Origin of the sequence: Roseovarius sp. MMSF_3281 (assembly GCF_030733685.1) — a bacterium.
Taxonomy (GTDB): Bacteria; Pseudomonadota; Alphaproteobacteria; order Rhodobacterales; family Rhodobacteraceae; genus Roseovarius.
Map to the genome: position 1 here is coordinate 1 of NZ_JASHIM010000012.1, position 57,671 is coordinate 57,671.

Sequence of the window (57,671 nt, forward strand, 5' to 3'; positions counted from 1 at the left end):
ATGGAAGACGGGCTGCGCTTCGCCATCCGCGAAGGCGGCCGCACCGTCGGCGCCGGCGTCGTGTCGAAGATCATCGAGTAAGGGTAGCTTCGCGGCGCCCGCGCCGCGAAACGCCCGTGGGTGACAGGTGAATTGCAAAGCAAATCACCGGGAACCTGATCTTCACGCCGCTTGGAATTGTAAAGGGCGTCCCGCCGGGGCGCCCTTTGCGTTTCATGGTGCGGATGAGGGCCAAGGGCACGAAGCGCAGTGACCGGTTCGGGCCCATGACAACCGCCTTTGAAGGCAAATCCTTGGCAAGCGCGCCCGGCGCGGAAGCCGGGCCGAAAATATAATTCTCAGGTCCCGACCCAGCGTCAAGCTGGACACAGCAACCGAAAACACCTTCAATCCATGCTGGGCGAAGGAGACGACCGTGACCGAACCAAGTAAGGCTGAAATCATAGACCTCGTGAGCAAACGCGCCAGAAATCGGATAAAGGGCAGTGTGCGGCTGGAAATGCCGGGTACGGCGACGCTTTACGTGGACGAAACCGGGGCAATTGAGAGCGATCAGGCCGCTGACATAACTCTGACGGCGGATGCTCGTGTATTCTACGACATCGCTATGGGGGCCAAGAACCCTGCAAAGGCGTTCATGATGCGCCAGCTAAAAGTCGATGGAAATCCGGTGAAGGCGCTCAAGATCGGGGAAATCCTGAGCGCGGCAGACTAGGTTTCGTGGGACATAGGTCATGCCCGCCAGGAACCGGGCCATGAGTTGCAGTATTTCATGCCAAGGGCGTCCCGCCGGGGCGCCCTTTCTTTTTGCCGGATGATCCGTTAAATACTTTCCTGTAACCGATGGAGAGTGCCGTGAACAAAGCCGCCTGATCGCCCGTTTTTCCGAAACCCGATCTTTTGAAAGGCCGCTTTACCATGCCTGCACCGTTTCCCCCTGCGCAATCCGCGCACCCGCTGACCCTGCCGGATGGCGAGATCCATCAAGGCACCGTTTTCCTGAAACCGGCCATCGACCACCCGCGTATCGAGGTGGGCGATTTCAGCTATGCCAGTGCTTTTGAGCCGCCCGCGAATTGGGCGGCGCATCTGGCCCCCTATCTGCACCCGCTATCGCCCGAGCGGCTGATCATTGGCAGGTTCTGCCAGATCGCCGATGGGGTGGTCTTTGTCACCGCCTCGGCCAACCATCGGCGGGATGGGTTTTCGACCTATCCCTTCGCGATCTTCCAGGGCGATTTCGACAGTGGCCGCCCCTCGCTTCCGCAGGGGCCGGGGCCGGATACGGTGATTGGCCATGATGTCTGGATCGGCAAGGAGGCCCGGATTCTGCCCGGCGCGCAGATCGGCGATGGCGTGATCGTCGGGGCCGGGGCCGTGGTGGGCGGTAAGGTGCCGCCCTATAGCATCGTGGCGGGCAACCCGGGCCGGGTGCTGCGGCGGCGCTTTGACGAGGCGACCATTGCGCGGCTTTCGGCCGTGGCTTGGTGGGATTGGCCGATCGAGCGAATCCTGCAACATGAGGCGGCGATTTGCGGGGCGGATTTGCCCGCGCTGGAGGCCGCAGCCGAGGCCGGCCCGGGGTAATGGGGCAATCTGCCGCAAGGCCGGGGCACGGGCGCGGGTGTTTTCAAATGCAGAAAATGCAATGTGAACGCCCCCTCCCGGCCCCGCCGCGAAAGGCGAATTCCCGATGGAAAACAAGGCGAAAGCCCTAGGTTTCGCAGGTGCAGCATTTGTATTGCATACCGTGGTATCCAACTAAGTTATTGAAATATTGATATTTTTTGCAATCTCCCGCAGCCTTTGAGGATGCAGAAAGGGAGGTTTGCCATGGATCAGTTGAACGTGAGGGCCTGGGAGGAGCGCAGCGATCTTCAGGAGGGGGTGATCAGCCCCGCACAGGCCGCACAGATCAACGCGACCCTCGGGTCGTCCCGCCGTGCCGCCCCCGCCATGGGCGAGGCGATGGACCCTTTGTGGCACTGGTGCGCCTTCACGCCCACCAACCCGATGGGCGAACTGGCCCGCGATGGCCACCCGGTGCTTGGGGATTTCCTGCCGCCCGTGCGGCTGGAGCGGCGGATGTGGGCCAGCGGGAGCCTGAGTTTCGGCGCGCCCCTGCGGGTGGGCGAGCGGATGACCAAGCGATCCTACATTCGCAGCGTGACCGAGAAAGAGGGCGCCTCGGGCCCCATGGTCCTCGTTTCGGTCGATCACAGGATTTACGGCGAACAGGGCTTGGCCATCGAGGAACGTCAGGACATCGTTTACCTGGACATTCCCGATAGCTTCCGCCCGCCGCGCCCGCGCGCCCTGCCGGATAACCCGGTGCTGCATGACCACCGCCGGGTCAGCGAGCCGCTGTTGTTCCGCTATTCGGCGATCACCTTCAACGCGCATCGCATCCATTACGACCTGCCCTATGCGCAGGAGGTGGAGCATTACCCGGGGCTGGTGGTGCATGGCCCGCTACAGGCCACGTGGCTGATGCAGGCGGCCTGTGTTCACAAGGGGCGGCGGCCGAAGCATTTCGATTTCCGGGGCGTGCACCCTGTGTTCCTGACCCCCGGCGAAAGCCGCGAGATCGAGGTCATGGGCCAAGAGGATGAAATGGGCGGTCTGATCCTGTGCACGGGGCAGGGCGGCCATCAGGGGATGCAGGCCACCGCGATGTGGGAGGAAACGCAATGAACCGGGTTCTGGACGGAATGCGCGTGGTCGAAGGCTCGGCCTTCGTGGCGGTGCCCTTGGCGGGGATGACGCTTGCGCAGATGGGGGCCGAGGTGATCCGCTTTGACCGGATCGAAGGCGGTTTGGACGCCGGGCGCTGGCCGCTTGCGCCCTCGGGGCAAAGCCTGTTCTGGGCGGGGCTGAACAAGGGCAAGAAATCGGTGGCGGTGAATATGCGTAGCCCCGAGGGGCAAGAGCTTGTCACCCGGATCATCACCGCGCCGGGCAAGGATGCGGGGCAATTCCTGACCAACCTGCGGGTGCGCGGCTGGATGGATTACGAAACGCTGAGCCAGTACCGCCGCGATCTGATCATGGTGACATTGATGGGCGACAGGCAGGGCCGCCCGCAGGTGGATTACACCGTGAACCCGTCACTTGGCATTCCCGATATGACCGGGCCGGAAGGGTATGACGCGCCGGTGGCCAATGCCCTGCCTGCATGGGATTTGGTGGCCGGTAACCTCGTGGTCTCGTCGCTTTTGGCGGCCGAGCGGCACCGGCTGCGCCATGGCGCGGGGCAGGAGGTGGAGATCGCCCTAAAGGATGTGGCCGCCGCCACGCTGGGCCATCTGGGGATGATCGGTGACGCGGTGGTCAACGGCCATGCGCGCGAGAAATCCGGCAATGCGCTTTACGGGGCCTATGGGCAGGATTTTGAATGTGCCTGCGGTGGGCGGGTCATGGTGATCGGCCTCACGGGGCGGCAATGGTCGGGGCTGGTCAAGGCGACCGGGACCGGCGATGCCATGGAGATGCTGGGCAAGCGTACAGGCCGCGATTTGCGGGACGAAGGTGTGCGCTGGGAACTGCGCCATGAGATCACCGAGATTCTGCGCCCGTGGTTTGCCGCCCGCAGGATCGCCGATTTCGGGGCGGAGTTCGACAAACGCGGGTTGACGTGGTCGGTCTTCCGCTCGGTCCCCGAGGCGGTGGCGCAAGACCCGGACCTGAGCGAGGCGAACCCGATGTTCTCGCAACTGGATCAGCCGGGCCTGGGCCGCTTCCCGGTGCCGGGCTTTCCCGGCGATTTCTCGGCCAGGCCGCGGATCAAACCGCAACCGGCCCCAGAGCTGGGCCAGCATACCGAGGAAGTGCTGGGCGATGTGGCGCGCCTGACCGAGACCGAGATCGCGCAATTGCACGACAAGGGGATCGTGCGAAGCCCCGGCTTTGCCGCGCGTTCGGCGGCGTGACCGGGCGGGGAGTAGACGCAGGCCGAGAAAACCGCCAAAGGGCGCTTGATTCCCGGTCCAAGGTGTCTTAATCCCTCCCGTGGCCTTAGGGGTATAGCTCAGCTGGTAGAGCGACGGTCTCCAAAACCGTAGGTCGCGGGTTCGAACCCTGCTGCCCCTGCCATTTTCCGGTTTCCCGATCATGTGGCTTGGTCCGATGGGGCCTTGGGCGTTAACCCTGTCCGGAAATTTGCATTTCCTAGCCATGATTTGGCCCATATCGGCCCCTAGGTCTGCCGCGTAGGGGGGGAGTGCCCTTTTCCCGTATGCCCTGCGTCGGGCGGAATCAGGACCGGTGAACGCGCTTGAGACAAAGTTCCAAATCCAAACATCCCGGCAAGCCGGAGGCACATGGCGCATTGCAGGTGCGGGCCGGTGGCAAGGGTGGCCTGTCTCATCACGACAACCGGGACACCTCGGATGAGACGATCCGCAAGATGATGGCCGAGCAACGCCGCGCGCAAAACCTGCGCAGCTTGCCCGATATCATGCCCGAAACGTCCGACGACGACCGCGCGGCGATCACGGCGCGGCACATGCGCCGACAGGCATGGAACAATGCCTTGGATACACCCCCGGCAAGCCATTACGACGCCGAGACCGAGGGGGCAGGCCGCCCCCGCACGGGGTTCTGGGGGCGGTTCGTGCCGGGGGGGCGCAAACGCGGAGTGCGCAGACCCGCGCGCAGGGCGCGCCCGCCACGGGGGGCTTGGGTTGCCGTCAGCCTTGCCTCGGTCTTGATCTTCCAGCCGACGTTGATCCCCGGCCTGTTGATGATGGCATTCTGGGTGCTTTTCGTGGCCAGCCTGTTGTTCGGGCCAGGCCGCGTTGTCGATTTCCTCCTGGGGCTATGGGGGGTGCTGCTGCGGCACAATCCGGTCTTGGCCGGCAAGTTGCGCCAGATCGGCGATACCGCCGCGCGTTGGGCGCGGGCGGGTCTGAGCCGCTTGCCCGGCAAGCTGGGTAACCGGTGGTCAAGCACCGATCGGGCGGGCGACCGGATGAATTCCGGCGCGGAGGTCAAGGAAGGTTTTGACCGCCGTCGTCAATCCGGCGTCTTCCGCGGGTAAGGGGCCGTGACCGGCTTTGTCGCATCTGGCCTTGAATTCACGGGCGGCTGCGCGTATGTGGCCCTTCACGTCAGGTAGAAAAGAAGACAGCGCAGATGGCACGTACGAATCCGCTTCAGTTTATTCAGCAGGTCCGCTCGGAAGTGGCCAAGGTGGTTTGGCCCACGCGGCGCGAGGTCCTGTTGACCACCGTGATGGTGTTCATCATGGCGGCCTTGACGGCGGTGTTCTTCGCATTGGTCGACCTGGCGATCCGCAGCGGGCTGACCGGGGTGCTGAACCTCTTTGGGTAAGGCCGGGGGCATGATTGGCGGAAAATCGCGCCAGCCCCTTGAATTCAGGCGAAAACAGGGGTAAGTGACGCCTCACTTCCTGACAGGGCGCGTGGCGATTCGAGTTGCGCGCCGATTTTTTGTTTAGGAATGCGCAGGGTAAACCCCTGAGATTAAAAGAATTTCGGCCCAATGGCCGACAGTGACAAAGGCATGGGTCGAAGATGGCAAAACGGTGGTACTCGGTCAGTGTTCTCTCGAACTTCGAGAAGAAAATCGCCGAGCAAATCAGACAATCCGTTGCCGAGCAGGAACTCGAAGACGAGATCGACGAGGTTCTGGTGCCCACCGAAGAAGTGATCGAGGTGCGCCGCGGCAAGAAAGTCACCGCCGAGCGCCGCTTCATGCCGGGGTACGTGCTGGTGCACATGGAGATGTCGGACAAGGGCTATCACCTGATCAACTCGATCAACCGCGTCACCGGTTTCCTTGGCCCGCAGGGCCGCCCGATGCCGATGCGCGACGCCGAGGTGAACGCCATCCTCAACCGCGTGCAGGAAGGCGAGGACCAGCCCAAGCTGATGATCAGCTTCGAGGTGGGCGAGAAGGTCAAGGTCAACGACGGCCCGTTCGAAGATTTCGACGGCATGGTCGAGGAAGTGGACGACGAGAACCAGCGCCTCAAGGTGACGGTTTCGATCTTTGGCCGGGAAACCCCGGTCGAACTGGAATTCACGCAGGTCACCAAACAGGCCTGACGTGCAAGCCGTGGGAGGCGAGGGCATCGCGATGCCCGGACCGGACCACACAACATAGGCTTCTTGGGACGCGTCCCGAGGAGGTTGGAAAAGGAGAAGGCCAATGGCCAAGAAACTCGCAGGCACGATGAAGCTGCAAGTGCCCGCAGGTCAAGCAAACCCGTCCCCGCCCGTGGGTCCGGCGCTTGGTCAGCGCGGTATCAACATCATGGAATTCTGCAAGGCGTTCAACGCCAAGACGCAGGAAATGGAGCAGGGCGCACCTTGCCCCACCGTGATCACCTACTATCAGGACAAGTCCTTTGAAATGGACATCAAGACGCCGCCCGCGTCTTATTACCTGAAGAAGGCTGCCAAGCTGAAATCCGGGTCGAACACCCCCGGTCGTGCGACCGCGGGCTCGGTGACCACCAAGCAGGTGCGCGAAATCGCCGAAGCCAAGTGGAAAGACCTGAACGCAAACGACGTCGAAGCCGCGATGAAAATCATCCTCGGCTCCGCACGCTCCATGGGCATCGAGGTGAAGTAAGATGGCAAAGCTTGGTAAACGTACCCGCGCCGCCCGTGAAGCCGTTGCTGGCAAGGAAAACCTGAGCGTGGAAGAGGCCGTTGCGCTGATCAAATCCAACGCCAATGCCAAGTTCGACGAAACCGTCGAGATTTCGCTGAACCTTGGTGTCGATCCGCGTCACGCCGACCAGATGGTTCGTGGCGTTGTCGGTCTGCCCAACGGCACCGGCAAGGACGTGCGCGTGGCTGTTTTCGCCCGTGGCCCCAAGGCCGACGAGGCGAAAGAGGCCGGTGCCGATATCGTGGGCGCCGAAGACCTGATGGAAACCGTTCAGGGCGGCACGATCGAATTCGACCGCTGCATCGCGACCCCCGACATGATGCCGGTTGTCGGCCGTCTGGGTAAGGTGCTTGGCCCCCGCAACCTGATGCCGAACCCCAAGGTCGGCACGGTAACCATGGACGTCGCCGAAGCGGTGCAGAACGCCAAGGGCGGCGAAGTGCAGTTCAAGGCCGAAAAAGCGGGCGTCGTGCACGCCGGTGTCGGCAAAGCCTCGTTCGACGAAGGCAAGCTGGTTGAAAACGTGCGCGCCTTCGTGGCTGCCGTGAACAAGGCCAAGCCGACCGGCGCCAAGGGCACCTACGTCAAGAAGATCTCGCTGACCTCGACCATGGGGCCGGGCGTCAGCATCGACGTGGGCAACGCCGCGTCGGAATAAGAATTTGCGCCGGTCCCTGTCGGGGCCGGGGCGAATGGCGGGGCCAATCCGGCCCCGTCCTGTCCGAGATGGAGGGTTAGGCGCAAGCCTCGTAATTCCTTCCTGAGATGGGGAACGAGATGAGATTTCAACGAAGGCTAGGCCTTCGGGTGATCTTGGCCTCGGGACCCTGACTTTGGACCCGAACGCTGCCCCATACGGGGTGGCAAACATGAGCCGGGGGGAGACCCCCAAAATTGGAGTGAAACTGTGGATAGAGCCCAGAAAGAGAAAGTGGTCGAGGAACTCGGCCAGATCTTCGAAAGCTCTGGCGTCGTAGTGGTTGCCCACTACGCGGGTCTTACAGTTGCGCAGATGCAAGACCTGCGGGCCCGTGCCCGCGAGGCCGAAGCCTCTGTACGCGTCGCGAAAAACAGGCTCGCCAAGATCGCCCTTGAGGGTAAGCCGTGCGAAAGCATCGGTGAATACCTGACGGGCATGACCGTTCTGACCTACTCGGAAGACCCGGTTTCGGCTGCGAAAGTGGCCGAAGGGTTTGCCAAGGACAACTCGAAATTCGAGATCCTCGGCGGTGCCATGGGGTCGGATCACCTGGACCGTGCCGGTGTCAAAGCCGTGTCCGATATGCCGTCGCGCGAAGAGCTGCTTGCTCAGATCGCCGGTATGCTGGGCGCACCCGCTTCGAACATCGCCGGGGCCATTGGCGCACCTGCTTCGAATATCGCGAGCATCCTTTCGACCATCGAAGAGAAGGCGGAAGCCGCGTAAGCAACTGAAAAGGACCGCGTAGGGAATTCCCCTGACGTTGGAACACATCTTAAAACGGAAAGAGCTGATAAAATGGCTGATCTGAAAAAACTCGCTGAAGAGATCGTTGGTCTGACGCTTCTCGAAGCACAAGAACTGAAAACCATCCTCAAGGATGAGTACGGCATCGAGCCCGCTTCCGGCGGCGCCGTGATGATGGCTGGCCCCGCGGAAGGCGGCGGCGAAGCGGCTGAAGAGCAAACCGAATTTGACGTTATCCTGAAATCGGCCGGCGCGTCGAAGATCAACGTCATCAAAGAGGTTCGCGGCATCACCGGCCTGGGCCTCAAAGAAGCCAAGGAACTGGTCGAAGCCGGCGGCAAAGCCGTCAAGGAAGGCGTCGACAAAGCCGAAGCCGACGAGATCAAAGAGAAACTCGAAGCGGCTGGCGCCGAGATCGAGCTCAAGTGATCCCGCGGGCGGCGGGATCATCCCGGACGTGCTCCGGGATCTCCTGTCCCCCACGCGAGGCCCCGGATCAGGTCCGGGGCGTGGATCGCAAAAATCCTGGCTGGAACGGGGCAAACCCGTTCCAGCCGAACCTGTCTTAGAAAGGGCTTTTGCAGCCCTTGGTTGGAAAGCCCTTTCTAAGGCGCGGTTCTCGCGATCGGGAGGCCCCTGGTGGGACAGGGGCCGGGAATGGATCGCACCCGCCGTCTCGTATGGGTACGCCGCTGTAGCCCGACAGCAGGCGCTTCCGGTGAGAAACGAAAGGTGACATCGACCATGGCTCAGACCTACCTTGGCCAGAAACGTCTGCGTAAATACTTCGGTAAAATTCGCGAAGTTCTCGACATGCCGAACCTCATCGAGGTTCAGAAGTCGTCTTATGATCTATTCCTGAACTCCGGCGACCAGCCCCAGCCGATGGACGGCGAAGGCATCAAAGGCGTGTTCCAATCGGTTTTCCCGATCAAGGATTTCAACGAAACCAGCGTGCTGGAATTCGTCGATTACGAGCTGGAAAAGCCGAAATACGACGTTGAAGAATGCATGCAGCGCGACATGACCTATGCGGCCCCGCTGAAGGTTACCCTGCGCCTGATCGTCTTCGATGTGGACGAAGATACCGGCGCCAAGTCGGTGAAGGACATCAAGGAACAAGACGTGTTCATGGGCGATATGCCCCTGATGACGCCGAACGGCACCTTTGTCGTCAACGGCACCGAACGCGTGATCGTATCCCAGATGCACCGCTCGCCCGGTGTGTTCTTTGACCACGACAAGGGCAAGACCCACAGCTCGGGCAAGCTGCTCTTCGCCTGCCGCATCATTCCCTATCGCGGCTCGTGGCTGGATTTCGAATTCGACGCCAAGGATATCGTCTTTGCCCGGATCGACCGTCGCCGCAAACTGCCGGTGACGACCCTGCTTTATGCGCTGGGTCTGGATCAGGAAGGCATCATGAATGCCTATTACAACACGGTCGATTACAAGCTGAAGAAGAAACCCGGCGGCTGGGTCACCAAGTTCTTCCCCGAGCGTGTGCGCGGCACCCGCCCGACCTATGATCTTGTCGATGCCAAATCCGGCGAAGTGATCGCCGAAGCCGGTAAGAAAGTCACCCCGCGCGCCGTCAAGAAACTGATCGACGAAGGCGAAGTGACCGAGCTTCTGCTGCCCTTCGATCAGATCGCGGGCAAGTTCGTGGCGCGCGACATCATCAACGAGGAAACCGGCGCGATCTATGTAGAGGCCGGCGACGAGTTGACCGTCGAGCGCGACAAGGACGGTGAAATCATCGGCGGCACCGTGCAGGAGCTGCTGGATGCGGGCATCACCGATATCCCCGTTCTGGACATCGACAATATCAACGTCGGCCCCTACATCCGCAACACCATGGCGCAAGACAAGAACATGAACCGCGAAAGCGCGCTCATGGACATCTACCGCGTCATGCGCCCGGGTGAGCCGCCCACGGAAGAGGCCGCAAGCGCCCTGTTCGACACGCTGTTCTTCGATTCCGAGCGGTACGACCTGTCGGCGGTTGGCCGGGTGAAAATGAACATGCGCCTGGCGCTTGAAAAGCCCGATACGCAACGCACGCTGGACCGCGAAGACATCGTCGCCTGCATCAAGGCGCTGGTGGAATTGCGCGACGGCAAGGGCGACATCGACGACATCGACCACCTTGGCAACCGCCGGGTGCGTTCGGTCGGCGAACTGATGGAAAACCAGTACCGTGTCGGCCTTCTGCGGATGGAACGCGCGATCAAGGAGCGCATGAGCAGTGTCGAGATCGACACCGTCATGCCGCAAGACCTGATCAACGCCAAACCCGCCGCGGCGGCGGTGCGTGAATTCTTCGGCTCCTCGCAGCTGTCGCAGTTCATGGACCAGACCAACCCGCTGTCGGAAGTCACCCACAAACGCCGCCTCTCGGCGCTGGGGCCGGGTGGTCTGACCCGCGAGCGTGCAGGCTTCGAGGTGCGCGACGTGCACGCCACGCACTATGGCCGGATGTGCCCGATTGAAACGCCGGAAGGCCCGAACATCGGCCTGATCAACAGCCTTGCGACCTTCGCGCGCGTCAACAAGTACGGCTTTATCGAAACGCCGTATCGCAAGGTCGAAGGCGGGCAGGTGACCGACGAGGTTTCCTACATGTCCGCCACCGAGGAACAGCGCCACGTCGTGGCACAGGCCAACGCCACCCTCGACGACAGCGGCAAGTTCGTGAACGAGATGGTCAACACCCGTCAGGCCGGGGAATACACCCTGTCGCCGGTCGATGCCGTGGATTTGATCGACGTCAGTCCCAAACAGCTGGTCTCGGTTGCGGCCTCGCTGATCCCGTTCCTTGAAAACGACGACGCCAACCGCGCGCTGATGGGCTCGAACATGCAACGTCAGGCCGTGCCGACGCTGCGCTCCGAGGCGCCGCTTGTGGGCACTGGTATCGAAGAGGTCGTGGCACGCGACTCGGGCGCGGCCATCATGGCCAAGCGCGCCGGTGTCATCGACCAGGTCGATGCCCAGCGGATCGTGATCCGCGCCACCGCCGACCTTGAGGTGGGCGACCCCGGCGTTGACATCTACCGCATGCGCAAGTTCCAGCGGTCGAACCAGAACACCACCATCAACCAGCGTCCGCTGGTCAAGGTGGGCGATACCGTCGAAAAAGGCGAGGTGATCGCCGACGGTCCGTCCACGGATATGGGTGAACTGGCGCTTGGCAAGAACGTGGTCACGGCCTTCATGCCATGGAACGGTTACAACTTCGAAGACTCGATCCTGATCTCCGAGCGGATCGCGCGCGATGACGTCTTTACCTCGATCCACATCGAGGAATTCGAGGTCGCCGCCCGTGACACCAAGCTTGGGCCAGAGGAAATCACCCGAGACATCCCGAACGTCGGTGAAGAAGCGCTGCGCAACCTCGACGAGGCGGGCATCGTTTACATCGGCGCCGACGTTGAGCCGGGCGATATCCTCGTGGGCAAGATCACCCCCAAGGGTGAATCGCCCATGACCCCGGAAGAAAAGCTGCTGCGCGCCATCTTCGGCGAGAAAGCCAGCGACGTGCGCGATACCTCGCTGCGCGTGAAGCCGGGTGACTACGGCACGGTCGTGGAAGTTCGCGTTTTCAACCGCCACGGCGTTGAAAAAGACGAACGCGCCCTGCAGATCGAGCGTGAAGAGGTCGAACGCCTTGCCCGTGACCGGGACGACGAACTGGCGATCCTCGATCGTAACATCTATGCCCGTCTGAAATCGCTGATCCTTGGCAAAGTGGCCGTCAAAGGCCCCAAGGGCGTCAAGGCAAACTCGGAAATCACCGAGGAATTGCTGGACACGCTGACCAAGGGGCAATGGTGGCAACTGGCGCTGAAGGACGAGAAAGACGCCCAGATCGTCGAAGCCCTGAACGAGCAATACGAGCAGCAGAAACGCACGCTCGACGCCCGTTTCGAGGACAAGGTCGAGAAAGTCCGCCGTGGCGACGACTTGCCGCCGGGTGTGATGAAAATGGTCAAGGTCTTCATCGCCGTGAAGCGCAAGCTGCAGCCGGGCGACAAGATGGCCGGTCGTCACGGGAACAAGGGTGTGATCTCGAAGGTCGTGCCGATGGAAGACATGCCGTTCTTGCAGGATGGGACCCCGGTCGATTTCTGCCTCAACCCGTTGGGTGTGCCGTCGCGTATGAACGTGGGTCAGATCCTTGAAACCCACATGGGCTGGGCCGCCCGCGGCCTTGGCATCAAGATCGACGAGGCGCTTCAGGAATACCGCCGCTCCGGCGACCTGACGCCGGTCCGCGAGGCCATGAAAATCGCCTATGGCGACGATGTCTACGAAGAAGGCATCGCCGGTATGGACGAAGGCCAACTTGTCGAAGCCGCCGGCAACGTGACCCGCGGTGTTCCCATCGCCACGCCCGTCTTCGACGGCGCGAAAGAGGCCGATGTGAACGACGCGCTCAAGCGGGCGGGCTTTGACGAAAGCGGTCAGTCGCTGCTGTTCGACGGTCGCACCGGTGAGCAATTCTCGCGCCCCGTGACCGTGGGTGTGAAATACCTGCTCAAGCTGCACCACCTTGTCGACGACAAGATCCACGCACGTTCCACCGGGCCGTACTCGCTTGTCACGCAGCAGCCGCTGGGTGGTAAGGCACAGTTCGGCGGTCAGCGCTTCGGGGAAATGGAAGTCTGGGCCCTGGAAGCCTATGGCGCCGCCTATACCCTGCAGGAAATGCTGACGGTGAAATCGGACGACGTGGCCGGTCGGACCAAGGTCTATGAAAGCATCGTCAAGGGCGAGGACAACTTTGAAGCCGGCGTGCCGGAAAGCTTCAACGTTCTTGTCAAGGAAGTGCGCGGCCTCGGCCTCAACATGGAACTCCTGGATGCGGAGGAGGAGGAAGACGCGGAGTGACGTTTTCCAAAGGGTGCGCAGCTTCTGCGCACCCCACGCCACCCCTCTCCACCGCACCCTCTCAGAATTGAGGACATAGAATGAACCAGGAACTCACAAACAACCCTTTCAACCCGAACGCCCCCGCCAAGGTGTTCGATGAAATCAAGGTCAGCCTTGCCTCGCCCGAGCGGATCCTTTCGTGGTCCTTCGGTGAGATCAAGAAGCCCGAGACCATCAACTACCGGACCTTCAAGCCCGAGCGTGATGGCCTGTTCTGCGCCCGTATCTTCGGGCCGATCAAGGATTACGAATGCCTTTGCGGCAAGTATAAGCGGATGAAATATCGCGGCGTTGTCTGCGAGAAATGCGGGGTCGAAGTCACCCTGCAAAAGGTTCGCCGTGAACGCATGGGTCACATCGAACTGGCCGCGCCCTGCGCCCATATCTGGTTTCTCAAGTCGCTGCCAAGCCGCATCGGCCTGATGCTGGACATGACCCTGCGCGATCTGGAACGCGTGCTTTACTTCGAAAACTACGTGGTGATCGAACCGGGCTTGACCGATCTGCAATACGGCCAGATGCTCTCTGAAGAAGAGTTCATGGATGCGCAAGACGCCTATGGCGCGGATGCCTTCACCGCGAATATCGGGGCCGAGGCGGTGCGCGAAATGCTGGCCAATATCGACCTTGAATCCGAGGCCGAGCAACTGCGCGCCGATCTGGCCGAAGCCACGGGCGAGTTGAAGCCCAAGAAGATCATCAAGCGCCTCAAGGTCGTCGAAAGCTTCCTTGAATCCGGCAACCGCCCGGAATGGATGATCATGACCGTGATCCCGGTCATCCCGCCCGAGCTGCGCCCGCTGGTGCCGCTGGACGGGGGCCGGTTCGCAACCTCGGACCTCAACGACCTTTACCGTCGCGTGATCAACCGGAACAACCGCCTCAAGCGCCTGATCGAACTGCGCGCGCCCGATATCATCGTCCGCAACGAAAAGCGGATGCTGCAGGAATCGGTCGATGCGCTGTTTGACAACGGCCGCCGTGGCCGCGTGATCACCGGTGCCAACAAGCGCCCGCTGAAATCTCTGTCGGACATGCTGAAAGGCAAGCAGGGCCGCTTCCGTCAGAACCTTCTGGGCAAACGGGTCGACTTCTCGGGCCGCTCGGTCATCGTGACCGGGCCGGAACTCAAGCTGCACCAGTGCGGCTTGCCCAAGAAGATGGCGCTGGAACTGTTCAAGCCCTTCATCTACTCGCGGCTGGAAGCCAAGGGGATGTCCTCGACCGTCAAGCAAGCCAAGAAGCTGGTCGAGAAAGAGCGCCCCGAGGTCTGGGATATCCTTGACGAGGTGATCCGCGAACATCCGGTCATGCTCAACCGTGCGCCGACGCTGCACCGTCTGGGCATCCAGGCGTTCGAGCCCACCCTGATCGAGGGCAAGGCGATCCAGCTTCACCCGCTCGTGTGTTCGGCCTTCAACGCCGACTTCGACGGTGACCAGATGGCCGTGCACGTGCCGCTTAGCCTCGAAGCGCAGCTGGAAGCCCGCGTGCTGATGATGTCGACGAACAACGTTCTGTCGCCCGCCAACGGCGCACCGATCATCGTTCCCTCGCAGGATATGGTTCTGGGCCTTTACTACACCTCGATCATGCGTGACGGCATGAAGGGCGAAGGCATGGTCTTTTCCTCCATCGAAGAGGTGCAGCACGCGCTGGACGCGGGCGAGGTGCATATGCATGCGCGCATCACCGCACGTGTGCCGCAGGTCGACCCGGAAACCGGCGAAGTGGTTGCAAAACGCTATGAGACCACCCCGGGCCGTGTTCGCATCGGCGCGCTGCTGCCGATGAACACCAAGGCACCTTTCGAACTGGTCAACAAGCTGCTGCGCAAGAAGGAAGTGCAGCAAACGATCGACACCGTCTATCGTTACTGCGGCCAGAAAGAGAGCGTGATCTTCTGTGACCAGATCATGTCGATGGGCTTCAAGGAAGCCTTCCGCGCCGGGATTTCCTTCGGCAAGGACGACATGGTGATCCCCGACAGCAAATGGACCATCGTCGAGGAAACCCGCGAACAGGTGAAAGGGTTCGAACAACAGTACATGGACGGCCTGATCACCCAGGGCGAAAAGTACAACAAGGTTGTCGATGCATGGTCGAAGTGCAACGATCAGGTCACCGAGGCGATGATGGGCACCATCTCGGCCGAGAAGCGTGACGAAAAAGGCGCGGTCGAGGAACCCAACAGCGTTTACATGATGGCCCACTCGGGCGCGCGGGGCTCGGTCACGCAGATGAAACAGCTGGGCGGGATGCGCGGCCTGATGGCCAAGCCAAACGGCGACATCATCGAAACGCCGATCATCTCGAACTTCAAGGAAGGCCTGACCGTGTTGGAGTACTTCAACTCCACCCACGGCGCCCGGAAGGGTCTGTCGGACACCGCCTTGAAAACCGCGAACTCGGGGTACCTGACGCGTCGCCTGGTGGACGTGGCACAAGACTGCATCGTGCGCGAGCATGACTGCGGCACCGAACGCGCCATCACCGCCGAGGCCGCCGTCAACGACGGCGAGATCGTGGCGTCCTTGGGCGAACGTATCCTTGGCCGCGTCGCCGCCGAGGATATCGTCAACCCGGTGACCGAAGAGGTGGTCATCGCCGCCGGTCAACTGATCGACGAACGTATGGCCGACGCCGTGGAAGAGGCCGCCGTGCAAACCGCGCGCATCCGCTCGCCCCTCACCTGTGAGGCCGAGGATGGTGTCTGCGCCATGTGCTACGGGCGTGACCTTGCCCGCGGCACCATGGTCAACACCGGCGAGGCCGTGGGCATCATCGCCGCACAGTCGATCGGTGAACCCGGTACACAGCTGACCATGCGGACCTTCCACATCGGCGGCGTTGCCCAGGGTGGCCAACAGTCCTTCCAGGAGGCAGGGCAGGCCGGCACGATCTCCTTCGAGAACGCGCAGACGCTGGAAAACGCTTCGGACGAAACCCTTGTCATGAACCGCAACATGAAACTGCGGATCATGGGCGAGAACGACGCCGAGCTGGCCAGCTTCAAACTGGGTTACGGCACCAAGCTGCACGTCAAGGACGGCGACAAGGTGGATCGTGGCGACAAGCTCTTTGAATGGGACCCCTACACTCTGCCGATCCTGGCCGAGAAGGGCGGCACCGCCAAGTTCGTCGATCTGGTCAGCGGCGTTGCCGTGCGTGACGTGACCGACGAGGCCACCGGCATGACGCAGAAGATCGTCACCGACTGGCGCGCGGCCCCCAAGGGCAACGAGCTCAAGCCCGAGATCATCGTCGTGGGCGAAGACGGGGAGCCGGTGCGCAACGACGCGGGCAACCCGGTGACCTACCCGATGTCGGTGGATGCCATCCTGTCGGTCGAAGACGGGCAGGAAATCCATGCCGGTGACGTCGTCGCGCGTATCCCGCGCGAAGGCGCCAAGACCAAGGACATCACCGGTGGTCTGCCGCGTGTGGCCGAACTCTTCGAGGCACGTCGCCCCAAGGATCACGCCATCATCGCCGAGATCGACGGTTACGTGCGTTACGGTCGCGACTACAAGAACAAGCGCCGGATCAGCATCGAACCCTCGGACGAGTCGATGGAGCCCGTCGAATACATGGTGCCCAAGGGCAAGCACATTCCTGTCCAGGAAGGTGACTTCGTTCAGAAGGGCGACTACATCATGGACGGCAACCCCGCGCCCCACGACATCCTGTCGATCATGGGTGTCGAAGCGCTTGCCGATTACATGATCGACGAGGTGCAGGACGTCTATCGCCTGCAGGGTGTGAAGATCAACGACAAGCACATCGAGGTGGTCGTTCGCCAGATGCTGCAAAAGTGGGAGATCCTGGACTCGGGCGAAACCACGCTGCTCAAGGGCGAACATGTGGACAAGGCCGAATTCGACGCCGCCAACGAAAAGGCGATTGCCAAGGGGGGCCGCCCGGCACAGGGCGAACCGATCCTTCTGGGCATCACCAAGGCAAGCCTGCAAACCCGCAGCTTCATCTCGGCGGCCTCGTTCCAGGAAACCACCCGCGTGCTTACCGAAGCCTCGGTTCAGGGCAAGCGCGATAAGCTGGTCGGCCTGAAGGAAAACGTCATCGTGGGCCGCCTTATCCCGGCGGGCACCGGTGGCGCGACCCTCAAGGTCCGTCACATCGCGCAGGGCCGGGACAACGTGGTTATCGACGCCCGCCGCGAAGAAGCCGAAGCCGCCGCAGCGCTTGCTGCCCCGGTCGAGGATGACGTGGTTGGCGGGGATGAATTCGACACCTTCGTCGACACCCCCGAAAGCCGCGACGAGTAAACGCGCCCTGATCGAAACATCAAAAGGCCCCGCCCCGCGCGGGGCCTTTTGCCGTTTGAAAGGTAAGGGAAAGCCCGCAGTGGGTTCGGAGCGCAATGAACGCTTTGATGCTTTGCTGGACAGTCATTCACCGTTTCGCCCGGGCTTGCCCCGGGCCGCGCCCGACCCTCCCCCCGGGAGGGCGCATGGGTGGCGTTTTGCACCGACTCAATGATTTGCGTGTGACGCTGTTATTCCCTGAATACCTGTTGCAAGGCCCTCCCAGGGTCGGGCGCGGCCCTTCTTGATTTGTTTAAATGCCCGCTTCGTCATGCACAGCCGACATTCATCGCAACCAGCGCCCGAAGGTTTCTGCGGCTTGCAAGCCCATGATCAGACATGGTTTTTGCAATTCCCCCGAATGCAAATGATGGCCGGGCGCGGCGTGCCGGGCCGCGTTACCGGGCGGCCCGCTGCGCGCCTTTTGGCCGACCGGGGCAAAACAAATTGACGGGTTGCGAGAATTGATACTACCCTGAGTTGAGGCTCCTTTAAGCCCTTTTCGAATACTTCTTGTTTTTCATGGTTTCTTCTTTCGTCGTGTTTTCAAGGGATCGCGATGTCTGGGTCATCGAATTTTTCGCCATCGAATTTGGCATTGTCCTATCAGGTCTCGGCAGATCGCTTTACCGGGTCGGCACAGGTCAGTCTTGATTTCGACCTCCCCGAGGGCCGCAACGGTCTGCAGCCGACCCTCGGTCTGAGCTATGCCTCCTCGCGCCTGCAGGGGGCCTTCGGGCGCGGTTGGGTCCTGATGGGCCTGCCGGTGATTACCGTCGACAGCAGCGATCACCTGCCGCGCTACGATCAAAGCGATGGCTATACCGCCACCCTGGGCGGTTCGCTTGTGCCCAGGCGCGACGCGGCGGGCCGGGCCGTGGCCCGCACCGAGGCCGGGTTCCGGGTGGAAGCTTTCATCGCGCAGGAAAACAACAGCCGTATCCGGTTCGAACGCTGGGTCGAGATCGCCACCGGCGCGGTCCACTGGCGCAGCCGCGACACCACCGATGCGGTCACCGTCTATGGCCGCGACCCCGAGGCCGGCACCTGCATTGCCGACCCGGCGCAGCCCCGGCACATCTATCAATGGTTGCCGGAACTGACGGTCAATGCCCGGGGCGATGCCATCTGGTACCAATATCTGTCCGAGGATCTGCGCGGCGGGGCAGGCGGGCGATTGGCCGACCGCGCCCGGCGCGGCGCACTGGCGCAACGCTATCTCAAATCCGTGCATTGGGTGAACACGACCCCGGCGCAGGATGCCGACGCCTTCGACCCGGCGACCAGCGGATGGGCCTTCCAACTGGTCTTTGATTATGGCGATCACGCCCCGGATGCACCCGGCCCCGTGCCCGACCGCGCGTGGCCCGCTCGGCCCGATCCCTTTTCCACCTGCACTGCGGGGTTCGACCTGCGGACATGGCGCCTGTGTCAGCGCGCCTTGCTGTTTCACCAATTCGATGCACTGGGGCCGCAGCCCGTCCTGACCCGCAGCATCGCCTTCGATTATGATGAACGCAGCAGCGGCACCTTGCTGACCGGCGTGACCAAGACAGGCTGGCGCGAGGGGGCCAGCCGCGCCATGCCGCCGCTTCGGTTCGACTATACCCAACCGTCGATCGCCGATACCTTCGCCGCCGTGCCGGCCCCCCTGCAGGCCACCGCCCCCGGTGGCCTGTCGAATGCCAAGACGCTTCTGGCCGATCTCTACGGCGAAGGCTTGCCGGGCCTGTTGCAGGATGACCCCGCCGGGTGGTTCTTTCAACGCAACCTCGGCGGCGGGCGGTTCGCGCCGCCCGTCTGTGTGCAAAGCCGCCCGGCCCACAGCCTTGCGGCGATATCGCTTGGCGATTTCGACGGTGACGGCAACATGGATGCGGTGGCCTATGCCGGGCAGGGGGCGGGGCATTACACATTCGACCGCAGCAAGGGGGAATGGAGTGCCTTTCACCCCTTCGATGAAATGCCCGCCCTTGGCAGCCTTGCCGGGCTGCAACGGCTGGACATGACGGGCGATGGCCGCGCCGATCTGGTGGTGCGCGACGGCGAGGGCCTGCGCTATTACGAGGCGCGCGGCCGCGCCGGTTACGCGCCCCAGGCACAGCGTACCCGCCTGAGCGAAGCGGCCGCCCAAGGCCCCACCGGCGCCCCCCCGCTCGGCAGTGATCCGGCCAATGATTACCTTTTCGCCGATATGACCGGCGATGGCCTGCAGGATCAGGTCTTGGTGCGCAGCGGCATGATTGCCTATTGGCCGGGTCTGGGCGGCGGCCGTTTCGGCGTGCCGGTGGTTATGGAAAACGCGCCGGTTCTCGATACCGCGGGCGGCTTTGCGCTGGATCGTATCCTGCTGGCGGATCTGGATGGCGCGGGCACGGCGGACCTGATCCTTCTGGGCGAAGGGGAGGTCCGCATCTGGACCAACGAGGCCGGCAATGGCTGGAGCGCGCCGCGCATCCTGTCGGGCCTGCCGATGATCGACACCAAAAGCACCGTCGAGGTGGCCGATATCATGGCCGACGGGCGCCTGTCGCTGGTCTGGACCGAAGTGCGCCCCGGTCGCATCGCCACATGGCAAAGCCTGCCTTTGTCCGGTGCGGTGCCGCCGGGCCTGATGCGCGAGCTGCGCAATGGCATGGGCCGTTGCGACCGCCTGGAATATGGCCACTCGGCGCAGCATTACCTGCGCGATCAAGGCAGCGACCGGGCATGGGATACCAGCCTGCCCAGCCATCTGGTCACGGTGGACCGGGTGATCACCGAAGACCTGATCACCGGCACCCTATATGAGACGCAACTGCGCTATCGCAACGGGGCCTATGACGGGCGAAGCCGCAGTTTCGCGGGCTTTGGCGAGGTCGAGGTCGTCACCGCCGATTTCCTGCACACCGGGGGCGACGACCTGCCGGTCAGTGAACCGCTGATGACCCGCGCCTTCTATGATCACGGGCAGGGCGATCCGGCACAGGCGCGCTATTGGCAGGGCGATCCGCAGGAAATCAAGGTTCCGGCCTTCCATTTCGAACGCCCGCCCGGTGCGCCGGTGCCTGATATGGAAACCCTGCAGGACGCGCGCAAATGCCTGCGCGGGCGTGTCCTGCGCGAAGAAACCTACGCCATCGGGGCCGATGGCCCGGCCCCGGTGCCGATGTCGGTCAACCAATCGGGCTTTGCCCTGCGCATGGAACAGCCCCCCGCCGCCGCAGCCGCCCTGCGCAACCGCAGGCGGCCACAGGATCGCGCGGTGCTGGCCTGTTTTGACCGCGAAAGCAGCGCCGCACTTTATCACGGGGTCGCCGATGATCCGCGTGAATCGCATGCCTTCATCCTGCACCGCGATGACCATGGGGCCGATACGCTGGTCGCAACGCTTTGTTACCCGCGCCGCGCCGGACAACCGGTCGAGGATACGGGGCAATCCACCCTGACATGCGAGATCACGCGCAAAACCCTGCACCACGCGGACGAGGACGCGCTTTTGTCGCTCAACCTTTTGCGCGAACAGGAAGAGTTCGTTTTGCCCGGCTTGGCAGCCCCGGCGCGCGGCTGGTTCCGGTTTGACGAACTGGCGGCGCTTGTGGATACGGCGCTGGCCGACCCTTTGGAGTTTGCCGCCCCGCCGGTGCCCAACCGCGCCCTGCGCAGCCATTGGAGCCGGCAAATCCACTATGACGCGGCAGGCCTGCCCGCCGATTTCGACCGCCCGCAGGATATCGCGCAACCGCCGCGCCTGCACCACGCCGAAAGCGCCGTGTTCTCTGACCTTTTCGCCACCACGCATTACGGCGGCAGTATCGGCCCGCGCCTGACCGATCTGGGCCATTGGCAACGCGATGGGCATTGGTGGCGGGCAACCCCGGTGCTGACCTACCTCGAGGCTGCCGGGTTCTTCCGCGCCACGGGGCATATCCTGCCCGATGGGCGGCGCACGACAAACGGCTTTGACGCGGCGCATCTGTTCGCCGTGGCGATGACCGACCCATTTGGCGCGGTCGCGACCAGCGTGATCGACTATCACGCGCTTGCCCCCCGCCGCAGCGAAAGCCCGACCGGCGCATGGAGCGAAACCGTGTTCGACCCGCTGGGCATCCCGCTGCGCGCCGCCCATGGCGGCAGCGTGGTGGATGACACCGGCACCCCGCAGCCTTGGGGCTTTGATCCGCCGCCCGCCGGGCCGGTTCCCGATCTGGCAACCGCATTGGCCGATCCGGCGGGGGCGCTTGGGGCGGCCTCACAGCTGATGATCTACGATCTTGAGGCGTTTGAAAGGGATGGCAGCCCGCCGGTACAACTGTCCATTCTGGCGGGCGATCTGCGGCATGACGGGCAGGGCGCGGCGCAGGCCATGGGCCATCTGCGCGTCGAAGTTTTGTATCACGACGGCTACGGCGAGGTTCTGAGCGGCAAACAACGGGTCGAGGGCGGCCCGGCCATTCACCGCGATGCGCAAGGCGACGTGGTGCTGGCCGCCGACGGCACGCCCGATCTGCAAGATGCCGCCCAACGCTGGAGCACCAACGGCTGGGTCCAGCGCAACCAGAAGGGCGAGCCGATCCGCGCCTATGAACCTTATTTCTCGGACCGCCCCGATTACGAGGCCGACGAGGTGCTGCAACAATTCGGCCAGCCCACCGAACAGTATTTCGATGCCTTCGGACGGGTGGTGCGGCGGCTTCTGCCCGGCGGGGCCATGGAACGCTCGGACTATGGCGCGTGGGGAGAGCGGCATTTCGATGCCAATGACACGGTCGATCAATCCGCGTGGCGGCTGTCGCGGGACATTCTGCCCGCCGATCACCCCGACCGCCGCGCGCTTGACGGCAGCTTGCCCCATGCAGGCACCCCGGTGGAACGCATCTTCGATGCCACCGGCGCACAGGTGCGCCTGCGCGAGGATGGCGGGGCCGCGGGCCTGCGCGAAATGCGCAGTCTTTATGACCACTACGGCGATATCACGCGCGTCATTGATGCGCGCGGGGTCGAAACCTCGCGCCATGTCCATGACATGCAGGGGCGCAAGATCACCGAATGGCTGGCCGATGCCGGCCAGACCCGCGCCCTGTTCGATGATCGCGACAACGCCGTGGAATTGACGCTGGCCAATGGCACCATCCGGCACACGCGGTTTGACGCCACCGACCGGATCGTCGCCGTGGATGTCGATACCGGCGCTGGACTGCGCCGGGTTGAGACGGTGAGCTATGCCGATGACCACACCGATGCCGACACGCTGGCACGCAATCTTTTGGGGATGGCCGTGATCACGCGGGACGATGCGGGCGAACACCGCCTGCTGGATGCCCTGCCCACCGGGCAGCCCACCCGCAGCTCGATGCAACTTCTGGCCGATGCCGAGGCCGCGCCCGATTGGACGGGCGCCGTGGCGCTGGAGGCGGATGTCTTTACCACCCGCATGCACCACGATGCCTTTGGCCGCCCCTTGAGCGAAGAGCGCCCCGATGGCACACGCCTGCGGGCCGCCTATACCGATGGCGGCCATCTTGCCGCCCTGTCGGTGGCCACGCTGGACGGGCAGGTGCCCGAAACCGAAATCCTTGGCGATGCGCGCTACAACGTGGAGGGGCAGCGCGAATTCGCCCGTCTGGGCAACGGCGTCGAACTGACCCGCAGCTATGACCCCGACACCCGTCTGGTCCGACGGATCGAGGCCCGCCGCCCCGCCGCCGGGGCGCGCGTGCGGCTGATCCAGAACCTCAATTATACCTATGACCCGGTGGGCAATATCACCGCCTGTCACGATCTGGCCCATGATCCGGCGGGCGGCGGGGCTTCGGCCTTTTTCCGCACCGCCCCCGCCGTCAGCGCCGCGCGCTTTTATACCTATGATCCCTTCTACCGGCTGACGCGCTGCGAGGGGCGGGCGCATAACGCGCTCACTGCCGGGCCAACCCCGCAGGCCGGTTTCGCACTGTCGGATGGCTCGGCCACCGAACGCTTTAGCCAAACCTACGAATACGACCTTTCGAACAATCTTGAGCGCCTGCGCCACACCGGCACCCTGAGCAACTTTACACAGGATTTCTGGATCGACGCGGCCAGCAACCGATCGCGCCCCGCCTTGGGGGCCGATGGCCTGCCCCATGCCAACCCGCAGGCCGATTTCGCCGCCTCGGGCGAGGTGCAGCGCATGGACCACATCGCAAGGTTGGAATGGCGGCACGATCAACGGCTGGCCCGCGCGGTGGTGATCGACCGCGCGGATCAGGGGCTGCCGGATGATGACGAGGTTTATCTTTACGATGGCGACGGTAACCGCCTGCGCCGGATCACCCGCCGCATGCTGGCCGGTGGCATCATTGAACGAACCGAGGTGACCTATCTGCCCGGCGCGCAACGCCGCCGCATCTTCCGCGACGATCGGATGATCCTTGAGAGGTTCACGACCACGCTGTCCGATGGCCTGTCCGATATCGCCGAGCTTTACCGCTGGACCCTCGACAGCGGCGCGCGGGAAACCGACGACGTGACCGCGCACCGCCTGCGCTATACGCTGGGCGATCACCTGGGCTCGGCCTCGCTGCGGCTGGACGAGACGGGCAATATCATCTCCTACGAGGAATACCTGCCCTTCGGTCAACGCGCCTTTGCCGCGGGCGACAATGCCCGCGAGGTGGCGCTCAAGCGTTTCGGCTTCATCGGGCGCGAACGCGACGATGCCACCGGGCTGCACCATATCGGGCAGCGCTACTATGCAAGCTGGCTCTGTCGGTGGATTTCTCCCGATCCGGCGGGCGACGAGGATGGCCCGAACCTTTATATCTACGCGCAATGCAACCCGATCACCTATCTTGACCCCACCGGCCTGCAAACCACCGGCAGCGGCGAACGGGGCAAACGCATCCCGGTCGAAGTGGCCGAAACGCCCGACGCGGTGATCAACGCGATCATCGGTCTGAGAACCTCCAACCCCGAGCGTTTCAGGGAACTCAAGGCGCTCTATGACGCCAGGAATTTCGCCTATTTCATCGACACGCAGGGCACCGTGCACATGGGCAGCAAATCCGAGATGGCGGCGCTTGTCGAACGCAAGCTGGCCGCTGGCGAAGACGTGCAGGTGGCCACCGCCCCGGGTGGGTCCAACGATGGCACCGGCACCGGCGATGGCACGGGCGACCCCAATGACGACACCGACCCCGAGGATACCTCCGACAGCACCGACCCCGGTGCCAACACCTCGGGCGGCGGCGGCGAAGGCGACGACAGCCAAGAGGCCAAGGACGGCAAGAAAGACGGCGCCGACCTTTCCCAAGGTGATGACGATGGCACCGGGGCGGACACCACCGGCAAGGATGGGGAAGGCAAGGCCAGGAACGGCAGCGACCAAGGCGATGACGACGGCACCGGAAGCAACCCATTGTCCGAAAGCAACGGCGACGGCGGCGGCGGCACCTCGGACGACGCCAACGCCCATGGTTTGGGCGACACGGGCACGGGCCACGGTGCGGGCAAAGGTGACCCCGTCAAAACCGGTAGCGGCAAGGGCGGCGAGCACACGCGCCCCGGCGCCAGCGGCAGCGGGCTGGGCGATGCGCATAAACCCGGCGGCAGCGCCGAGGGCAAGAAAGGCGGCAAGGGCAACGGCACCGGCACCGACCCCGAGGCCAACGGCACCCTGCCCGATGGCGAAAAGGGCGGCACCGGCAAAACCCCCGGCGGCCAACAGGGCGGTCAGGAAGGGGGCATGGCCGGCGGCAGCCTCAAGGGGTCGCTCAATGGGCACCCCGACGGCGCGGCCACCGGCGAAGGCAAGGGCACGGGCGGCGAACGCAGCACCGGCAGCGGCAACGCCGGGCCGCAAACCGGCGGGGCAAATGGCAAGGGCGGCGCCAGCGGCGACGCCAACAAGAACAAGACGCCGGGCCAAAGCGGCGACGAAGGCGGCGGCGGTCAGAAACCGGCCACCGTCATGGACAAGGTGGTCAAATACGCGGGCTACTGGAACCTTGAATTTGGCGGCGACAAGAAAGGCGGCGAATCCGGCGGTATCCCCGGCGGCATGGGCAGCCTGAACCTCGGCGCATGGGGGCAGGGGCTTTACGTGGCGTTGACGGTGGTGGATATCGCCCTGACGGTGGTGACCCTTGGTGGCTTGGCGGCCATCAAGACCGGCCTGAAAGTGGCGGTCAAAGCAGGGGTGAAAGCCCTGACAACACTGGGCCGCAAAGCCGCTAAAAACCTGTCGGTCAAAGGGCTGAGGCAACTCTCGGCCAAAGGCGCGAAACAAATGAGCGTCTATGCCGACAATCTCTTCAAATGGGTGGCCGGCGATTATGCCCTGCAAGGCAAGTTCTACAATTGGGCCATGAGCAAGGGCGGATGGCGTGCCGCCATGGCCGACAGCGCCGTGGGCCGCTGGCTGCTTTACGGGATTACCCCCGGGGCCGGGGCCTCGCCGACCGGGGGCGGCAAGTTCCTTGGCTTCTGGCCCTATGTGAAAACCACGATCACCAATACCGCCACCCGTCTGCCCAACAAACTGGACGGCGGCGCGCACGAGGCCTTCCATGCCTTCACCAACCTGGTGGCCTGGCCGGTCAAGCAATTCATGTGGAAAACCCCGAAAGGACAGCCGGTTTTCGCCATCCTCAGCCAATTGGATGAAATGGGGGCCTATGCCGCGGGACGGCTGGCCACGGGCCGCTTGCATGCCTTGCCGATGGTGCCGTTGAATGCCCTGCACTCGACCTACCAACTGTATTTCCAGATTGGCGGACAATCCATGGCCCGCAAGGCCATGGGATGGACCGCCGCAGGAATGGCCGGGCTGGGCGGGGTTGCCTATGGCGCCTACCGCTACTTGACCGGCGACGATGAAAAACCCGCCGCCGCGGCAGGCGCACCATGAGTGCGCCGGGCCTCAACCGGGTCAGCGCCAAGGCGCAAGCGGCCAGATTGGCCCGCTTGGCCAAGGCCGGGCAACTGGTGCAACTCGGCGCGATAAAAGGCGGCCGGGTTTTGCATACGGGCTGCGGTTTCGGGCCGGAATTCTGGCTTTTGCCGGATGGGGCCGATCCCGACAGCATCGCTTTCGATAGCCAAAACGCCGCGCCCATCGGTGCCGCGCTTGTTTGCGACGGGCTCGACCCCGTCACCACCCCGGAGGCCCTGCGCGCCCGGGGGGCCGAGATAACCATGCGCATTCCACAGCTTTAGGACGGATCGCGCCAATACATTTGGGAGACTTGTCATGCCGGAAGAAATTCTTGATCTCAAGGGACTGCGCGAACTGGCCAAGAAACGTAACCTCTCGGTGGCCGAAGCGGCCCGCGAAGGCGTGACCAAAACCGTCTTGGCCGAAGTGCGCAGGCAGCAGGTTCTCGGCTCCCTCGAAGCGGTCCCCGATGCGCTGCGCGCCCGGATCAAGGAAATCTCGGATAGCGAGATTCTGGAGCGCAAGGCCAGCGAGGCGATCGCCGATGCCATCAAGACCGCCGATATCGAAGACAGCGAGAAAGCCCGGCTAGAGGCCGATTTGTCGACCACGGGCATTGCCGAACGCCTGGCCGGGCTCGATACCGGTAACCAGGACGCAAAACTGGATGACATGCCCTTTTTGCGCCGCGAACTGGACCGCTCGCGGGTGGCGGCGCTGGCCGATCTGGCCGATCTGTCCGATGACGGGGCCAAGGCGCTGCTGGAGCGTGTGCCGTCGCTTGAATCGCTGTCGGATCAACGGGTTGGCAGCTTGGCGATCGAAGGCAAGCTGAACAAGGAAGACGCCAAGCGGCTGGGCCTCCTGTCCGGCTTCGCGCAGCTTTTGGGCGACGATATCGCGGCGGTCGAACGTGTCGCCAAGACACAGGTCAAGGCGCTGGGCCGCAGGCCCGAAAAGCTGCAGGACCTGTTGTTCGCCAGTGACCGGGAACTGGCCAAAACCACCGCGGCCGAGTTGCTTGAAAAAGACCCCGAGGGCGCCAGGGCCAAGGCCGATTCAATCCGCCACCGTATCGAAGAGCGGTTTCCCGATACCGGCCTCCGGGCGCGTTTGACCGCCCCGAAAAAAGAGCAGATCAGCAAAGGCTATGCATCCATCCGCGACCTGCTCAAGCAAAACCCCGAGGCGCTCTTTGATCCCGATCTGCCCGCGCGTCTGGACGACAAGGAAAAGGCGGCCCTGTCCGAGGTTCGCGCCACGGTGGGGGCCTACCCCGGCCTTGAGCTTGAAAAGATCGCCCAATCCGGCGAGGCGGCAAACCGCGTCGCCGCCCGGATCGGTGAACGCCTCGCCGTGTTCGACAGGTTCCTTGAGAAAAACGGCGACATGGACTTGATGCAGCTTGACCTGATGCCGGGGTCCGACGACCTGCGAAAACTTGACTTCGACGGCCTCGACGCCAAGGACCAAGCGGCGGTCCTGACCGTGCTCAAGGCCCGGACCCGCGCCTACAAGGTGGGCGGCACCGTGCGCAACGCCGCCGCGCTGATGCAGGGGGGCTTTCATTCCGCCGTGGCCGTCGCGGCCAGTGACCCGATGACCGTCGCAAGCCTGACCGGCATGCCGATGGTCGAGGCCGAGATGGTCTATGCCCGCGCCCGCGACACCCGCCTGACGGTGACCAACCTCGTCGCCACCCTCGCCGATGAATTGATCTGGCAACCCGGCGGTTACACATGGCTGCCCACCCCGCCCGAGGATGTCACCGACGGCCTGAAACAGCTGCCCGGCTACGAAGACCTGTTCGGCGATCAAAGCTTCTGCGACTGCGCGCATTGCGATTCGATCCTCAGCCCGGCGGCCTATTTCGTCGACCTGATGAATTTCGTCGATGAAAACGTCACCAAGAAGGAATTCACCGGGGCCAAGGCCAATCATGCGCTCAAGCTGCAGAACCGGCGGCCCGATCTGTGGACAACGCCGCTGACCTGCGACAACACCCATGATCTGGTGCCCACCCTCGGCATCATCAACGGCATCCTTGAAACCGCCATCGCCCAACGCGCCGATGCCGGGATCGACATCTCCGACCGTGACGCGGTGCACGACAAGGTCTATGGCGATGACCTGCCCGCCGCCACCCGGTCTTTCGTCACGCCCTTCGTCCTTGGCGCGGCCGAAGCCGATGAATATGTCACCGATTTCGATACCGACCGGGCCGAGATCATGGGCCTGATCCGCCCCGACGCCCCCAACGACGTGGCCAACGCGGCGGCGCTTCTGCTGTCGATGCCCGCCTACGGGATGATCACCACGGCCCGCAGCCAATGGGGTTTCCTCGAAGCGCTTTACCGGATGGAGTTTCCCCGCTCTGGCAATACCGCCGATGCTTTCGATGTACAGGACATCATGGCCGGAATGGAGATCGGCCGCGATGACTTCGGTGCGCTGGTCGAAACCGATTTCGTCCAAGGCGGCGGCAATATCCGCATCCGTGCCCAGAAACGCGCGCCCTCCAGCGTGCAGAATGATATCGAGCGCGTCACCGGCATGACCCGCGCCATGTTGGACCGGGCGCATCGCTTCTGGCGGCTGGCGCAGGCCATCGGCTGGGATCCGGCCACGCTGGACGCGGTGATGACCCGTGTGGGCGGCGGCCTGACCGATGCCGCCATTGCCCGGGTACTGCGCGTGGCGCATACCGCCGATGCGCTTGGCCTTGATCCCGATCAGGCCCTCGCGCTGGGCGGTGACATCCCCCGGATCGCCATGGGCCATCACGACAGCGCGCTGATGGACCGGCTGTTCAACGAAACCCTGCGCACCGATGGGGCGGTGGCCTTTCCGGCCCCGGCGCTGCGCTTTGTCCATCCCGGATTGCGCAACGATGCCTCCTTGCCCGATGCAGGCCCCAATGCCGGGGTCTTCATTTCGCAACGCATGCGCATGGCCTTCGGCATCAGCGAGGAAGACCTGCTTGCGCTGATCGTCAACCTTGCCCCGGCCCTTGGCTTTGATCCCGAAGCCGCCGCCGAACAGGATCGCGGTTTCCTGCTGACGGCGGAGGCGCTGTCGCTGCTCTATCGTCATGCCCTGTTGGCCGAGGCGCTGGGCCTTGAAATCCCCGGTCTTTTCATGGCCATCCGCATCGCCACGGGGGCCTCTGCCGTCACCACGCCCGATCACGTGACGGCCCTGCTGGACTTTGCTGAGCGGGCCGAAACCATGCCCTTCGATCTGCCTGTCGTGGCGGCCTTGACGGGGGTGGCGACCGATCCGGCGGAGGACGGGGAATTCTTTGATCCCACCGCCCTGACGGCGCATGTGGTCGCCGCCATCGCCGATGGCGAACGCGGCCTGTTCGCGCCCACGGTCTTTGCCTATCTCGATGGCGTCAGCGAGGATCAATCCCGCGCCATAACCCGCGCCAACGAAAGCCTTTTCGACAGCGCCGAGCGTGACATGCTGCGCCTGAAGCCGGGGGTCGGCCTTGCGCCTGCCATCACCGCCCCGGCGGCGGGCTTTCCCAGCGGTGTGACCGAGGCGGATTTGCAGGCGGTGCTGGACGGGTTCAACCTGCGGCGCATCCTACCCGAGGAACTGGCCCTCGCGCTTGACGTGCCACAAGACAAATTCGATGCGCTGGCCACCTTGGCGGGGGCCGATTTCACACAGGCCAGCGTGATCGACGCGGCCAGCGGCGGGTCCGCCGGGCCGCTTGAAACGGCGCTGGCCCGCATGCGCCGCCCCATCGCCGCCCTCGCCGATGATGTCATCACGGCCGAACGGGTGCGGTTTGTCGATACCAACCGGGCGCTTTTCGCCTTGGCAAACCCGGTCGCGGTCTGGACCCGTGCCAGCGTGGGCGCCATCGCGGGCTATATCGACGCCCTGCAAGACGGCGATGGTGACGACCACGCCGAGGCGGTCGAGGCGGTTCTGGCCGCCCATACCGCCGCCAATGGTTTCGCCGCCGCCGACACCGGCCAATTCGCCCGCGCCACGGGGGCCGATATCGCCACGGTGCGCGTCTTCGAAGCCGCCGCCAGCCTGCCGGATTTGGCGGTGCCCGCCCTGACGCATATGCGCCGGATCGTCGCCTTCGCCGAGGACCGCCATCTGGGGGCCGATGTCATGGCCCTGCTGGCCTCCGAGACCGCCGAATCCCTGAAAGAAGGGGCCGAAAGCCTCAAGGCGGCGCTGCGCCTGCGGCTGGGCGACGAGGCGGCCTTTGCCTCGGCCTCCGAGGCGCATGAGGACGCGCTGCGCGGCAAACGCCGCGATGCGCTGGCCGACAGGATGATCCGCGATTCCGCCGGGCGTTTTGCAAGTCGCGGCGACCTTTACAACTACTACCTCATCGACCCGGATATGGAGGGCTGCGCGCGCACCTCTCTGGTGGTTTCGGCCATCGGTTCGCTGCAAAGCTACGTGCACCGCGTCGTGCTCAACATGGAGCAAGACCGCCGCGCCGCGAATGCCGCGGATCACGTCCATATCAGCCCCTCGCGCATCCCCGCCGATGAATGGGAATGGCGCAAGAATTACCGCGTTTGGGAGGCCAACCGCAAAGTCTTCCTCTGGCCGGAAAACTACATGCTGCCCGAACTGCGCGACAACAAGACCCCGCTGTTCGAAACGCTGGAAAAAACCCTGCTGCAACAGGATGTCACCGAACAAACCGTTCTGGATGCCTATGGGGCCTATATGCGGGGCTTCGAAGAGGTGGCAAACCTGCGCATCGCCGGGGCCTATCACGAACATGTCTGGTCGGACGGGCAGGACGTGATGCATGTCTTCGGCTGCACCGCCGACGATCCGCCCGGCTATTATTACTGGACCATCCACAACCTGACCTTCGGCAAGATCCTCGACAATCGCCGGGTGACCTATTCGGCGCGGCGCAAGATCGACGTGGCCATCCCGGTGCGCGATGTCTCGCCCTTCATGTACAACAACCGGCTGCATCTGTTCTGGCTGGAAACCAGCACCGCCTCGCGCAGCGAGGTGGAAGGCGGCGAAAACAAGTTCCGTGGCTACAAGCACACCTTCAAGATGATGTTCACCTTCCTGCGCCTCGACGGCACATGGGCCACGCCGCAACAGCTCCGGCTTGAACCAAACTGGATCCTGCGCGAGGGCGGCGTGCTGCTTGAAGGCCGCTTTGCAAAGAATCCCCCCTCGTCGTCCCTTATCCCCAGTTTCTCCGATGAACTGATCCCGCACAACGACTACCACGAAGGTTACCGCCTGAACGCCCCGGCATGGCAAAAGGTCTATCCCGGTGTGCTTGACGGGGAACTGTTCCTCAGCCTCGGCGCACGGCACGTCCCCTATCACGTCGATCTTTACGAACGCCGCGCCATGGCCCCCACCGACGATCAGAAGGAAAGGATGGCCTCCGCCTGGGGGCGCAATCGGCAGGCGATGCACATGCGCGGGTCCTCGGATCGGCCGCGCCTCTACGAACAGGCGATGCACTGGCAACCGGGACTTTTCCCGGCCCCGGTCGGCGCGCGGCTCGACTTCGTGAAATCCCGCCGCGCGCTTGATCGCAACCTTCTGGCCAGCGGGTTCAACAAGAATATCGCGCGCGATATCCGCGATGACCTGAATTTCTTCGGCAGTGACCTGGGCGCGTCGGTTGCGCGGGTCAATACCCCCGATCCGCATCTCGTCGTGCCGCAATCGGATTTCGGCTTTCCCTGCCTGTTCGTGCAAAAGCAAAGCGATGTCAGCTTCTTCAGTTACAACTTCAACAGCTCCGCCCGCCCCTACGAGGCCCGCCGCATCGGCACCACCGTCCTTAACGAGTTAAGCCGCACCCTGTTCTACGGCGGGGTGGATGCGCTGCTCGATAAAAGGGCGCAGGCCGATTTCAAGGAAAAGGCCCACCTGGTCACCAGCAGCAACATGCGCACCCGGCTGCGCGGCACCACCAGCGGCCTTGACTACGCAGGCCCCCTTGGCACCTATTTCCGCGAGATTTTCATGTATATCCCGGCGCTTCTGGCCGGGCACCACAATGCACGCGGGGATTATTCCGCCGCGCAGGGCTGGTACCAGACCATCTTCGACCCCACCGCCAAGTTCGACAGCGGCGTCGATCTGGCCGGCCTGTCGGACAGCGCCCGCAAACAGGCCGAGCGCGATCGCGTCTGGCAATATGCCGAGTTCCACGGCATGGCCCCGCCGACCCTGCGCAGCATCCTCACCGATGAAGACGCACAAGAGGCCTACCGCAAGGATCCCTTCAACCCCTATGCCATCGCCCGCCTGCGCCTGTCGGCCTTCCAGAAGAATATCGTCATGCGCTATGTCGATAACCTGCTGGACTGGGCCGACAGCCTGTTTCGCCAGTTCCAGCGCGAAACCGTGGACGAGGCGCATATCCTTTACGATCTGGCCCGCCAGATCATGGGCCCGCGCCCCGCTGATGCCGGGGATTGCGGCGAAGGCAAGGTGCGCCCGCGCAGCTATGAAAAGATCAAGCCGCACATGGAGGCCGGTCAGGATTTCCTGATCGAGGCCGAAAGCTTCTGGGTGCACCACGGCATCATGCACGAGGCCATCAATACCGGCTTTGTCGCCAGCCGCGATTTCGTCGCCATGGAACGCGCCGATCTCCATTTGCTCGACCTCAAGGCCAAGACCGAATCCATGGTCATGGCCGAAATGACATTCGACAGCGCCCGCACCAAGGGCGCCGCCGAACGGGTCGACAAGATAAGCCGCGGCCAGACCGAGTTGCAGATCAACGACGACCCAACCGTCGCCATGCTTGCCGATCGCCCGTCGTCCGAACCGGCCGAACCGGCCCTGGCGCCGCATGCCGCGGCCGAGAAACGCTATGCAACCGCGCACCTCAAAGACGGCATCCCGGGGCGGCAAATGACGTGGAACGGCACCGGCAAGGTCTATGCCGAACGCGGCCATATGCGCGCCACCGAAACCCTTGATCGCAACTGGCGCCACTGGAACCGGATCAGCCCCGATGCCTTCACCACCTCGGTTGTCCAGCAGGTCGGGCCGGTCTTCTGCGTGCCGCGCAACAAGGACTTGATGAAAATCTGGGACCGCATCCAAGATCGCCTCTACAAGATCCACAATTGCCGCAACATCGATGGCGAGCGGGTGGATATGGCGCTCTTCGCGCCCGAGATCGACCCGATGGCGCTTGTCCGCGCCCGCGCCGCCGGTCTCAGCCTCAGCGATATACTCGGGGCCAGCGCGGGCAACCTGCCGCCCTATCGCTTCTCCTACCTGATCTCCAAGGCCCGCGAATATACCTCCTTGGTGCAGGGCTTCGGCGCCAAGCTGCAGGGCGCCATCGAACGCAAGGATGGCGAGGAACTGGCCAAGCTGCGCCTGCAACAGGCGATCAACATGCAAAACCTTGTCACCAAGGTGCGCGAGAACGAGGTCAAGACCGCCGAGGAAAGCCTTGAAGAGATCAACCGCCGCAAGGAAGCGGTGGAATACCGCAAAGGCTATTACGAACAGAATATCACGGACGACCTGCTGTCATGGGAACGGGCCGAGCAAATCTCGACCCACGGTGCCGGCATCAGCAAAGGCCTCAGCGCGGCGCTCAGTGGCACCGCCGGTATTTTCTACCTCATCCCGCAACTGGGGTCGCCCTTCGCGATGAAATACGGCGGTGCCGAACTGGGCGGCTCGGCCAAGGAATGGGCCAAGGTCTTCAGCGATACAGGCACCATGCTGGATATCTTCGGCAAATCCGCCTCGCTTGAGGCCAAGTATCAACGCCGCCGCAAGGGCTGGGAACACAGCAAGAAACTCGACGAACACGAACTCAAGCAGATCGAGAAAAAGATCGCCGCCGCCGAACTCCGGCTCGAAATCGCCGAACGCGCCTTGGAAAACCACCTTCAGGCCATCGAGGATCAGGAAGAGGTGCTGGAGTTCTACGAAAGCAAGTTTTCCGGCGAAGAGCTTTACACATGGATGGTTTCGACCCTGCAAACCATCTATCGCCAAGCCTTCAATGCGGCCTTCTCCATGGCGCAACTGGCCGAACAGGCCTATCGGTTCGAACGCCCCGACGATACCGCCACCCTGCTTGACCTCAGCTATTGGGAACCGGGGCAGGCGGGCCTTTTGTCGGGCGAGAAACTGGCCGTCGATCTGGTGGCGATGGAAAAACGCTTCCTCGAAACCAACTACCGCAAGCTGGAAATCTCGCAACCCTTCTCCCTGGCCGAGATCGACCCGGCGGGGCTGATGCGCCTGCGCGAGACCGGGGAGTGTACCTTTACCGTGCCCGAACTGGCCTTCGATCTGCTCTATCCCGGGCAGTACCGGCGGATCATCAATTCCGCGCGCCTGTCGATTGCCTGCGTGACCGGGCCCTACGTCAACATCCCCGCAACGCTGACGCTGACCGGCTCGAAACTGCGGGTGGAGCCCACGCAGGATGGCCCGGCGGGCCTGACAGACAGCCTTTTGCGCCATACCGTGCAGATCGCCACCAGCACCGCACAGTCCGATGCAGGCGTCTTCGACTTCAGCTTCGCCGATCCGCGCTACATGCCCTTCGAAGGGGCAGGGGCCGTGGAAAGCACATGGAAAGTGACCCTGCCGCGCAACTTCCGGCCCTTCGATTATGCCACGATCAACGACGTGATCCTGCATATCTCCTATTCGGCGGAAAGCGACGGGGTGCTGCGCGACCGGGTCGAAGATGCCAATGCCTCGCTCGAAGGGGCCTTGGCCAAGGCCTTGACCGATAATTCACTGGCGCGGGCCTATAGCCTGCGACAGGAATTCGGCACCGTGCTGCATCAACTGTCCACCGGGCCGGTCAATGTCGATGCCATGCTGACGCTCGATCAACGCGCCCTGCCCATGGCCTTGCGCAACCGCTCGATCAGCCTTGATCAGGCCCTGTTGCTGATCAAACCCCGTGACGGGCTGTCGGCCACCGGCACCGAAATCAGCATCAACGGGACACCCGTTTCCGGCTTTGCCGCCTTGCCCGATTTCCCCGGCTATGTCGGCGCCAGCGCCGCGGCGGGATTCGGGGCGGGGCTTTTGGGTGATCACCTCCTGCGCATCACCGACGCGGGCGATCTTGCCCCGGGGGATGCGGGCGCCACCGCGGCCTTCGACGAAGGCGCGGTCGAGGATATCGTGATCCTCGTGCAGATGTCGCTGGATTGACCGGCGGCGGGTGGGGGCGTCCGGCGCGTCCGGGGCATCGCTCCGGGCGTGCCGGGCATCGCTTTGACGGCGGGATTTCGTACGACTCGTACGATCCTCCGGCGGACCCCCTTGAGTTTCGTACGAAACCGGGGGCATCTTCGTACGACTCGTACGAAAATTCTGCACAAAGGCCGCCATGACACCTGATGACCTTGTTTTGACCCCGCTGGGCCTGCGTTTTCGCGGGCGGCGCTATCCCTGCTCTATCGGTAAGGGTGGGCTAAGTGCTTGTAAACACGAGGGAGATGGCGCAACCCCCATTGGTGTACATCGTATCGTGGGGTTGATGTACCGGCCCGACCGCATGGCGCGGCCCACCCCTTGGGCCGTGCCCATCACCCCGCGCGACCTGTGGTCGGACGATTCGGGGCGCGAAGATTATAACCAATTGGTTTCAAAGCCTTATTCCGGCTCTCACGAGACCATGCGCCGGGCCGATCCGCTCTATGATCTGGTCCTCATCACCGATTGGAACTGGCCCTACGCCATCCCAAATCGCGGATCATGCATTTTCTTGCACCAATGGCGCAGACCGCATTACCCCACCGAGGGATGTATCGCCTTTCGTCGCGATCACCTGCGCCAGATCGCGCGCGGACTCCGCTATGGAAGCCGCCTGATCGTGCGCGGGTAAGCGGTTGATTTCAGGGCGTTATTCGTAGTTTCTTTCGCCGAAGATCGCGCTGCCCACCCGCACATGGGTGGCGCCAAGGGCAATGGCCTTTTCAAAGTCGCCACTCATCCCCATCGACAGCCCTTCAAGGCCATTGCGCGCCGCGATTTTCGCCAGAAGGGCGAAATGCAGGCTGGCCTCTTCCTCGACCGGGGGAATGCACATCAACCCCTCGACGGGCAGGTCCAAGCCTTTGCATTCATTGATGAAATCATCGGCGTCGGCGGGCAGAATCCCGGCCTTCTGCTCCTCTTCCCCGGTGTTCACCTGAATGAACACCCCCGGGCAATGGCCTTCCTCCTGCGCGATCCGGGCAATGGTTTTCGCCAGCTTGGGCCGGTCCACCGCATGGATATATTGGCACAGGTCAAAGGCCTGCCGCACCTTGTTGGTCTGCAGCGGCCCAATGAGATGCACCTTGACGTCATCAAATTTTTCCCGGAATTCCGGCCACTTGGCGGCAGCTTCCTGCACGCGGTTCTCACCGAACACCCGGTGCCCCTGTTCCAGAACCGCCTCGACCCTTTCATCGGGCTGTTTCTTGGACACCGCGATCAGCGTCACACTACCCGCTGCACGGCCCGCATCGGCCTCGGCTTTCTGAATACGGCTCTGGATTTCCTGAAGGCTCATCTGCGGCCCCTCATCTGTTCTGCGGCAATGCTTCAGCTTTGCCACAAAGCTGCGGCTTACTACAATCCCCGCAAACTCCTTGCCCCGTGCCGCGACGTTGGATAGTAGGGAAGGGAAACTAAGGTGGACGGTAGCACAATGACCTTTTCCTCGAAAATCGCCGCTCTGGCCATGGCATCTCTGGTCGTGTTGGCAGGCTGCGGTGAGCGCGAGACAAAGCTTAATCCGAAAGCCTGGGAGGTCGAATCCGGGCGCGAGGCTGACTCGTACCGCAACGAAAGCGGATTGTTCGATATCTTCTCCGGCAACGCGGACGCCGGTGTAAAGGTCAACCGCTTCCTCTGGACAGCCTCGCTTGACGTGCTCGACTTTCTTCCCATCCAGAACGCCGATCCGTTTACCGGCGTCATTTCAACCGGTTACGGCACCCCGCCGGGCGGTGGCCGCGCCTATCGCGCGTCCGTATTGATCAGCGATCCGGCGCTTGATGCCCGGTCCCTGAACGTGGCGCTGCAAACCCGTGGCGGCCCGGTGAGTGCCGGAACGCAACGCGCCGTGGAAGACGCCATCCTGGCCCGCGCGCGGCAATTGCGCATTCAGGCCGGGCGCTACTAAAGCGTTGCACGCGTTTCGCCTTTCGCAGATGTCCCAGTTTAAGGGCGGAACGCTTTAAACCCGGCCCCGGTCGTCCACATCCATTTCGCTCAGGGCGTTGACCCATTCGACCTGTCGGGGCAGGCAGATGGTTTTCAGATCGTAGTGATCCTGCATCAATCTGCGCGCCGCCGCGCCAAGGCTTTGGCGCGCCTCGGGATCCTCCAGCAAATCGCAAACCTGCGTGACAAGCGCGTCGCGGTCGAAGAAATCCACCAAGCGGCCGGTTTCGCCATGGGTGATGACCTCCTCGACGGGCGCAACCCGGCCCGCCACGATGGCCGCCTCGCAACTCATCGCTTCCATCAGGCTCCAACTCAGGACAAAGGGGTACGTCAGGTAGACATGCACCCGGCTTACCTGCAAAAGCTGGGTGAACGTGTCATAGGGAATACGGCCAAGGAAATGCACCCGCTCCCAATCCCGCGGTGCGATCTGGTCTTTCACCTCGTCGATAAAAATCTGTTTCCACGTCTGCCCGTTGGGCGGCCGCGCGCCATAGCTCACCTCGTCGCCACCGACGATCAGGATCTTGGCCCTGGGCCGCTCCTTAAGCAACCGGGGCAGGGCGCGCATGAAAACGTGGTACCCCCGGTAAGGCTCCAGGTTGCGATTGACGAAGGTAATCACCTCGTCCTCGCGGGTCACATCCACCTTGCCTTCGATGGTCAGGCGAACGTCGGGATCGGGGCAGGCGGTCGCGGTATTGATGCCATCGTGGCTGACGGTGATGCGCTTGCGGAACTCGGCCGGGAAGGTGTCGGCCTGAAACGCCGTCGGGCTGATTCCGGCATGGGCTGCGGGGAAATGCAGGTGGTTGTTGATATTCTTCATCCGGATGCGCAGGGCCTGTGCCTGCGCGTCGGTGGATTTGTCGAACTCGGGGTCGAAGTTCAGGTGCGGGTATTCGGCATGGTGATAAAGCTCGCAATACAGCCCGATCCGCGCCTGCGGCCACAGATCGTGCAGGAACATCGACTCGCCCCATCCCGGATGCGCAAGGATCAGGTCGGGCATGAACCCCTGTTCGCGCAGCTTTCGCGCAGCTTTCCAACAGGCCTCGCCGCGGGTCACCTTGGTATCAAGGTCCACCAGCCAAGGGTGCAAATTCTGCCCTGACCGTTTCGGCAGGCTATAGGGGATCAACTGTACCCCGTTCCACATGGTGGGCTTCTTGACCCGTAAGGTCAGCGAAACGCATTGATGCCCCTGTGAGGCCAAAAGCGGCGCAAGGTGCTTGTACTGTCCCGGGAAATTCTGGTGGATAAAGAGGATTTTCATGAAATGGCCGCTCGATCTCGTTTTTCTCGTTATAGGCACGCCGGGATTGGCTGCAAAGCCCTGTCTTTTTGCGCGCAGGCACTGGACCCTGCGCGCCACGCGGCCTATCACGCTTGGGCAAATATCAAGACCACCTTGAGGGTAAGTTACACATGTCGCGCTATTCGCCATCCGAGATTGAAGCCAAGTGGCAAAAGGCATGGGAAAAGGCCGGGGTCTTCCGCGCCACCCGGACCGAGGACAAGCCCAAGTACTATGTGCTTGAGATGTTCCCCTATCCCTCGGGCCGCATCCACATGGGGCATGTGCGCAACTATACCATGGGCGACGTGATCGCGCGTTACAAGCTGGCCACCGGGCACAACGTGCTGCACCCCATGGGCTGGGATGCCTTCGGAATGCCCGCCGAGAACGCCGCCATGGCCTCGGGCGGCCACCCCAAGGATTGGACCTACGGCAATATCGACGACATGCGCGCCCAGATGAAGCCGCTGGGCCTGTCGATCGACTGGAGCCGCGAGTTTGCCACTTGCGACCCTGAATATTACGGCCAGCAACAGGCGCTGTTCCTCGACTTCCTTGAAAAAGGTCTGGTGTACCGCAAGAACGCCGTGGTCAACTGGGACCCGGTGGATATGACGGTTCTGGCCAACGAACAGGTGGAAAACGGGCGCGGCTGGCGCTCGGGCGCTTTGGTGGAACGGCGCGAGTTGACGCAATGGTTCTTCCGCATCTCGGACTTTTCCGGTGAATTGCTGGACGCGCTTGATGGGCTGGATAATTGGCCTGCGAAAGTGCGCCTGATGCAGGAAAACTGGATTGGCCGGTCGCGCGGGCTGCAATTCGCCTTCTCGCTGATCGACGGCCCCGAAGGCCACGACCGGATCGAGGTGTATACCACCCGCCCCGATACCTTGAACGGGGCCAGCTTCATTGGTGTGTCCCCTGATCACCCGCTGGCCCGCCAGTTGGAAAAAGACAACGCTGATCTGGCCGAATTCAACGCCGAATGCCGCCGCATGGGCACTTCGGAAGAGGAACTTGAAAAGGCCGAGAAAAAGGGCTTTGACACCGGGCTGCGGGTGCGCCACCCGTTCGATACCTCGTGGGAGCTGCCGGTTTACGTGGCCAACTTCATCCTGATGGATTACGGCACCGGCGCGATCTTCGGTTGCCCCGCGCATGACCAGCGCGACCTTGATTTCGCCCGCAAATACGACCTTCCCGTCGCCTCGACGTTCGAGCCGGAAACCCCGGCGGATGATTTCACCCGCCCCGAAGAGGGCGGCGCGGCCTTCGTGCCCCCGAAAACCGAAAAAGTGCGCTACGTCAAAGGCTTCGCTGGGGAAGACGTGCAAACCGGTGACGAGGGCATCGACGCCGCCGTGGACTTCTGCGAGGCCAATGGCGTCGGCCAAGGCGTCACCAAGTACCGCCTGCGCGATTGGGGCCTGAGCCGCCAACGCTACTGGGGCTGCCCGATCCCCGTGGTGCATTGCGACGCCTGCGGCGTGGTGCCCGAGAAGAAAGAAAACCTGCCCATCCAGCTTCCCTATGACGAGGGCGGCAAACCGATTGATTTCTCGGTCCCCGGCAACCCGCTGGATCGTCATCCCACGTGGCGCGATTGCACTTGCCCGTCCTGTGGCAAGCCCGCGCAGCGCGAGACCGACACCATGGACACCTTCGTCGATAGCTCATGGTATTTCGCCCGTTTCACCGCGCCCCGCGCCGAGACCCCTACCGACATGGCCGAGGCCGAGTATTGGATGAACGTCGATCAGTACATCGGCGGCATCGAACACGCGATCCTGCACCTGCTTTATTCGCGCTTTTTCGCCCGCGCGATGCAGATTTGCGGCCACCTGCCGGAAAAAGCGATTGAACCCTTCGATGCGCTCTTTACCCAAGGCATGGTCACGCATGAGATTTACCAGACCCGCGATGAGAACAACCGCCCCGTCTATCACTTCCCGGAAGAGGTCGAAGGCGGCAAGCTGAAGGCCACGGGCGAGGCGGTGGAATTGGTTCCCTCCGCCAAGATGTCGAAATCCAAGAAAAACGTCGTCGATCCGGTCAGCATCATCGAGGCCTTCGGCGCCGATACCGCCCGCTGGTTCGTCCTGTCCGACAGCCCGCCGGAACGCGACGTGGAATGGACAGCCGCCGGGGCCGAGGCCGCGCACAAGCACCTCAGCCGCGTCTGGAACCTGTGTGACCGCATCGCCCAGATGGAATCCGGCACAACGGGCGAGGGCGACGAGGCCCTCCTGCGCGAAATGCACAAGGCCATCCATGACGTGACCATGGGCGTCGAATCCTTCGGCTTCAACGCCGCCATCGCGCGGCTTTACGCCTTCACCAACACGCTGGCCAAATCCAAGGCCGGGGCGGCGGCGCAGCGTCAGGCCATCATGACGCTGGCGCAACTCATGTCGCCCATGACCCCGCACCTTGCGGAAGGTATCTGGGCGCACCAAGGCGGCGAGGGCCTTATCATCAACGCGCCCTGGCCCAAGGCAGACCCCGCCATGCTGGTCGAAGACAGCGTTACACTGCCCATCCAGATCAACGGCAAACGCCGCGCGGAAATCGAAGTGCCCAAGGACATGGACAAGTCCGAGGTTGAAAAAATCGCGCTCTCAACCGATGCTGTGGTCAAGGCGTTGGATGGGGCCCAACCCAAGAAGGTCATCGTTGTCCCCGGTCGGATCGTGAATGTCGTCGTTTAACCGCCGTCTTTTCCTGCTTGGCAGTGCCGCCTTGGTGGCGGGCTGTGGCTTTGCACCCGCTTACGGGCCAAACGGCGCGGCCACCGCGCTGCAAGGCACCATCGCGGTCGATGAACCCGATAGCCGCCCGGCCTACCTGCTGACCCAAGAACTGGAAGATCGGTTGGGCCGCCCCGCGCCCGCGCGCTATGGCCTTGCCTATTCCATCACCCTTGATGAAGACCCCATCGCCATTTCCGCCAGCAACGTGAATACCCGGTTCAACCTTCTGGGCCGCGTTACCTATGCCCTGCGCGACCTGTCATCGGGCGAGGTTCTGACCTCCGGCAAGGTGGACAGTTTCACCTCCTATTCAGCCTCCGGCACAACGGTTGCCACACAGGCCGCCGAACGCGACGCCGAGGAACGGCTCATGGTGATCCTTGCCGACCAGATCACCACCCGCCTGATCGCCGCCTCCGGGGGCCTGCCGGCATGAAACTGACCGGGCGCGACGCGCCGGGCTATTTCGCCAAGCCCGAAGCGCACCGCACGGGCCTGTTGATCTATGGCCCCGACGGGATGCGCGTGGCCCTCAAACGGCAAGAGGTGATCGCCGCCCTTATCGGCCCCCAGGGCGAAGAGGAAATGCGCCTGACCCGCATCCCCGCCGCCGACCTGCGCAAAGACCCCGCGATGCTTTTGGACGCCGTCAAGGCGCAGGGCTTCTTCCCCGGCCCGCGCGTGGCCTTCGTCGAAGACGCGACCGACGCCATGGCCCCCACCATCATCGCGGCGGTGGAGGAGTGGCAAGAGGGCGATGCCCAGATCATCGTGACGGCAGGACAGCTCAAGGCCAGCTCCAAGCTGCGCAAGCTGTTCGAAGGGCACCCCAACGCCTATGCCGCCGCCATCTATGATGATCCCCCCTCGCGGGAAGAGATCGAGGCGACCCTCGCCAAATCCGGTCTGCGCGACATCAGCGGCGATGCCATGCGCGACCTGACGGCCCTGGCGCGCGAGTTGGACCCCGGCGATTTTCGCCAGACCATGGAAAAGCTGGGCCTTTATAAACTGGGCGACGATGGCCCGCTCACGCCCGAGGACATCGCCGCTTGCGCGCCCAGTTCCACCGAGGCCGTGCTTGACGATATCCTCAACATCGTGGCCGAGGCGCGTTCGGGCGAAATCGGCCCGGTGATGAAACGTCTGCGCGCCCAAGGGGTGCAACCCGTGGGCCTTTGCATCGCCGCCACCCGGCATTTCCGCACGCTTTACACCGCCGCCTCCGATCCGGGCGGCCCGGCCCAAGGCATGGGCCGCTTGCGCCCGCCCGTCTTCGGCCCGCGCCGCGACCGGATGCAGCGGCAGGCGCAAAACTGGGGCGCGCCACGGCTGCAAGATGCGCTGAGCCTTCTGACGGAAACCGACCTGCAACTGCGTTCGGCGGGGCAACATGCGCCCGACATGGCGCTTGTCGAGCGCGCGTTGATCCGGCTGGCGATGATGGCGGCGCGCTAGCGGCCGTCAATGCACCCCGCCGGGCGCGCGCTAAGTTATTCTGCGGCACTCTTGAGCGTTGCGATCAGGCTGTAGAATTTCTCGCCCTGAATGGCCACATGCCCCCGCAACGCGGTGGCCGCCGCTTCGGCATCGCCTTTCTCCAAGGCCTCCAGGATGGCGCGATGCTCGCCCATGGATTGGGCCATGCGCCCCCGCAACCTAAGCTGTTGGCGGCGGAATGGCTGTAGGCGGCGATGCAGGGTGCCGGTTTCTTTCGCCAGGAACCCGTTGCCCGACTCGCGATAGATGATCGCGTGGAATCGCTCGTTCTCCGCGTAATACGAATCGGGATCGTTCGCTTCGACCGCCGCTTGGCACTTCTCGTTCGCGTCATGCAAATCCGCCAACGCCTCGTCCGAGATGCGCCTTGCCGCCAGCCTTCCGCAGACGGCTTCGAATTCGGCCATCACTTCGAACATCTCCATCAGTTCGACCGGCCCGGGCTGACGTACGAAAGCCCCTCGGCGGGCCACGAGTTCGACAAGGCCGGATCGTGCAAGTCGTTGTAATGCCTCTCTTAATGGTGTTCTGGAAACGCCGAAATGTTCCGCCAGCCGCACCTCGTCCAGCCGGTCCCCATCCTGATAAGTCCCGTCGAAAATCCGTTCTTCCAGCTGTTCGGCGATGATATCTGCACGACGTTTTTCCATGGTTTCGTATTACCAGTGCCCTTTTAGAAATTCAATAACGAAACTCTTGTATACAAAATCATTGACTGCAAAAACATTGCATGCCTAGGCTAAGGGCATCCCCGAAGTCATTCGGGTTGGAGTTTTAGGGAGGAGAAAATGAAATCACTTTTGAAGTCAGCCAGCGCTGCGCTGGCCATTGCGGCTGTCGGGACGATGGCCAATGCAACCGAATTGCGCTTGTCGCACCAATGGTCAAACAAGGATATCCGCCACCAGGTGGCCAAGATCGTGGCCGATGAGGTGGCGGCCGCCGATGTCGATCTTGAGATCAAGATTTTCGGCTCGAAGTCCCTGTTCAAACCCCGCGAACAGTACAAACCCCTCAGCCGCGGACAGTTGGACATGACCGTTCTGCCGCTCAGCTACGCAGGCGGACAGCAACCCGCCTATAACCTGACGCTCATGCCGGGCCTTGTGAAAAACCACGACCACGCCGCGCGCCTGTCCAATTCGCCTTTCATGGAGGCGCTTGAGGAAAAAATGGCGCAAGATGACGTGATGGTTCTGGTGCATGGCTATCTGGCCGGTGGCTTTGCCGGTAAGGACAAATGCATTACCGCGCCGGAGGACGTCGACGGCCTGCAGACCCGCGCCGCCGGCAAGTCGTTCGAGCAGATGCTGGCCGGGGCCGGGGCGTCCATCGCCTCGATGGCGTCGTCCGAGATCTACAATGCCATGCAAACGGGCGTTCTTCAGGCCGCCAACACCTCGTCGTCGTCCTTCGTCAGCTACCGCATTTACGAGCAGGTCAGCTGCTACACCCCGGCGGGCGATGTGGCCTTGTGGTTCATGTATCAACCGCTTTTGATGAACAAGACCACCTTCGAGGGCCTCACCGAAGAACAACAGGCTGCCCTTCTTGCCGGTGCCGAAAAGGCCGAGGCGCATTATCTTGAAGAAGCCAAGAAGCAAGACGCGGCCTCGGCCGAGGTCTTCAAGGAGGCCGGTGTCGAAATCGCCCGGATGAGTGCCGAGAATTTCGAGGCATGGCGCAAGCTTGCGATGGAAACCTCTTATAAAAAGTTCGTTGAAGAGGTCTCCGACGGGCAAGAACTTCTCGATATGGCGCTGGCCGTGGAATAACGCCGCGCGGGGCAGCCGCGCGCTGCCCCTCCAACTTCTCGACACAAGATAATACGAAGGGAGGCGAACATGGCCGGAGGGCATGTTTCTGCCGCTGTTGCGCAAACCGGGAATAACCCGTTTCTCAAAGCCGTGGCAGCCATCTCGACACTGGCGGGATGGTGTTCTGCCGGGATGATCGTCGCGGCCGTGGCGATCACCTGCCAGATGATCGTCATACGTTTCGTCCTGAACGGCTCGACCATCTGGCAGACCGAGGCGGTCGTCTATCTGGTCATTGCCGCCACGTTGATCGGCCTGCCTTATGTTCAACGCCTGCGCGGCCATGTGAACGTGGACCTGATCCCCATCTCTTTGCCGCCGCGCGCCCGGTTTGTCCTGGCGGTTGTGACATCGCTTCTGTCGATCGCGATTGTCGCCTTGATGCTGTTCTACGGCTACGATTACTGGCACTTCGCCTGGGAGCGGGGCTGGCGCTCCGACACGATCTGGGGGGTGCGCCTGTGGATTCCCTATCTGTCGATCCCCGTGGGCTTTGGCCTGTTGCTCTTGCAGCTCATCGCCGATCTGGTCGCCGTTCTGACCGGCGTCGATAAACCCTTTGGATTGGAGTAAGCCCGATGGATCCGCTTCTGCTTGGTGGGATCGTGGCGATTGTCACCATCCTCGTTCTTTTCTCCGGCGTGTCCGTGGCCATGGGCCTGCTGATCGTATCTGCCGGATTCCTTATCATCTTCGACGGCGTGCGCTCGCTGGAGCTGATGCCGGAAATCCTGTTCGGCAAGCTTGATAACTTCGCGCTGCTGTCGATCCCGATGTTCATCATCATGGGGGCCTCCATCGCCTCAACCCGCGCAGGCGCCGACCTTTACGAGGCGCTTGAACGCTGGCTGACCCGCGTGCCCGGTGGGCTTGTGGTCTCGAACCTCGGGGCCTGCGCGCTTTTCGCGGCGATGTCGGGCTCGTCCCCGGCCACCTGTGCGGCCATCGGCAAGATGGGCATCCCCGAGATGCGCAAGCGCGGCTACCCCGATGGTGTCGCCGCAGGCTCCATCGCGGCGGGCGGTACGCTGGGTATCCTGATCCCGCCCTCGGTCACCATGATCGTCTATGGCATCGCCACCGAAACCTCGATTGGCCGGCTGTTTCTGGCCGGGGTGATTCCGGGGTTCTTGCTGGTGGGGCTGTTCATGGCATGGTCGCTTTATTCGACATGGCGGTCGGGCGATGCCACGATCCTGAGTGCCGGAAACTACTCCTGGGCCGAACGGTTCGAGATCCTGCCGCGTGTTCTGCCCTTCCTGCTGATCATCCTCGGCGTGCTCTACGCCATGTACGGCGGCGTTGCCACGCCCTCGGAAACCGCCGCGGTGGGTGCTCTCTTGTGCCTGCTGATCGCGATGATCATCTACAAGCTATGGCACCCCGGCGCGCTCTGGACGGTGCTGCGCGACAGCACCAAGGAAAGCGTGATGATTCTCTTCATCATCGCCGCCGCCGGTGTGTTTTCCTACATGCTCAGCTCGCTGTTCATCACCCAGTCGATCGCGGAATGGATCGGCACATTGGATGTGAACCGCTGGGTGCTGATGGGGGCGGTGAATATCTTCCTGCTGATCGCCGGGTTCTTCCTGCCACCGGTCGCGGTGATCCTGATGGCCGCGCCCATCCTGCTGCCGATCATCACCACCGCCGGGTTCGATCCGATCTGGTTTGCCGTGGTGCTGACCATCAACATGGAAATCGGCCTGATCTCGCCGCCTGTCGGCCTGAACCTCTACGTGATCAATGGCATCGCGCCGGATATTTCGCTAAAAACGATCCTGACGGGATCACTGCCTTTCGTGGCCTGCATGGTGATTGCCATCATCCTGTTGTGCCTTTTCCCGGGCCTTGCCACATGGTTGCCCAACGTTGTCATGGGGGGCGCGATATGACGCTGCTGGCGGATCTTCTTTCTACCGTGTTCGAACGGCGCTACCGCCGCGAGGCCCCCGGCCTCGCCAAGGATGGCCGCCCGCTGACCGAAATGGCCACCGCCTTGGTCGGCTCGGCGGGCGAGACATCCGGATTGGCACTGGCGCGGGAAATCCTTGCACGCTTTCCCGAATTGGACGACGCCGAGAAACTGGCCTTTTTCAGTGACATCGCGACCACGATGAATATCGACCCCGAGGTGGTCCGAACCACGCTCGACGCCTATGAGCGCACCCCCTCCAAGGCCACCTACCGCGCCTTTGCCGAAGCGTCCGAACCCGCCCGGCAAGAGTTGATCCGCAGGCTCAATGGCGTCCCCGGCGCCACCGGCGCGCTTGTCAAGATGCGCGCCGACCTTCTCCGGCTGGGCCGCAACGACCCCGAGCTTCAGGCGCTCGATCTGGATTTCCGCCATCTCTTTGCCTCGTGGTTCAATCGCGGCTTCCTGGTGCTGCGCCCGATCAACTGGGAAAGCCCGGCGCATATCCTTGAAAAGATCATCGCCTACGAGGCCGTGCACGCAATCGACAGTTGGGATGACCTGCGCCGCAGGCTACAACCCCGGGACCGCCGGTGTTTCGCCTTTTTCCACCCGGCCATGCCCGATGAACCGTTGATCTTTGTCGAAGTGGCGCTGACCCGCGGTGTGCCCGGCTCCGTTCAGGCGCTCTTGGCCGAGGACCGCGCCGCCTTGCCCGCCGAGGAGGCCGATACCGCCGTTTTCTATTCGATCTCGAATTGCCAAGCGGGCTTGGCCAGCATTTCCTTCGGCAATTCCCTGATCAAACAGGTGGCGTCGGACCTGGCAGCGGAATTGCCCGGTCTGAAAACCTTTGTCACACTGTCGCCGATCCCCGGCTTGACCAAATGGCTTGATCAAGAAGACATCGCTTGGGATACCGACCACTCCGACAGCATGAAGGCGCTGGCCGCGCATTACCTGCTTAACGCCAAATCCGAAAACGGTGCCCCATTCGATCCGGTGGCGCGCTTCCATCTGGGCAACGGGGCCATTGTCCATGCCGTACATGCCGATGCCGACACCTCGGACAAGGGGCGCGCCCAATCGGGCGGTGCGATGGTAAATTACCTTTACGATCTGTCCCGCGTCGCGCAAAACCACGAAAACTTTGCCAATACCCGCGATGTCGTCGCCACCCCCGAGGTCAAGGCCTTGGCCGGACAGGCGGCATCGCCCAAGATCGAGGAAAGATAACCCCATGGCTAATCCACTCTACGATGGTCTCTTCGGAATTCATGCCGGAAAAACCACGCCTTTCCTTCATCTGCCAGACGGTCAGACAGTTACCCACCGGGATTTTCTGGCCACCAGCGCCCGGATTGCCAATGTCACCGCGCAAATCGGCCTTGTCCCCGGTGATCGGGTCGCCGCCCAGATCGAAAAATCCCCCGAGGCATTGGCGCTTTACGCCGCTTGCGCACAGGCCGGGTTGATCTTTCTGCCGCTCAACACCGCCTATACCACCGACGAGCTTAGCTATTTCATCGAGAACAGCGGCGCCGCGCTGATCGTTTGTGACGGCAAGAACCAAGGCAGCCTTGGAAAGCTGGCCGGCGACCTCGGCACCAAGATCGAATCCCTGAACGCCGATGGCAGCGGCAGCTTGATGGACAAGGCCAAGGACATGCCCGACAGCTTTGACACCGTCGCGCGCCGCGCCGATGATCTTGCCGCCTTCCTCTATACCTCCGGCACCACGGGCCGCTCCAAGGGCGCGATGCTGACGCAGGACAACCTGCTGTCAAATGCGCGGACCTTGGTGACCGAATGGCGGTTCACTGCGGATGATGTCCTGCTCCACGCCCTGCCGATTTTCCACACCCACGGGCTTTTCGTGGCCACGAATATCGCGCTGGCCGCTGGCAGCAGCATGATTTTCCTGCCGAAATTCGACCTTGATCAGGTGATCGACCGCCTGCCAGATGCAACCAGCATGATGGGCGTGCCAACCTTCTACACGCGCCTTTTGGGGGATGAGCGGTTCACCAAGGATCTTGCGCAACACATGCGGCTTTTCGTGTCGGGCTCCGCGCCGCTTCTGGCCGAAACCCATCTCCAGTTCGAGGCGCGCACCGGTCACCGCATCCTTGAACGCTATGGCATGACCGAAACCAATATGAACACCTCCAACCCCTATGACGGCGAACGCCGCGCGGGGACCGTAGGCTTCCCCTTGCCGGGGGTCGAGTTGAAGGTGACCAACCCCGACACGGGCGAGACCCTGCCAAACGGCGAGGTCGGCCAGATCGAGGTGCGCGGGCCAAACGTCTTCAAAGGCTATTGGCAAATGCCCGAGAAAACCGCCGCCGAACTGCGCGAGGATGGCTTCTTTATCACCGGCGATCTGGGCAAGATCGACGTTGATGGCTACGTCCATATCGTGGGGCGGAACAAGGATTTGATCATTTCCGGGGGGTACAACATCTACCCCAAGGAAATCGAACTGGTGCTCGATGAGCAACCCGGCGTTCTGGAAAGTGCCGTGATCGGCGTGCCGCATCCGGATTTCGGGGAAACCGTACTGGGCGTTATCGTCCCCGAAAACGGGGCCACGCCGGATACCGAGGCCATGCTTGACGCGGTCAGCGCGTCGCTCGCCCGGTTCAAACACCCCCGTAAACTCGTCGTGCTGGACGAATTGCCGCGCAACACGATGGGCAAGGTCCAAAAGAACGTCCTGCGGGATCAATATCAGGGAATGTTCTCGTCCTGAGAAACCTGTGCCCCTGGTCGCGACCTCCGAACCCTGACGAAATCAAACCTTGGGGGCGGACCGGGGGTAGGGGCAGGCATGTGCCTCTACCCTGTGACAGGCCGTTACGACCACTCAGGCCAAAAACGTACAAAAGTCACGTACGTTCTGTACGTTTTGTACAGTGCCTGTGCCGATGCCCCGGGCGGCGGCGCGGTCTGATGAGCCGCGCCGCAAAGCCTTATTTCAGGCGCTGGCCATTGGCCAGAACATGACCGTCTTCATTGACCACGATTGTCGAGGTCAGGGTATCTTCACCTTCACCCGGCACGGCGAAAAGGCCCATCATCATCCGCGCGCCCATGGCCTGATCCTCGGGCAGCAGACCCATGGACACCAGGTTATCCAAAAGGGCATTGCCGCCAACCAGTTTCAGGTCGGCTTCACCCTCGGGGGCCGGTGCGCCGCCAAAGCTTTCCAAGTCACTGTTATCAAATGTAAAATCACCCTTGCCGGTCAATTCGGCCCCGGCCATGCGCAGGGTGATGTCCTTGATTGTCAGCGCGTCCAGTTCGCCGAAGGTCGTGTCGCCGGTTTCCACCTCGGCCATCGCTTCGGGGTCCATCATGTCGACGAACATCTTCGCCTTGCCCGCCAGATCAAGCACCACCGTCGCCGGATCGCGCGGCAGTGTTTCGCTGGGGTCGAACATTGCCCAGATCATATCCGACATGGTGAAATCGCCCATGGTGACCGACAGTGCGAAATCCTGCGGCTCTTCGCTTCCACTGACCGGCATGGTCAAGCCAAAGGCCGATGTTTCCATAGCAATTTCAATGGGAAAGGGGATTTCTCCCCCGCTGAAGGACATATCCAACCCTTTCGCAGTCCCGCCATAGCGAAGCTGGTTCTGGCTCATCGCCACTTCCAATTCGCCGCTTTCCGACTGGCTGTTGCCGGTCATGGTCTCATCACCTTCGGTGACCGAAAACGTCGAAGACCCGCCGCCGTGCTGAAACTGTCCGACCATGTCAAAGCCCGCTTCAAGCAGGGCCGCCATATCCATGGCATTTTCTGTCACGGGGGTCTTGGCCGACCCGCTGTAGGCAAGATCGTTAAGTGTCCCGGAGACTTGAATGCGCTCGCCACTGTCGGCGTCGGTCATATCAAGGGTATAGGCCGCCGGGCCACTTGTCATGCTGCCGTCGGTGCTGCGCAGGGTGCCATCGTTCGTGACATCCGCTTGCCCTTGCAAGGCTTCAATCGTCATCTCGGCCGCACCGAATTCAACGTCATTGGGCTCGGCCACGATATCGACGAGCGCCATGGTCATTTGCTCGGCGGAATAGGTGTAGGTCATCGCCTTGGGATCGCCCGAAACGACAAAATCCAGACCCGTGGTACGGTACTCCATGGCCAGACTGCTTTCCATGTCTTCCAACCCCGTGAACGACACGTTGATCGGCATGACCTCCGGCAGCAGAACGGAGACCGTCCCATCGCCGTTCTCGCGAAATTGCAGTTGCCCCACGTCCGTGACCACAGACCCAGTGCCCTCATCGCCATCGGGGACTTCCATGGTCAAGCTGACATTCTCAATGGTCAGCGTGTCGCCCGATTGCGATTCATCGCCCGACACCTGATAGCCGAACCCGGCCATGTAGCCGGACCAATCCTGCCAAACGTCTGCGGCCGAAACATCGGCATAAGCTGCGGAATTCGTGATGAAAATTGTAATTGCGGCCGCCGAGGTCGCTGTGCGGATCGAAACTGTCATGATGGCCTCTTGTCCAGAATATCTTGGGCCAAGCTTCGGCTCTCTGTTCGGCGGGGTCAAGGGGTGTTCTGACTGGACCCGGGCGGCGCAGGGGGTTACCACTTGGGCCAAAGCAACCAGAGGTGGGAAAATGGATCTGACGGGAAAAACGGTTCTCATCACCGGGGCAAGCAAGGGGATCGGCGCGGCCACGGCGCATGTCTTTGCCGAGGCCGGCGCAAATGTGGCGCTTGTGGCCCGAAATCGGGACGCTATTGCCGATCTTGCCGGCGACATCGGCAAAACCGCGATAGCGATCCCCTGCGATGTGAGCCGTTACTGGGAAGTGGAGGCCGCGGTGAACGCCTGCATCAAGGCCTTTGGCGGTTTGGATGTCCTGATTGGCAATGCCGGTGTGATTGAGCCGATCTCGCATCTGGCCAACTCGGACCCCGAGGCCTGGAGCCACGCCATCGACATCAATCTCAAAGGGGTCTACAACGGCATGCGCGCGGCCATGCCGGTCATGCAGGACGCCGGGGGCGGCACGATCATCACGATCAGTTCCGGTGCCGCGCATTACGCGCTTGAAGGCTGGAGCCATTACTGCACCTCCAAGGCGGGCGCCGCGATGCTGACCATGTGCGCCCATAAAGAGGGGGTGGAACATGGTCTGAGGATCATGGGCTTGTCGCCCGGCACCGTCGCGACCGACATGCAGCACGAGATCAAGGACAGTGGCATTAATCCGGTCAGTCAATTGGACTGGTCCGATCACATCCCGCCCGATTGGCCCGCCAAGGCGCTGCTGTGGATGTGTGGCCCCGATGGGGATGCCTATATGGGCCAGGAAATCAGCCTTCGGGATGAAGGCATTCGAAAGAAAGTAGGACTGATATGATCAATCTGGACAAGGACAACGGGCTGTGGGTGGCCACCATCAATCGCCCCGACAAGGCCAATTCATTGACCGAAGATATGCTTGTGGAACTGGCCCGTATCGCCGAGGCGGCCCATGAAGCGGCGCGCGTTCTGGTCCTGACCGGGGAGGGAAAGGTGTTTTCCGCCGGGGCCGATCTTGAGGCGGCGCGCGCAGGGCTTGCCACCTCTGCCGTTTGGGAGCGTCTTTCGTCGGCCATTGCCGGCTTTCCGGGGCTGTCGGTTGCCGCGTTGAATGGCACGGTTGCGGGTGGGGCCATGGGGATGGTGCTGGCCTGTGATCTGCGCATCGCCGCGCAGGGGGCCAAAGCCTTTTACCCGGTGATGAAGCTGGGCTTTCTGCCGCAGCCCTCGGACCCTGGCCGCCTGACCCGATTGATCGGCCCGTCGCGGGCCAAGATGATCTTGATGGGCGGGCAGAAAGTGACCGATCAGGAGGCATTGTCGTGGGGGCTGTTCGACCGGGTCGTGCCGGGCGAGGAGCTTCTGTCGAACGTGCGCGAGATCGCCAGCGATACCTTGAGCGCTGACGCCGTACACGCGGCCACGATCAAAGGGATGTGCCGCCCCGCGCCCTGAGCTTTTATGGAAAAAGCTGACTTGTCGGGATCATGTGCTACCTTTCCTTTACGTCAAAGGAGGGAAAGCCATGATCCGCGTTGTCTTGCTTTTACTGACGATGGCCACGGGCCTTCAGGCACAGGAGCGCCGCCCCAGTCATTGCATTGCCATTGCAGAAAACACGCCCGGTATTGAGTTTGTGCAAAAGGCCAGTTTCCGCGCGCCGGTGCCTGAGTTCTCGGTGCGGCTGCAGTATATCGCCCATGCGTCCTTCCTGATTCAAAGCGAGGACGGGCTTTCGGCGGTCACGGATTTCACCGGGTTCATCGGCAACGTCGATTTCATCCCCGACGTGGTAACGATGAACCACGCCCATTCCACCCACTGGACGCCCAACCCCGATCCGGCCATTCCGCATGTTTTGCGAGGCTGGGGTGACTTCGGGGAGGGGGCGGATCATCATGTCGATCTGGGCGGCATGGTCATTCGCAATGTGCCTACCGATATCCGTTCTTATGGAGGGGTTGAACCCAAGGGGAATTCGATCTTCGTGTTCGAGGCGGCGGGTCTTTGCATTGGCCATCTGGGCCACCTGCATCACGAACCCGGTGACGAGCAATACGCGGCCCTTGGTCGGATGGATGTGGTCATGGCGCCGGTGGATGGCGGGTACACCATGCCGCTTGAAAACATGATGAACGTCCTGCGCCGCCTGAAGGCGCGGATCGTCATCCCGATGCATTGGTTTGCCGATGGCTCACTTGGCCGTTTTCTGGCGGGCATGGAGGATGAGTTTCGGATCATTGATACAGGCGAAAGCGCGCTTACGGTGTCCCTACGCAATCTTCCCGATGACCCGACGATCATGGTGCTACGCCCGTCTTACCTGCGCGACTGACCTATTCGTCCAGCGACCCGTGGATCGCGAATTGCTCTAGCCCCGCATCTTGGGCTTCGATCACGCGGAAACTTTCGCGCACACCGGATTCGGTCAGTTCCCGCGCGACGGTCAGCAGGGTGTTAGGCGCGTGATCTTCGCACATGTCGATCATATGGGCGATTTCGTCATCGGCCACGGGGCGGGCGGCCTCAAGACTGGGCGCGCCGTAGATATCGACGAAATGCTGCGCGAGGGCCTGTGACAGCGCGCTGCGCTCGGACTCTTCTATTTGCGTCACGGCGACGAAGGTCACCCGGCCAAAGGTCTCACACCCAAGCCAGCCATTGGCGAAGGCTTGGCGCTGTTTGCCGGCCAAATCCCCGTCGGACCAGTTGGAAAACTCGAACCCGCCCGAGATGCACCATTCGCCGGTGCGCGCGGGGTTGGCGTAAACGCGGGTGTCGCTTTCGTCGAAATGAATCGCACGGGCCAGTTTCATCTGTCTTGCTCCAATACGCTGCTAAGGGGGATCAGCGCGGTTTGTTCATCCCTGCGCAGCAGCATGCCAAAATCTTCGTCCACCCCAAGGAAGGTTCCGCTTTGAGCGTTTTGCACTATGTCTTCACCGATGCCATGGGCCAGACCGCGCCATTCGGAATGTAGGGGGCGGGGGCCTTCGTCGTCCCACCGGGTGATCCAATTCAGGGTATGCCGTGCCCAAGCCTCCAAAAGATTGGTGGCATCCACATCGGCACAGCCTTCCTCGTAAAGCGCGGTTTCATCGGGCCGCTGGCCCGGCTGGCCACCTGCCAGAACGAGAGGCAGCTCAAGCCCGACGACCAGCCAATCAGGCTGTGCCTTGGGGTCATCGGTGCTGGCCATCCCCCGCAAGCGTCCACAGGCCGCCCCATTGATGCGCAGGCCGCCTGCCCATTCCAGATGCACGGCCACCTCGGGTGGGCCAAGCGCGCCGAGGGCGTTTTGAAACCCCACGCCACAGGCCGGCAACATGGCCATGGCTTTTTCAAGCGGCACTTCCGGGGCCATGACAAGCGCCGCGGCCAAACGATTGGCCGCCACGTTGTAGACGATAAGCCCCGCATCACAGCCAAGTGCCGCCATGGCACAGGCCTTCTCGAACGGGTCGATCCCTGCATCCACCGGGTGGCCCGACATCAGGGGGGGGAAGGCCGGTGCGCTCATGCGACCCCCTGTGCCACCATTTGCTTGGCGATATCGCGGAAGGCCTGCGATTGCGGCGCCTCGGGTTTCGACACCACGATTGGCGCCCCGCCATCGGCTGCCACGCGAATATCGATATGCAAGGGCACCTCGGCCAAAAGCGGCACGCCCAGCTTATCGCATTCCGCCTTGACGCCGCCGTGACCAAAGACATGTTCTTCGTGCCCGCAGCTGGAACAGATATGCGTGCTCATGTTCTCGATCATGCCAAGCACCGGCACGTTCAACTGGTTGAACATGTCGATCCCCTTGCGCGCATCAAGCAAGGCCACGTCTTGCGGGGTGGATACAATCAACGCGCCGTCCACCACGGTTTTCTGCGCAAGGGTCATCTGCACGTCACCCGTGCCGGGGGGCAGGTCGACCAACAGCACGTCCAAAGCGCCCCACTGTACCTGCATCAACATCTGTTGCAGCGCGCCCATAAGCATCGGGCCGCGCCAAACAACGGCCTGATCCTCGTTCGTCATCAGGCCGATGGACATCATGGTAACGCCATGGTTGCGCATCGGCAGGATGGTCTTGCCATCGGGGCTGGCCGGGCGACCGGATACACCCATCATGCGCGGCTGACTGGGGCCGTAAACATCGGCATCCAAAAGGCCCACGCGCCGCCCTTCGGCGGCAAGTGCGCAGGCGAGGTTGGCCGACACAGTGGATTTGCCCACGCCGCCCTTGCCGCTGGCAATGGCGATGATGTGATTGACGCCGGGCACCCGTTCCGGGCCTTGTGGCTCGGCTTTTTTCTGGGGTTTGAGGTCGGGCGGGGCCTTGGCGCTATGGGCCGTGAGAATCGCCGAAACCTCGGTTGCGCCAAGGGCCTTGATGGCGGCTTCGGCGGTATCGCGTACAGGTTCATAGGCATTCGCCTTGGCCGGGTCGATTTCCATCACGAAACGCACGGTTTGCCCTTCGACATTCAGGCCGCGCGTGACGCCTGCCGAAACGATATCCGATCCGCTGATGGGGTCGGTGATCTGCTTGAGCGCTTCCAGAACGCTCTCTCTTGTTACTGCCACGGTCAGCCTTGCCCTTTAATCACGCCGGTGACTTCATGTTCGATGTCCAGTCCTTCGACGGTAAGAACCACCTTGGCCTTGAATTCGCGGCCCTCGGTATCACCGGCTTGGCGCAGTCCCTCCTCAATCGCCTGTTGCGAGGTCACGCCGACCTGCTTGAGGAACTTGCGCATCGACATGTTGAACTCGCTGATATCGTCGCTCATTTCGTCTTCCTTTCTTCAAGATCATTGACGCAAGGACGCTTGGGTTTCTACCCTGTGTTCCATGCGCCCGTTTGTCGTTCTGCTCAGTCTTGTACTTATCCTACCCTTCGCGGCGGGCAAGGGGCGGGCGGCAGATGATCTGCGACTCGCCGCGCCGCAGGCGTTGCAGGACAGCGGGCTTTTGCAATACGTTCTGCCGCGATTTTCGCTTAAAACCGGGGTGCATGTCGAGGTTGTCAGCGAACACGCACAGGCCGACCTTGTGCTGACCAACCAAGACGCCGGAACGGCGGTGTTTCAGGGGCCGAACGCGACGTGGAGCCTGATGGTTGTGACCGAAAACGAGGGAACCGCGCGACTTTCCGATTGGCTGACAGGAAAGATCGGCAAGCGGACGATCACAAGTTTCGAAGTCGATGGAAGCGCGCCTTTTTCCCTGCCTCGATCGCGCAAGGCCAAGGTTGCGGCGGTGTCCTTCGAGGGCGACGCGGTGCTTGGCAAGGCACTTTCGGTTGATCTGTGCGGGCGGTGCCATGTTGTCGATCCCGGTGAACGGATGAACGATATCGGATCGACCCCTTCGTTTTTCGTGTTGCGCGCCATGCGGGATTGGGACCGCCGGTTTCAGACCTTCTATGCGAACAATCCGCACCCGGCCTTTACGCAGGTCGAGGACGTGACACCGGCCTTTCCCATCGACCGCCCGTCGCCGATCATCCCCGTTGAGATGACATTGGGCGATCTTGAGGCGATCTTGGCCTATGTCTCGGCCATGGAGCCCGCCGACCTTGGTGCCCCGTTGCAACATCAGTGATCTCGGCGTTTGCTGAAGTAGTCGTCGGTTGTGCGCACCTGTGGACGTTCGCCGCCTGAGAAGGGGTTATCCTGCGAATGGAACTGCGCCTTGACCCGGCAATTGTCGCACATCTGGATCATGCGGGCAGCGCCCTCGTTGGCGAACATCGAATGCTTTCCAGCCAGCTTTTCGGTGATCTTTTCGATGGTGGATTTCACGCCAAACAGGCTGCCGCACTCGATGCAGGCGAAGGGTTCCTCCTCATGTAGAACGACTTGCGTCAAGGCTTCATCGGCAAGGTTCATGCGCGGTTCATAGCTGATCGCGTCTTCGGGGCAGACATTGGCACATAGCCCGCATTGCAAGCAGGCATCCTCTTGGAAGCGCAGTTGCGGCATGTCGGGGTTATCCACTAGGGCGCCTGAAGGGCAAAGTGACACGCAGGACAGGCACAGGGTGCAGGCATCGGTGTTGACCAGAACCGCGCCATAGGGCGCAGCTTCGGGAAGGGGCAGAACCTCGTCGGGCTCATGCAGGGCCTTGGCGCTGAGCCGGGCGACTTGGCGGCGGCTGCCCATGGGCAGGATCGGCCCCTCGCAATGGGCCGGGGCGTCATCGGCACCGTAAAGCGCATCGCAAAGTGCGTCGGGGTCGGCCAAATCCAGCAGCGCGACTTTCTCAGGCCCTGCCATGGCCTGCGCCAGTGGGATTTCCTGGTCAAGCGCGTCGCGTTCGGTCGTGGGCGCAAGCAGAAGCTTCACATCGGCGAAGCCCGAGGCAAGCGCAGCAAGAATTTCGGCATGCCCAAAGCCCGAAAGCGCCGG

At 62.6% G+C, this 57,671-nt stretch carries 40 protein-coding genes and 1 tRNA gene (1 of these 41 running past the window's edge); 32 read left to right on the forward strand and 9 right to left on the reverse strand.

Features of this window, described 5'->3' with window-relative positions; all coding sequences use genetic code 11:
• The 19 genes from RBB32_RS12320 to RBB32_RS12410 form a co-directional block, all read left to right on the forward strand.
• Positions 1 to 81, forward strand: an 81-nt coding sequence (locus tag RBB32_RS12320; protein ID WP_081620098.1) for a hypothetical protein, incomplete at its 5' end; no start/stop codon positions are given.
• Positions 82 to 415: 334 nt separating this feature from the next.
• On the forward strand, positions 416 to 715 hold the full coding sequence (locus tag RBB32_RS12325; protein WP_306153015.1) for an SCP2 sterol-binding domain-containing protein: 300 nt from the start codon (positions 416 to 418) through the stop codon (positions 713 to 715).
• A 203-nt stretch (positions 716 to 918) separates the two neighbouring features.
• Positions 919 to 1,587 carry a CatB-related O-acetyltransferase gene (locus RBB32_RS12330; RefSeq protein WP_306153016.1) on the forward strand — a complete coding sequence of 223 codons (669 nt, stop codon included), beginning with the start codon at positions 919 to 921 and terminating at the stop codon, positions 1,585 to 1,587.
• A 246-nt stretch (positions 1,588 to 1,833) separates the two neighbouring features.
• Positions 1,834 to 2,694: a MaoC family dehydratase N-terminal domain-containing protein gene (locus tag RBB32_RS12335; protein WP_306153017.1), complete on the forward strand. Its 861-nt coding sequence runs from the start codon at positions 1,834 to 1,836 to the stop codon at positions 2,692 to 2,694.
• Positions 2,691 to 3,929 carry a CoA transferase gene (locus RBB32_RS12340; protein WP_306153018.1) on the forward strand — a complete coding sequence of 413 codons (1,239 nt, stop codon included), beginning with the start codon at positions 2,691 to 2,693 and terminating at the stop codon, positions 3,927 to 3,929. Before RBB32_RS12335 ends, RBB32_RS12340 begins: the two co-directional genes overlap by 4 nt.
• Before the next feature lie 87 nt (positions 3,930 to 4,016).
• Positions 4,017 to 4,092, forward strand: a tRNA-Trp gene (locus tag RBB32_RS12345).
• A 181-nt stretch (positions 4,093 to 4,273) separates the two neighbouring features.
• Positions 4,274 to 5,038 (forward strand): hypothetical protein, encoded by a 765-nt coding sequence (locus RBB32_RS12350; protein WP_306153019.1) that lies wholly within the window; start codon positions 4,274 to 4,276, stop codon positions 5,036 to 5,038.
• Positions 5,039 to 5,133: 95 nt separating this feature from the next.
• Positions 5,134 to 5,331 carry a preprotein translocase subunit SecE gene (secE, locus tag RBB32_RS12355; RefSeq protein WP_306153020.1) on the forward strand — a complete coding sequence of 66 codons (198 nt, stop codon included), beginning with the start codon at positions 5,134 to 5,136 and terminating at the stop codon, positions 5,329 to 5,331.
• A 203-nt stretch (positions 5,332 to 5,534) separates the two neighbouring features.
• Positions 5,535 to 6,068 (forward strand): transcription termination/antitermination protein NusG, encoded by a 534-nt coding sequence (gene nusG, locus RBB32_RS12360; RefSeq protein WP_306153021.1) that lies wholly within the window; start codon positions 5,535 to 5,537, stop codon positions 6,066 to 6,068.
• A 103-nt stretch (positions 6,069 to 6,171) separates the two neighbouring features.
• Positions 6,172 to 6,597: a 50S ribosomal protein L11 gene (rplK, locus tag RBB32_RS12365; protein ID WP_154149318.1), complete on the forward strand. Its 426-nt coding sequence runs from the start codon at positions 6,172 to 6,174 to the stop codon at positions 6,595 to 6,597.
• A 1-nt stretch (position 6,598) separates the two neighbouring features.
• Positions 6,599 to 7,297 (forward strand): 50S ribosomal protein L1, encoded by a 699-nt coding sequence (rplA, locus tag RBB32_RS12370; RefSeq protein ID WP_306153022.1) that lies wholly within the window; start codon positions 6,599 to 6,601, stop codon positions 7,295 to 7,297.
• 249 nt (positions 7,298 to 7,546) lie between these two features.
• Positions 7,547 to 8,065, forward strand: a complete 519-nt coding sequence (gene rplJ / locus RBB32_RS12375; protein ID WP_306153023.1) for a 50S ribosomal protein L10 — start codon at positions 7,547 to 7,549, stop codon at positions 8,063 to 8,065.
• A 72-nt stretch (positions 8,066 to 8,137) separates the two neighbouring features.
• The gene (gene rplL / locus RBB32_RS12380; protein WP_306153024.1) at positions 8,138 to 8,515 is read left to right on the forward strand and encodes a 50S ribosomal protein L7/L12; all 378 of its coding nucleotides are present in this window, start codon (positions 8,138 to 8,140) and stop codon (positions 8,513 to 8,515) included.
• A 315-nt stretch (positions 8,516 to 8,830) separates the two neighbouring features.
• Complete coding sequence (gene rpoB, locus RBB32_RS12385; protein ID WP_306153025.1) at positions 8,831 to 12,979, forward strand: DNA-directed RNA polymerase subunit beta; 4,149 nt, start codon at positions 8,831 to 8,833, stop codon at positions 12,977 to 12,979.
• A gap of 80 nt (positions 12,980 to 13,059) precedes the next feature.
• Positions 13,060 to 17,307 (forward strand): DNA-directed RNA polymerase subunit beta', encoded by a 4,248-nt coding sequence (gene rpoC / locus RBB32_RS12390; protein ID WP_306153026.1) that lies wholly within the window; start codon positions 13,060 to 13,062, stop codon positions 17,305 to 17,307.
• A 631-nt stretch (positions 17,308 to 17,938) separates the two neighbouring features.
• Positions 17,939 to 26,212, forward strand: coding sequence for a SpvB/TcaC N-terminal domain-containing protein (locus RBB32_RS12395; RefSeq protein ID WP_306153027.1), 8,274 nt, complete (start codon positions 17,939 to 17,941; stop codon positions 26,210 to 26,212).
• Entirely contained in the window at positions 26,209 to 26,520 is a 312-nt protein-coding gene (locus RBB32_RS12400) for a hypothetical protein (RefSeq protein WP_306153028.1), read from the forward strand. The genes RBB32_RS12395 and RBB32_RS12400 overlap by 4 nt, the downstream gene beginning before the upstream one ends.
• A gap of 34 nt (positions 26,521 to 26,554) precedes the next feature.
• Positions 26,555 to 35,425 carry a neuraminidase-like domain-containing protein gene (locus tag RBB32_RS12405; RefSeq protein WP_306153029.1) on the forward strand — a complete coding sequence of 2,957 codons (8,871 nt, stop codon included), beginning with the start codon at positions 26,555 to 26,557 and terminating at the stop codon, positions 35,423 to 35,425.
• A 178-nt stretch (positions 35,426 to 35,603) separates the two neighbouring features.
• Positions 35,604 to 36,101 carry a L,D-transpeptidase gene (locus RBB32_RS12410; RefSeq protein WP_306153030.1) on the forward strand — a complete coding sequence of 166 codons (498 nt, stop codon included), beginning with the start codon at positions 35,604 to 35,606 and terminating at the stop codon, positions 36,099 to 36,101.
• 18 nt (positions 36,102 to 36,119) lie between these two features.
• On the opposite strand, the gene RBB32_RS12415 is transcribed toward RBB32_RS12410, so the two are convergent.
• Entirely contained in the window at positions 36,120 to 36,773 is a 654-nt protein-coding gene (locus RBB32_RS12415) for a YggS family pyridoxal phosphate-dependent enzyme (protein ID WP_306153031.1), read from the reverse strand.
• A gap of 123 nt (positions 36,774 to 36,896) precedes the next feature.
• On the opposite strand from RBB32_RS12415, the gene RBB32_RS12420 reads away from it, so the two are divergent.
• A complete protein-coding gene (locus RBB32_RS12420; RefSeq protein ID WP_371931054.1) occupies positions 36,897 to 37,388 on the forward strand; it encodes a DUF3576 domain-containing protein in 492 nt (163 codons plus the stop codon).
• A gap of 54 nt (positions 37,389 to 37,442) precedes the next feature.
• Here RBB32_RS12420 and RBB32_RS12425 read toward each other — a convergent pair whose 3' ends face one another.
• Complete coding sequence (locus RBB32_RS12425) at positions 37,443 to 38,708, reverse strand: glycosyltransferase (RefSeq protein ID WP_306153032.1); 1,266 nt, start codon at positions 38,706 to 38,708, stop codon at positions 37,443 to 37,445.
• Positions 38,709 to 38,860: 152 nt separating this feature from the next.
• Between RBB32_RS12425 and leuS the strand changes: the two genes are divergently transcribed.
• From leuS to holA, 3 genes are read left to right on the forward strand one after another with little or no spacing between them, the layout of a single operon-like run.
• Positions 38,861 to 41,440, forward strand: a complete 2,580-nt coding sequence (gene leuS / locus RBB32_RS12430; protein WP_306153033.1) for a leucine--tRNA ligase — start codon at positions 38,861 to 38,863, stop codon at positions 41,438 to 41,440.
• Entirely contained in the window at positions 41,427 to 41,918 is a 492-nt protein-coding gene (gene lptE, locus RBB32_RS12435; RefSeq protein ID WP_306153034.1) for an LPS assembly lipoprotein LptE, read from the forward strand. The genes leuS and lptE overlap by 14 nt, the downstream gene beginning before the upstream one ends.
• Positions 41,915 to 42,940, forward strand: coding sequence for a DNA polymerase III subunit delta (holA, locus tag RBB32_RS12440; protein WP_306153035.1), 1,026 nt, complete (start codon positions 41,915 to 41,917; stop codon positions 42,938 to 42,940). The genes lptE and holA overlap by 4 nt, the downstream gene beginning before the upstream one ends.
• Positions 42,941 to 42,975: 35 nt before the next feature.
• On the opposite strand, the gene RBB32_RS12445 is transcribed toward holA, so the two are convergent.
• On the reverse strand, positions 42,976 to 43,632 hold the full coding sequence (locus RBB32_RS12445) for a GntR family transcriptional regulator (RefSeq protein ID WP_306153036.1): 657 nt from the start codon (positions 43,630 to 43,632) through the stop codon (positions 42,976 to 42,978).
• 138 nt (positions 43,633 to 43,770) lie between these two features.
• On the opposite strand from RBB32_RS12445, the gene dctP reads away from it, so the two are divergent.
• The 5 genes from dctP (at position 43,771) to RBB32_RS12470 (ending at position 49,469) form a co-directional block, all read left to right on the forward strand.
• Positions 43,771 to 44,757: a TRAP transporter substrate-binding protein DctP gene (dctP, locus tag RBB32_RS12450; protein ID WP_306153037.1), complete on the forward strand. Its 987-nt coding sequence runs from the start codon at positions 43,771 to 43,773 to the stop codon at positions 44,755 to 44,757.
• Positions 44,758 to 44,826: 69 nt separating this feature from the next.
• Positions 44,827 to 45,372, forward strand: coding sequence for a TRAP transporter small permease (locus RBB32_RS12455; RefSeq protein WP_306153038.1), 546 nt, complete (start codon positions 44,827 to 44,829; stop codon positions 45,370 to 45,372).
• Between the two features lie 5 nt (positions 45,373 to 45,377).
• A complete protein-coding gene (locus RBB32_RS12460) occupies positions 45,378 to 46,694 on the forward strand; it encodes a TRAP transporter large permease (RefSeq protein ID WP_306153039.1) in 1,317 nt (438 codons plus the stop codon).
• A complete protein-coding gene (locus RBB32_RS12465) occupies positions 46,691 to 47,950 on the forward strand; it encodes a malonyl-CoA decarboxylase domain-containing protein (protein WP_306153040.1) in 1,260 nt (419 codons plus the stop codon). Before RBB32_RS12460 ends, RBB32_RS12465 begins: the two co-directional genes overlap by 4 nt.
• 4 nt (positions 47,951 to 47,954) lie before the next feature.
• Positions 47,955 to 49,469 (forward strand): malonyl-CoA synthase, encoded by a 1,515-nt coding sequence (locus tag RBB32_RS12470; RefSeq protein WP_306153041.1) that lies wholly within the window; start codon positions 47,955 to 47,957, stop codon positions 49,467 to 49,469.
• Positions 49,470 to 49,689: 220 nt separating this feature from the next.
• Here RBB32_RS12470 and RBB32_RS12475 read toward each other — a convergent pair whose 3' ends face one another.
• Positions 49,690 to 51,225 (reverse strand): DUF2125 domain-containing protein, encoded by a 1,536-nt coding sequence (locus tag RBB32_RS12475; protein WP_306153042.1) that lies wholly within the window; start codon positions 51,223 to 51,225, stop codon positions 49,690 to 49,692.
• A gap of 130 nt (positions 51,226 to 51,355) precedes the next feature.
• Between RBB32_RS12475 and RBB32_RS12480 the strand changes: the two genes are divergently transcribed.
• From RBB32_RS12480 to RBB32_RS12490, 3 genes are all read left to right on the forward strand, one after another.
• On the forward strand, positions 51,356 to 52,105 hold the full coding sequence (locus RBB32_RS12480; protein WP_306153043.1) for an SDR family oxidoreductase: 750 nt from the start codon (positions 51,356 to 51,358) through the stop codon (positions 52,103 to 52,105).
• On the forward strand, positions 52,102 to 52,722 hold the full coding sequence (locus RBB32_RS12485; RefSeq protein ID WP_306153044.1) for an enoyl-CoA hydratase/isomerase family protein: 621 nt from the start codon (positions 52,102 to 52,104) through the stop codon (positions 52,720 to 52,722). Before RBB32_RS12480 ends, RBB32_RS12485 begins: the two co-directional genes overlap by 4 nt.
• A gap of 70 nt (positions 52,723 to 52,792) precedes the next feature.
• Positions 52,793 to 53,602, forward strand: a complete 810-nt coding sequence (locus tag RBB32_RS12490; RefSeq protein ID WP_306153045.1) for an MBL fold metallo-hydrolase — start codon at positions 52,793 to 52,795, stop codon at positions 53,600 to 53,602.
• 1 nt (position 53,603) lies between these two features.
• Here the strand turns inward: RBB32_RS12490 and RBB32_RS12495 are convergent, their stop codons facing one another.
• From RBB32_RS12495 to RBB32_RS12510, 4 genes are read right to left on the reverse strand one after another with little or no spacing between them, the layout of a single operon-like run.
• Positions 53,604 to 54,083, reverse strand: coding sequence for a DUF6505 family protein (locus RBB32_RS12495; RefSeq protein WP_306153046.1), 480 nt, complete (start codon positions 54,081 to 54,083; stop codon positions 53,604 to 53,606).
• The gene (locus RBB32_RS12500) at positions 54,080 to 54,787 is read right to left on the reverse strand and encodes a biotin/lipoate--protein ligase family protein (protein WP_306153047.1); all 708 of its coding nucleotides are present in this window, start codon (positions 54,785 to 54,787) and stop codon (positions 54,080 to 54,082) included. The genes RBB32_RS12495 and RBB32_RS12500 overlap by 4 nt, the downstream gene beginning before the upstream one ends.
• Positions 54,784 to 55,845 (reverse strand): iron-sulfur cluster carrier protein ApbC, encoded by a 1,062-nt coding sequence (gene apbC / locus RBB32_RS12505; RefSeq protein WP_306153048.1) that lies wholly within the window; start codon positions 55,843 to 55,845, stop codon positions 54,784 to 54,786. Before apbC ends, RBB32_RS12500 begins: the two co-directional genes overlap by 4 nt.
• Before the next feature lie 2 nt (positions 55,846 to 55,847).
• A complete protein-coding gene (locus tag RBB32_RS12510) occupies positions 55,848 to 56,051 on the reverse strand; it encodes a DUF6494 family protein (RefSeq protein ID WP_306153049.1) in 204 nt (67 codons plus the stop codon).
• Positions 56,052 to 56,112: 61 nt separating this feature from the next.
• Between RBB32_RS12510 and RBB32_RS12515 the strand changes: the two genes are divergently transcribed.
• Positions 56,113 to 56,865, forward strand: a complete 753-nt coding sequence (locus tag RBB32_RS12515; protein WP_306153050.1) for a hypothetical protein — start codon at positions 56,113 to 56,115, stop codon at positions 56,863 to 56,865.
• Here the strand turns inward: RBB32_RS12515 and RBB32_RS12520 are convergent.
• Positions 56,859 to 57,671, reverse strand: the 3' end of a protein-coding gene (locus RBB32_RS12520; protein WP_306153051.1) for a 4Fe-4S binding protein. 1,146 nt of this gene lie beyond the right edge of the window; 813 of the gene's 1,959 nt are visible here — the last part of the coding sequence; its start codon lies beyond the right edge, outside the window; the stop codon is at positions 56,859 to 56,861. The genes RBB32_RS12515 and RBB32_RS12520 overlap by 7 nt on opposite strands.

Excerpts from the sequence above, each read along its gene's own strand:
- RBB32_RS12330 (WP_306153016.1), top strand. The coding sequence starts at position 919 with ATGCCTGCACCGTTTCCCCCTGCGCAATCCGCGCACCCGCTGACCCTG.
- RBB32_RS12335 (WP_306153017.1), top strand. The coding sequence starts at position 1,834 with ATGGATCAGTTGAACGTGAGGGCCTGGGAGGAGCGCAGCGATCTTCAG.
- RBB32_RS12340 (WP_306153018.1), top strand. The coding sequence starts at position 2,691 with ATGAACCGGGTTCTGGACGGAATGCGCGTGGTCGAAGGCTCGGCCTTC.
- secE (WP_306153020.1), top strand. The coding sequence starts at position 5,134 with ATGGCACGTACGAATCCGCTTCAGTTTATTCAGCAGGTCCGCTCGGAA.
- nusG (WP_306153021.1), top strand. The coding sequence starts at position 5,535 with ATGGCAAAACGGTGGTACTCGGTCAGTGTTCTCTCGAACTTCGAGAAG.
- rplK (WP_154149318.1), top strand. The coding sequence starts at position 6,172 with ATGGCCAAGAAACTCGCAGGCACGATGAAGCTGCAAGTGCCCGCAGGT.
- rplA (WP_306153022.1), top strand. The coding sequence starts at position 6,599 with ATGGCAAAGCTTGGTAAACGTACCCGCGCCGCCCGTGAAGCCGTTGCT.
- rplL (WP_306153024.1), top strand. The coding sequence starts at position 8,138 with ATGGCTGATCTGAAAAAACTCGCTGAAGAGATCGTTGGTCTGACGCTT.
- rpoB (WP_306153025.1), top strand. The coding sequence starts at position 8,831 with ATGGCTCAGACCTACCTTGGCCAGAAACGTCTGCGTAAATACTTCGGT.
- rpoC (WP_306153026.1), top strand. The coding sequence starts at position 13,060 with ATGAACCAGGAACTCACAAACAACCCTTTCAACCCGAACGCCCCCGCC.
- RBB32_RS12400 (WP_306153028.1), top strand. The coding sequence starts at position 26,209 with ATGAGTGCGCCGGGCCTCAACCGGGTCAGCGCCAAGGCGCAAGCGGCC.
- RBB32_RS12405 (WP_306153029.1), top strand. The coding sequence starts at position 26,555 with ATGCCGGAAGAAATTCTTGATCTCAAGGGACTGCGCGAACTGGCCAAG.
- RBB32_RS12410 (WP_306153030.1), top strand. The coding sequence starts at position 35,604 with ATGACACCTGATGACCTTGTTTTGACCCCGCTGGGCCTGCGTTTTCGC.
- RBB32_RS12415 (WP_306153031.1), bottom strand. The coding sequence starts at position 36,773 with ATGAGCCTTCAGGAAATCCAGAGCCGTATTCAGAAAGCCGAGGCCGAT.
- RBB32_RS12425 (WP_306153032.1), bottom strand. The coding sequence starts at position 38,708 with ATGAAAATCCTCTTTATCCACCAGAATTTCCCGGGACAGTACAAGCAC.
- leuS (WP_306153033.1), top strand. The coding sequence starts at position 38,861 with ATGTCGCGCTATTCGCCATCCGAGATTGAAGCCAAGTGGCAAAAGGCA.
- lptE (WP_306153034.1), top strand. The coding sequence starts at position 41,427 with ATGTCGTCGTTTAACCGCCGTCTTTTCCTGCTTGGCAGTGCCGCCTTG.
- holA (WP_306153035.1), top strand. The coding sequence starts at position 41,915 with ATGAAACTGACCGGGCGCGACGCGCCGGGCTATTTCGCCAAGCCCGAA.
- RBB32_RS12445 (WP_306153036.1), bottom strand. The coding sequence starts at position 43,632 with ATGGAAAAACGTCGTGCAGATATCATCGCCGAACAGCTGGAAGAACGG.
- dctP (WP_306153037.1), top strand. The coding sequence starts at position 43,771 with ATGAAATCACTTTTGAAGTCAGCCAGCGCTGCGCTGGCCATTGCGGCT.
- RBB32_RS12455 (WP_306153038.1), top strand. The coding sequence starts at position 44,827 with ATGGCCGGAGGGCATGTTTCTGCCGCTGTTGCGCAAACCGGGAATAAC.
- RBB32_RS12460 (WP_306153039.1), top strand. The coding sequence starts at position 45,378 with ATGGATCCGCTTCTGCTTGGTGGGATCGTGGCGATTGTCACCATCCTC.
- RBB32_RS12465 (WP_306153040.1), top strand. The coding sequence starts at position 46,691 with ATGACGCTGCTGGCGGATCTTCTTTCTACCGTGTTCGAACGGCGCTAC.
- RBB32_RS12470 (WP_306153041.1), top strand. The coding sequence starts at position 47,955 with ATGGCTAATCCACTCTACGATGGTCTCTTCGGAATTCATGCCGGAAAA.
- RBB32_RS12475 (WP_306153042.1), bottom strand. The coding sequence starts at position 51,225 with ATGACAGTTTCGATCCGCACAGCGACCTCGGCGGCCGCAATTACAATT.
- RBB32_RS12480 (WP_306153043.1), top strand. The coding sequence starts at position 51,356 with ATGGATCTGACGGGAAAAACGGTTCTCATCACCGGGGCAAGCAAGGGG.
- RBB32_RS12485 (WP_306153044.1), top strand. The coding sequence starts at position 52,102 with ATGATCAATCTGGACAAGGACAACGGGCTGTGGGTGGCCACCATCAAT.
- RBB32_RS12490 (WP_306153045.1), top strand. The coding sequence starts at position 52,793 with ATGATCCGCGTTGTCTTGCTTTTACTGACGATGGCCACGGGCCTTCAG.
- RBB32_RS12495 (WP_306153046.1), bottom strand. The coding sequence starts at position 54,083 with ATGAAACTGGCCCGTGCGATTCATTTCGACGAAAGCGACACCCGCGTT.
- RBB32_RS12500 (WP_306153047.1), bottom strand. The coding sequence starts at position 54,787 with ATGAGCGCACCGGCCTTCCCCCCCCTGATGTCGGGCCACCCGGTGGAT.
- RBB32_RS12510 (WP_306153049.1), bottom strand. The coding sequence starts at position 56,051 with ATGAGCGACGATATCAGCGAGTTCAACATGTCGATGCGCAAGTTCCTC.
- RBB32_RS12515 (WP_306153050.1), top strand. The coding sequence starts at position 56,113 with ATGCGCCCGTTTGTCGTTCTGCTCAGTCTTGTACTTATCCTACCCTTC.